This window comes from Eubacterium oxidoreducens, from assembly GCF_900104415.1.
Lineage (GTDB): Bacteria > Bacillota > Clostridia > Lachnospirales > Lachnospiraceae > Eubacterium_C > Eubacterium_C oxidoreducens.
Window position 1 is genome coordinate 57,672 of record NZ_FMXR01000009.1, and the last position, 57,671, is coordinate 115,342.

The window sequence follows — 57,671 nt, forward strand, 5'->3', positions numbered from 1 at the left end:
CCACAATTACACTCAACAAAAAAAGCGCATCGCTATACCGACTGCGCACCTTACGGTTACATGCGACCACTTCATCCGGCAAAAATGTGACGTATCGTTCCAACAAATCATCTGTTGCCACCGTATCACCAAGTGGTCTAGTTACTGCTGTAAAACACGGCACAGCTACCATCACAGCTAGTTTAGATGGTGCCAGCGCCAGCTGTCAAATTACAGTGAAAAAGCCAACTATGACTATTTCGCCAACTAATGTAACGCTCAAAGTCGGCGAAACCAAACAACTTACCGTGAAGATCTCATCCAATAACGTTCCGGAATACTCATCAAGCAATCCGGCCGTTGCCGACATCTCCGAGCGTGGAGTCATCAGTGCACTCTACCCCGGAAGAGCCACCATCTACGCAAAAGAAGATGGTGTCAAAAAAAGCTGCGTTGTCATTGTAACGCAGCCTAAATAATCATTTGTATTTATCGATTCATTTAATATAAAGAATCCTTTCCCGTTCCCGTATTTATAATTGAAATTCAGCACTATCTTTTGCCAAAATTGTCATATCTATTTCACAATGTGCCATATGTTCATTATTGATTTCCAAATCATATTCAATTGTCACTTCAATTTTTTCTTCGCTTTGTTTAAGATTCACCGACTTGGTATCAATTCCGATTTCCATTCCACCATACGGTGTTTGATAAAATGTTACATGCTTTGTCGTTTCATCAAAAACAAGTTGCACCGTAACCGGTCCTTTTTTGATAATCTCAACATATCCGGGCTCTATCTTGATTCGATTCTTATTTACTTGCCCAAATCCCTCAACCGGCTCATCATATAAAATATAATGCTTATTATTTTTCAAAAAATACGTTCCGCTGTTAATTACTTCAAGCTGCTCTTCATCATCACCTTGTCGCATCTGAAGTCCGCTGATTCGAATTAATATCTCTTTTGTCAAAATTTATCTCCTAATATTCTTCAATCGGCAACACTTGCACTTTATGTACATCAAACGGCTGAATACTGTTGGCAAACCGCATAAATTTTTCCGCAGCATCAGATACATAATATTCATGATCATAGTTCTTACCGTGGCCATCATTTTTGATTCCATGTCCGATAAGCAATTCATTTAGGCTTCTGGCTGTTTCATAAGCCGGATTAACCAGGTTTACTCGCTCGCCCAATACACTGCGAAGCGTTGACCTAAGAAGTGGATAATGTGTACAGCCCATAATTAATGTGTCCACACCTGCTTTCATAAACGGCTCTAAATATCGCTGCGCAACCTGCACGGTTATCGGATCTTTCAGCCATCCTTCCTCAACAAGTGATACAAACAGTGGACAGGCCTTTCCCATAACTTCTGCTTTAGAATTATGTGTCTTTATATATGCCGAATATATCTCACTTCGAATCGTTGCCTCTGTTCCAATAACACCAATCTTATTATTCTGCGTTGTCTCTGCTGCAACCTTCGCTCCCGGCTTAATCACTCCGATAATCGGAATATCCAACTCTTTTTGAATATCATCAAGGGCATATGCACTAGCTGTATTGCAGGCGATAACAACAGCCTTTACCCCTTTTGTCCTCAAAAAACGAATAATCTGATTCGAATAACGCGTCACGGTCTGTTTCGACTTAGTTCCATATGGCACACGCGCTGTGTCTCCAAAATAAACAATTCGTTCATTCGGTAACTGGCGCATAATTTCCCTAGCAACTGTCAAACCACCGACACCGGAATCAAACACTCCGATTGGCGCATATCTTTCTTGTGTATTTTCATTCATGCTAACCTATACTTCCTCCTGCTCGCGAATGATATTTTTCATCTCAACAGCCTGATTGGTTACATGTCTTCGCATAATTTCAACAACAGCATGCTTATCTCTTCGTTTTAAGCCTTCTACAATCTGTCGATGTTCTTCTACCAATGTCGGATAGTTTTCTCTTTCTTTCAGATATTCTACCCGATATCGATACATCTGCTCGCCAAATCCTTTCATAATCTGCCACAACCTATCATTTCCGGTTGATTGATAGATGATATCATGAAATTCAACGTCAGCATTTGTAATTTCCTTCATATCTCCATGTTCAATCTTTTCCTCAAAGTTCTTTTGCGCTTCTTCAAGAAGTTTCATCTGTGACATAGAAATCTGCTCGCAGGCAATGGTAACCGATAATTCGTCTAAAGCTCGTCGAATCTGAAGTACATCCTCCATATCCTTTTCTGTCATCTTCGCTACAACAGCCCCGCGTCTCGGCATCGTAACTGCCATACCTTCTAATTCAAGCTTACGAATAGCCTCTCGAATTGGTGTACGACTAACGCCCAATTGTTCTGCAAGCTGCACTTCCATCAATCGTTCACCCGGCTTTAAATCACCCTTGAAGATAGCCTCTCTAAGTGTCTTAAAAACCACATCTCGAAGTGGAAGATATGCATTTGTACCATTACTGCTTAGTTCTATTTTTTTCAAATCAGCCTTATTACTCATTTATAAACATCCCTTTCTCATCAAACATCCTCCCTATAATTCAGCCTCAAATCACCATCTCTTATTCATCAGCCAACATGAAAGATGTCTTTTCAACGATTTTTTCATATGGAAGTTTTTTCATACTTTCATACGCCTTTTGACATATCATATCATCTAGAAAAACAGCAAATACCGTCGGTCCGCTGCCGCTCATAAGCACATAATCAGCTCCGCACGCCTTTAGTTCTTCCTTGATTTCTCCTACTTTAGGATAAAGTCCTATCGTAACAGATTCCAAATCATTTCCCATTGCTGCAAAACATTCATTCCAATCCTGATTATGAATTCCATCTACAATTCCTTGTATATTCACTTTGTTTCCATCCGAAGAATCAAACGCTTCATAGACTGCTTTGGTAGATACTCCAAAATAGGGCTTCACCAACAAAATACTGCAATTAAGCTTCATAGGAAGCGGCGTCAGTTTCTCACCGATTCCTTCTGCAATCGCGGTATGTTCTATGATGCAAAATGGAACATCCGCCCCGATTGTAACTCCAACATCACACAATTCACGATCGGTTAATTTTTCACCAAACAAGCGATTCATTCCTCTCAAAACCGCAGCCGCATCTGCACTTCCTCCTGCCAATCCCGCAGCCATCGGAATCTTCTTATCGATGGAAATCTCTACTCCATAGTTCTTTCCTACAAATGTTCGAAAAGCTTGTGCTGCTTTGTACGCAAGATTCGTCTGGTCATCCTTAAGCTCTTCCTTTGAAGTACACACTTTGATAAGACCATCCGCACGTTTACGAATGGTCACTTCATCACATAATGCCAAAGATTGCATCACCATATGCACATCATGGTAGCCATCCGGTCGTTTTGAGAGCACTTCAAGACCTAGATTAATTTTGGCATGCGCCTGTTCTTTTATTTCCATATCATCACCATTTATGTATAAATTTATATACCAAATAATAGTTTTTGTATACTTGATTAGAATTATCACACTTTTATAAGAAAAAGTCAATAAAACGGTTGACAAACTCCCCCTTCTACCCGATATAATTAATGTGAACCATATAATTTGTACACGGAAGTACATTGACCATTCTACCAAGGAGGGGTATAATATGGATATTAATACAATTAATAATTACAGAACTACTTATTCAAGTACAACCGCAACTAAGAAGGTTGCGAAATCAGTTGCCTCAGATAACACCAATTCGAAAGCAACAACATCTGAATCTAGTGTTAAGCAGACAACAACCAGCACGGATCGTTCTGCAATTGTCAATCAATTGAAGTCCGATAGTGAAGCAAGAAACAATCAATTAATAAGCTATGTTCAACAGATGATGCAACAGCAAGGTGCTACAATCGGCAATGCTGATAGTGTATGGCGATTCCTTGCAAGTGGCGATTATACAGTTTCTGAAGCCGCTCAAAAGCAAGCTCAGGAATTAATTTCAGAAGATGGATATTATGGTATTGAACAGACTTCTGATCGAATTGTTGAATTTGCCAAGGCTTTAAGCGGTGGCGATGCATCTTATGCGGAAGAATTATTAGACGCATTTAAAAAAGGCTTTAAAGAAGCTACGAAATCATGGGGACAAGAACTCCCGGAGATTTCACAAAAGACTTATGACGCTGTACTTGAAAAGTTCAGTTCCTGGATGAACGGTGATGATACAACAACCACCACTGTTGCTACAGGAATTGATTACTATGCTTGATTCAATTATTTGATTTACCTAAATTCACTCTAATGGAAAGACAGGACCACATGGTCCTGTTTTTCCATTTCCGGGATTTTTTCATACTTCATGTCAACAATACAAAAAGGATGTCGCATGCGACATCCTTTTTCAAATAGATTTCTCTATGATTATTTGTTAGCTACTGCAGCTTTAATCTGCTCTGTCAGCTGTGGAACGATCTTATTAAGATCTCCAACGATACCATAATCAGCAACATCGAAGATTGGAGCATCTTCATCTTTGTTGATTGCAATAATAATATCAGATTCTTCCATACCTGCAACGTGCTGGATTGCTCCAGAAATACCAATTGCAAAATATACATTAGGACGTACTGTCTTACCAGTCTGACCTACCTGAAGATCTTTTGGCTTCCAACCTGAATCTACTACTGCACGTGAGCAAGAAACTGTTCCGCCGATAGCTTCAGCAAGTTCTTCAAGTAATGTAAAGTCTTCTCCAACTCCACGACCACCTGAAACCAAAATCTTAGCATCCATGATATCTACAACGTCTGAAACATTCTTAACGATTTCCTGAATTTCAACATATTTAGCATTCTTCTCAAATCCCGGATTGAATTTGATAATGTCTGCCTGAGCACCCTTCTTAGGCTCAATCTTCTGCATAACACCAGGACGAACAGTAGCCATCTGTGGACGATTGTCCGGGCAAGCGATTGTAGCGATTGTGTTACCACCGAATGCAGGACGTGTCATAAGAAGCTGTTTGTGCTTCTGTTCTGCTTCCTTACCAGGAATAGCCTTCAGAGGGAAATCACCAATTTCAAGTAATGTACAGTCAGCTGTAAGACCTGTTGCAACTCTTGCAGATACGCAAGGACCAAGATCACGACCGATAGCTGTTGCACCTACCAACATGATTTCCGGCTTAAACTCGTTAATTACAGATGCAAGTGCATGTGTATAAGGCTCTGTCATATAGTCCTTTAACATCGGATCATCTACAACGATAACTCTATCTGCACCGTATTCTGCTAACTGATCTGTCAGATCTGAACCTAAATCAGATCCAAGCAGTACAGCTACTACTTTTGCGTCATCAAGTTCAGCTGCAAGTCTGGTAGCTTCACTTGTTAATTCTAAAGCGATTCCGCTTAATTCATTATCGACCTGCTGTGCAAAAACATAAACGTCTTTGTACTGAGCGATCTGTTCTTTTGTCATTGCTCCCATTGTTTATTCACCACATTCCTTTCTTAGATTACATGTTTTGTTAACAGTTTATCCATGATGTAAGATACGCCTTCTTCCGGTGAATCTGGAACGATTTTTTCACCTGCACCCTTACGAACTTTGTCAGATGCACGAGCGATCTTAGTAGGAGAACCTTTCAGACCAAGGTTAGAATCATCAATATCCTTAAGGTCTGATCTACCCCAGGTTGTGATCTTTCCATTGTCAGGATCGCATGCATCGAAGATGCCGCCCGGAGTCATGTAACGTGGCTCATTTAATTCAGCAAGAGCTGTACAAAGTACAGGCATCTTAGCCTTTAAGATATGATATCTGTCATCGAACTGACGCTTAACAACAACGCTATCGCCTTCCACTTTAAGTTCCTGTGTATAAGAAATAACAGGAAGACCAAGGTGTTCTGCAATCTGAGGACCTACCTGAGCAGTATCTCCATCGATAGCCTGACGACCTGTAATTACGATATCATATTCAAGATTTCTAAGTGCACCAGCAAGTGTTGTAGAAGTAGCCCAAGTATCAGCTCCTCCAAGAACACGGTCAGTTACTAAAACTGCCTTGTCAGCGCCCATTGCCAATGCTTCTTTTAATACAGCTGTTGCCTTTGGAAGACCCATAGTTACTACTGTAACCTCTGCGCCGTATTGATCTTTTAATCTAAGTGCTGCCTCAAGACCTGCTTTGTCATCCGGATTCATGATTGCAAGCATTGCAGCTCTGTTCAGTGTACCATCTGGATTGAATTCTACTCCACCTGCAGTATCAGGTACCTGTTTAATACATACTACTACCTTCACGATAATAATCTCCTTTCGTATTCGAATATAATGTCAGAATTAATTATTTCAAAAGATTAGCAGAAATAACCATTCTCTGTACTTCAGATGTTCCTTCGTAGATTTCAGTAATCTTAGCGTCACGCATCATACGCTCAACATCATATTCTCTGATGTAACCGTATCCACCATGTAACTGAACAGCCTTTGTTGTAACTTCCATAGCTGCTTCAGCTGCATATAATTTAGCCTGTGCTGCTTCGAAACCATAATTTTTCTGAGTATCTTTTGCACGAGCTGCTCTATAAACGAGAAGCTGAGCTGCCTGCATCTTAGTTGCCATATCAGCAAGCTGGAACTGTGTATTCTGGAACTGAGAAATTGTTCTTCCGAACTGCTTTCTTTCCTTTACATAGTTAATTGTTGTCTCAAGAGCACCTTCACCAAGTCCAAGTGCCTGTGCAGCGATACCAATACGTCCTCCATCAAGAGTATGCATAGCAACAGCGAATCCCTTACCCTTTTGTCCAAGTAAGTTTTCCTTAGGGATACGGCAATCCTGGAAGATAAGCTCATAAGTAGCTGATCCACGGATACCCATTTTCTTTTCTTTTGTACCGAATGTAAATCCAGGTGTTCCTTTTTCAACGATAAATGCGGAAATTTCTTTCTGCATTCTTCCACGCTTTTCAACTTTACCCGTAACGGCAATTACAATATAAACGTCTGCATAGCTTCCGTTTGTAATGAAGCACTTAGAGCCATTTAATACCCATTCGTCTCCATCCAATACAGCCTTTGTCTGCTGTCCCTGTGCATCAGTACCTGCACCCGGCTCTGTAAGACCAAAAGCACCAATCTTCTTACCTGCAGCAAGATCCGGAAGATATTTCTTCTTCTGTTCTTCTGTACCATAAGTAAGAATCGGATCACAACAAAGTGATGTATGTGCAGAAACAATAACTCCTGTAGTACCGCAAACCTTAGATAACTCCTCTACACACATTGCATATGTAAGGATATCACATCCTTGTCCACCATACTCCTTAGGAATAGGGATACCCATGAAGCCGGCCTTAGCCATTTTCTCAACCGTCTCCACCGGGAAACGCTCTTCTTCGTCTACATCCTGAGCTAAAGGTTTTACTTCATTCTCAGCGAACTCTTTGAAGAGAGTTCTTGCCATTTCGTGTTTTTCTGTTAAAGCGAAATCCATTACTTTACCTCCATTTTTAAATATGGCATAATCTCATTATTTTTTCATGCCTTTTATATTACTTAAATTCCTACTAATTATTTGCTGTAGTCATAAAAGCCTTTTCCGGATTTGACACCAAGCTGTCCTCCACGTACCATCTTCTTAAGAAGTGGATGAGGACGATACTTTGGATCACCAAATTCATCATAGAGTACATTCATAATTGCAAGGCAAACATCAAGACCGATTAAGTCACCTAATGCTAAAGGTCCCATCGGATGATTTGCACCTAATTTCATAGCTGCATCAATACCTTCCACTGAAGCTACTCCATCTGCATAAATTCCCACAGCTTCATTAATCATCGGAACTAAAATTCGATTTACAACGAAGCCTGCTGCTTCTTCCACCTGTACAGGTGTTTTTCCAATGTCTTCTGAAATCTGCTTGATTTTGTCTACCAATTCTGCCGGTGTATTCAATCCAGCAATTACTTCTACCAGTTTCATTACCGGTGCCGGATTAAAGAAATGCATACCGATCATTGGTCTATCCAGTCCCTGTCCGATTGCAGTAATAGAAAGGGATGATGTATTTGTAGCAAAGATTGCATCTTTTTTACAAATTTCCTGTAATTCTTTAAATGTCTGCTGCTTAATCTCAAGATTTTCGATTGCAGCCTCGATAATAAGATCGCAGTCTGTACAAATGTCTTTCACACCGGTCTTAATTCTTGCCAGTATTGCATCTGCATCTGCCTGTTCCATCTTTCCTTTGGCAATTCTCTTTTCAAAACCCTTTTGAATTTTCTTCTTACCATTTGCAGCGAATTCATCGTTAATGTCGCAAAGGCATACATCATATCCTTTTGCTGCGAATGCCTGCGCAATGCCTGAACCCATTGTTCCTGCTCCAATTACTCCAACTACCATGATTATTTCCTCCTTAGAGTATATTTGTTGAGATATGCCAATTAATAGTTTTCCATCAATCACATATTCTCTGATTTATTTATCCGTGAGTCATATTGGCTCACCCTATTAAATTATATGGAGGGAACAATCATTCCCTCCATATAAAATAATTCTTTAATTAAATCGAAAGAACTGCTTATTTGTACTTTCTAACGATAGTAGCACAACCCATTCCACCACCGATACACAGTGTAGCAAGTCCGAGTTCAGCCTTATCATTATGCTTCAAATCATGAAGAAGTGTTACGAGGATACGGCATCCTGAAGCTCCTACCGGATGTCCAAGAGCGATAGCTCCTCCGTTTGGATTAAGAACTTCATCCTTAAATCCAAGTTCTTTCTGTACAGCTACTGACTGAGCTGCAAATGCTTCATTAGCTTCGATTACATCAAAATCGTTGATATCTGTGATACCTGCAATCTTCATTGCTTTACGTGTTGCAGGTACAGGTCCGATACCCATGATCTTAGGATCGCATCCGCCAAGTGCACCAGCTTCAAAGTAAGCAAGTGGTGTGATTCCAAGTTCTTTAGCCTTGTCTTCAGACATAACTACGATAGCTGCACCACCATCATTAATTCCTGAAGCGTTACCAGCTGTAACAAGTCCGCCTTCTTTTCCTGAACAGCATTTCAGTTTAGAAAGAGTTTCAGCTGTTGTTCCAGCACGAGGACCTTCATCCTTTGTAATCTCTACCATTTCTTTTTTAATCTTTACGGGAACCGGAACGATTTCTTCATCAAATGCGCCAGCTTCCTGAGCTGCAACTGCCTTCTGCTGAGACTTAGCTGCAAATTCATCTAACTCTTCACGAGTCAGTTTCCACTGATCACAAATATTCTCAGCTGTGATCATCATATGATAATTATTGAATGCATCCCAAAGAGCATCATTAATCATGCAGTCAACAAGTGTTCCATTGTTCATTCTGTATCCGAAACGAGCTTTCTTTAAAGCGAAAGGTCCCTGTGACATATTTTCCATACCACCAGCTACTACGATATCAGCCTGACCAGCCATAATCATGTTAGCTGCTTCGTTTACACACTTAAGACCAGAACCGCAAACTACATTTAACGAGAATGCAGGTACTTCTTCCGGAATTCCAGCTGCAATTGATGCCTGACGAGCAGGGTTCTGTCCTAATCCAGCCTGGATTACGCATCCCATCATAACTTCATCAACATCTTCCGGTTTGATTCCGGCTCTTTCAACAGCTGCTTTGATTGCGATTGCTCCTAACTGTACTGCAGGAACATCTTTGAACTGTCCACCCATCTTACCGATTGGTGTACGAGCTGCACTTGCTAAAACTACTTTTCTTGCCATTTTTTTCGTCTCCTTTAATAAGAATAAATATATTTTTTGTCCACGCGGTTTCCTTATTAATGGTTTATCGCATAGGCAAAATTATTTTAGCACTCTGATTTGCATTTTGCAACTACGCGAGGACATTCAAACGAAGGAATCTCCGTTTATTTACATCTCATTCTCCGTCATGATTTTAACGAAGCTTTTCGATTATCAAATATCTACTCTGTTATTTTTTTAACAAAATAGCTTAAAAAATAAACTGCGCTCAAACACTAGGCATTACCGGTGCTATCACGCATCGCTAAACATCTCTTTATCAGGGATAATTCGGTCATTTCACGTTACCCCACAAACAAAAATAGATTATCATATTTAATTTTCATTTGCAATAGTCCTGCCTTACTTTTTTAAAAATATTTCTATTTTTTTTAAATTCCGAGCTTTTCTCGTTAATATATTAACCGTATACTAATCGCGAATTCGCATCACATTATTTTATTTGTCAATTTTTCACAATTATTTTGTTATATTTTCTACACTTACCCGTTCCCGGCTAAAATCTTAGGTATTTTCAAACATTTATAAGTTATGATACAATTTTTCAAAGGGTGTTTTTATTGCAAAAAAAGGGGTAACGCTTATGCAATTTATTAAAAATGAGGATTTAAAGGCCGGCATCCGACTTGCCCGACCTATTTTCGACAAAAATGGTACACTTCTATACGATCGAGGAAGTGCATTAACTTCCGGAAACATTCCAAGTATTCGCAAATTCGGTTTTCCGGGTCTATTCGTTCTTGAACCGGCCGAACCGATTCCTCCGATCACGCAAGAAGAATTAGAATACGAACGTTTCCAGTCTATTGTTCTCCATCGTATAAGTGAAGACTTTCATTCACTTCACAATGCACATGCACCGGAAAACATGGATACGCTCACCACACAAATCATGAACCTTTACGGTAATTTTTCACATCGTATGATTTTTGTACAAGATCTTCGAAGCGAGGAAGATGCTCTTTATAAGCATTCACTTAACGTCGCTATTCTCTGTGCACGTCTAGCTAACGAGATGAAGCTTGATGTAATGTCCAAATACAGTGTCATATATGCCGCACTACTTCATGATATCGGGCTGGATTCTGATATTGCCCGTCACAGAAAGCGTTTGATTGATTTTTCGAATGATATTCCCGAGATTTTTACCCCCGAGATGGAATACTATTTCAAAATTGATTACGAGGATCGAAACTCCGGATATGAGATTCTTCATGCCGAATACAATGACTATGAACTACCGGATAAGGCACTCAACATCATGCATCAATTTAATCATGTCTTTTTCCATCCCCAAATGCCACTCAACGAACGACTGGCAGAGTTTTGGGAACCGGAAACACACATTCTTCATGTTGCCAATATGTTTGACGTGCTTACCTGCATGAATAGTTTTCACGAACCGCTTTCGTTCATGAGAGCCATTCGCTATCTAAAAAAACACAAAGACTTCTACGATTCCAATGTTGTAAATGCTTTGTGCCGTTCTCTTAGCATTCTTCCTGCCGGCGCCTGCGTCGATCTTAACAATGGGGACAAAGGAGTTGTCCTTGCAGAAAATATTGAAGACTTTGAGTTTCCGGTAATTTTTTCTTTTAACTCCAAAAAACTGATTGATTTATCACAATCGGATTCCCAAAACGAACATTGGATTATTGATAACATGCGAATGATGGACAACCGTCCTAAAATGGATGCCGAAACTTTAAAGCACTTTATTGCTGATCCGGGACTCATTAACACCACCAGAATGATTCAAAAAAAGCTGCTTGCTTCCCACGAAAGACTTGCTAAACAAGGCATTGTTATATAAAACAAAAAAAAAGCGAAACCGGCCTGATGTGTAATCAGCCGTTTCGCTTTTCGTTATTTTCTATTGGCATACGCCATAATTGCTGCTACTGTCTTAGCATCTTGAATCTCTCCGGCATAGATTTTTTCTTCTAACTCTTCAAGTTCCCATGCCTTAACATTAATATCTTCCGCATCATCGAGCTTTTGTGCACCCACTTTCCGACAATTCTTTGCCAAAAACACTTCTACAACTTCATTTCCAAACGCCACAATCGTTTTCAAAGAAATAAGTCGTTCTAGTCGTTCACAATCATAACCCGTCTCTTCGCGAAGTTCCCTTTTGGCGCACACTGCATAATCTTCCCGCGCATCATCCCGGCATCCAGCCGGAACTTCCCATGTCATCCGATCAAGCGCCGGACGATATTGCTGTACAAGAAGAATCTTTCCATCCTCTAATACCGCAACTACTGCAGCTGCTCCCATTCGGTGAGATACATAATCCCAATCCTCCTGATTTCCATTTGGAAGAACCATGCGATCTTTGTATATATCCAGGATTGTCCCTTGATAAGCCAAGGTACGCCCTATTCTTTCTACATGCTCCATTGTTACACCGTTTTCACCTTTGCAATATCAATCGGTGTTAATGACTCATGCGAAGTTTCAAGTGATAATGCAAGTGCATTGGCCGTATCAAGTGAAGTCAGACAATGAATACCGGTTTCAATGGAATAACGTCTAATCAAGAAACCATCTCTTGACTTATCACGTCCCTGTGTCGGTGTATCAATCACCAAATCAATTTTATGTCCTAAAATCAGGTCCATTACATTTGGAGATTCTTGCGAGATTTTATTTACACGAAGTGCCTTGATGCCATGCTCCTGGAAATACTTGGCCGTACTTCTTGTTGCATAAATCTTATATCCAAGTGCTTCAAATCTCTTTGCAACTCCAACTGCTTCTTCCTTGTCTGCATCCTTAACCGTCATGATCATCTGCTTATGCTTTGGTAAAATAACCCCGGCGCCAAGAAATGCCTTATATAAAGCTTCATTAAATGTCTTTGCGATACCCAGACACTCACCGGTAGATTTCATTTCCGGTCCAAGACTAATCTCCGCACCGCGAAGTTTTTCAAATGAGAACACCGGCATCTTGATTGCGATATACTCTGACTTTGGCTGAAGTCCCGGCTCATAACCCATGCTTTGAATTGTTTCACCAAGCATTACTTTTGTCGCCAGATCGACAATCGGAATACCTGTTACTTTACTGATATACGGAACAGTTCGTGAAGATCTTGGATTCACCTCAATCACGTATACTTCATCGCCCATTGCAATAAACTGAATATTAATAAGACCGACTACATGCAATGCTTTTGCAAGGCGTTTTGTATATTCCACAATCGTATCTTGAATATGCTGCGAAATGGTGCTTGCCGGATATACGGAAATACTGTCCCCTGAATGAACACCGGTTCTTTCTACATGTTCCATAATGCCCGGAATCAGAATATCATTTCCATCACATACGGCATCGACTTCCACTTCTTTTCCCTGCAAATATTTATCTACCAAGATCGGATGATCTTGTGCATAACGGTTAATTACCGCCATAAATTCTTCAATCTCCTGATCGGACAATGCAATCTGCATTCCCTGTCCTCCAAGAACATATGACGGACGAACCAATACCGGATAGCCAAGTCTATTTGCGACTTCCTTAGCTTCCTCAGCCGTAAATACGGTACCACCGGCAGCCCTTGGAATCTGTGTTTCTTCTAGAATTTTATCAAATAGTTCTCTATCTTCGGCAGCATCCACATCCTCAGCTTTCGTTCCGAGAATCTTAACTCCCATCTTCATCAAATCTTCTGTGAGCTTAATCGCCGTCTGTCCGCCAAACTGAACGACTGCTCCGTCCGGTTTTTCAAGACGCACAATACTTTCAACATCTTCTGCCGTTAATGGTTCAAAATACAATTTATCCGCGATATCAAAGTCCGTCGAAACGGTCTCCGGATTGTTATTGATAATGATGGTTTCATAGCCGGCTTTTGAAAATGCCCAGGTTGCATGAACCGAGCAATAATCAAATTCGACACCCTGACCGATACGAATCGGACCAGATCCTAAAACCAGAATCTTCTTTTTATCAGAATCTACCCTTGCTTCATTTTCCCCATCATAACAAGAATAATAGTATGGCGTAAACGCTTCAAATTCTGCAGCGCAAGTATCCACCATCTTAAATGCTGCGATAATTCCATTTTCATATCGCATATCTCGAATCTCTTCTTCCGTCTTACCTGCAAGCTGTGCAATCACAACATCCGGAAATTCAATTCGCTTCGCTTCTTTTAACAACTGAGGCGTTAACTCTTCCTCACGAAGGCGCGCTTCCATTTCCGTAAGAATTGCAATCTTATCGATAAACCAAACATCAATTTTGGTGATTTCATGAATTTCTTCATAGGTGATTCCTTTACGAAGAGCCTCTGCAATGACCCAAATTCTTCTGTCATCCACAACCTGAAGCTGCTCAAGCAATTCTTCTTTTGACAACGAACTAAAATCATAAGACATCATGCTGTCAACATGCTGCTCAAGAGAACGAATTGCCTTCATCAGTGCACCTTCGAAGTTCGTACAGATACTCATAACTTCTCCGGTCGCCTTCATCTGTGTCGTAAGCGTACGCTTAGCAGTAATAAATTTATCAAATGGAAGACGCGGAATCTTAACCACGCAGTAATCAAGCATTGGTTCAAAAGATGCATAAGTCTTTTGCGTTACGGCATTTTTTATTTCATCAAGAGTATAACCCAGCGCAATCTTAGCTGCCACCTTCGCAATCGGATATCCTGTTGCTTTCGAAGCTAGCGCAGAGGAACGCGAAACTCTTGGATTTACCTCGATTACACAATATTCAAACGAATCCGGATTTAGAGCGTACTGCACATTACATCCGCCGGTAATATTAAGCTCGCTGATGATATTCAATGCGGAAGAACGAAGCATCTGGTATTCCTTATCTCCCAATGTCTGAGAAGGTGCTACTACAATACTGTCTCCGGTATGAACACCAACCGGATCAATATTCTCCATATTACATACGGTAATACAATTTCCGTTAGCATCGCGCATTACTTCGTACTCGATTTCTTTCCATCCGGCGATACAACGTTCTACCAGCACTTCTCCAACTCGACTGAGTCTAAGGCCATTCGACAAAATAGAAATCAATTCCTGCTCATTATGTGCAATTCCGCCGCCGCTTCCACCAAGTGTATATGCCGGACGAAGCACTACCGGATAGCCAATCGTATTGGTAAACGCAATTCCCGACTCTACGTCTGTTACGACCAACGATGCTGCACATGGCTCTCCAATCTTCTCCATGGTGTCCTTAAATTCCTGACGATCTTCTGCCTTACGAATTGTTTGCGCCGTCGTTCCTATCAGTTTAACACCGTGTTCATCCAAGAAACCAGACTCTGCAAGTTCCATACCAAGGTTCAAGCCTGCCTGTCCTCCGAGCGTCGGAAGTAAGCTGTCCGGCTTTTCCTTCAGGATGATTTTCTTCAAAACCGAAGCGGTAAGCGGCTCGATGTACACCTTATCTGCAATATCTTTATCCGTCATGATGGTTGCCGGATTGGAGTTTACCAATACAACCTCAACACCTTCTTCTTTCAAAGAACGGCAAGCCTGCGTTCCGGCATAGTCAAATTCTGCAGCCTGTCCAATGATAATTGGTCCGGAACCAATCATAAGCACTTTTTTAATATTTTGATTCTTTGGCATTATTTTGTTCCTCCCATCATATCTATAAATCGGTCAAATAAATAATCACTGTCTCGTGGACCCGGACAAGCTTCCGGATGGAACTGAACCGTGAAAATATTTTTTCCTGTGTATTTCAGTCCTTCATTCGTGCCATCATTCACATTGACAAATGCAGGTGTCGCCACCTTTTCATCCAATGTTGTTGTATCTACAACATATCCGTGATTTTGCGATGAAATATACACGCGATTCGTCTCAAGATCTTTTACCGGATGATTGCCTCCGCGATGACCATACTTCATCTTATAGGTATCTGCTCCATTTGCAAGTGCCATGAGCTGATGACCTAGACAAATCGCAAAAATAGGAACGTCTGATTCATAAAGTTTCTTAACCTCTGCAATAATATCTGTACACTCTTTTGGATCTCCAGGGCCATTCGATAACATAATCCCATCCGGATTGGCACTAAGAATTTCTTCCGCCTTTGTGTGTGCCGGATAAATGGTTACCTCACAGCCTCTATCATGCAAAGACTTGGCAATATTATTCTTTGCCCCCAGATCCAATAGCGCTACTTTTTTCCCTGTTGCACGAAGAACTTTTGTCTCCTCACAGGTTACCTTGCTTACCACATCACCTGTCGAATATTCATGAAGGCGAGGGATGATTTCATCAAGATTGTAATGCTCATTCGTGGTAATCATTCCATTCATGGTTCCCTTTTCTCTAAGACGCTTTGTCAAAGCTCTGGTATCTATTCCACAAATTCCAGGGATATCATGTTTTTTCAGAAAATCCTGAATTGTTCCTTCACAGCGGAAGTTACTTGGAATCCTTGATAATTCTCGCACAATATAGCCATCCGGCCATGGTTTTTCAGATTCCATATCCGGAGTGATTCCATAATTTCCAATCAATGGATAGGTCATAACTACAGCCTGCCCTGCATAGGACGGATCTGTAAGCACCTCCAAATACCCCGTCATGGACGTATTAAACACAATCTCACTGATGACTTCTTTTGTTGAACCTATACTCTTTCCTTCGAATACGGTACCATCTTCTAGAATTAGAAAAGCTTTCATGTTTCTTTCCTTCACCTTTCTTTTAATATTTCGATAAATGATATGTAGACATAGAAATCGGCGCCGAAAAATAGATTTTTCAAGGCGCCTTTGCTTCTATTCGATTCTTTCCTTACCACCCATATACGGTCTAAGTGCTTCCGGAATACTAATACTTCCATCCGCATTCAGATTATTTTCCAAAAATGCAATCAGCATACGAGGTGGTGCAACCACTGTATTATTCAGCGTATGCGCAAAATATTTCTTGCCATTCGCCTCTTTTACACGAATCTTTAACCGACGTGCCTGTGCATCGCCAAGATTCGAACAACTACCAACTTCAAAATATTTCTTCTGACGAGGAGACCATGCCTCTACGTCACACGATTTCACTTTCAAATCCGCAAGATCACCGGAACAACATTCCAACGTACGAACAGGAATATCAAGACTTCTAAAGAGGTCTACGGTATTTTGCCAAAGCTTATCATACCAAATCTTGGATTCTTCCGGCTTACATACAACAATCATTTCCTGTTTTTCAAACTGATGAATTCGATAAACGCCTCTTTCTTCGATACCATGCGCTCCTTTTTCTTTTCTAAAGCAAGGAGAATAACTGGTCAAAGTATAAGGAAGCTTCTCTTCTTCATTAATCGTATCAATGAATTTACCAATCATGGAATGTTCACTGGTTCCAATCAAATAAAGATCCTCTCCTTCAATCTTGTACATCATGGCGTCCATTTCTTCAAAGCTCATAACACCGGTAACAACGTTAGAGCGAATCATAAATGGCGGTACACAATAGGTAAATCCACGATCAATCATGAAATCTCTCGCATATGAAATCACTGCAGAGTGAAGTCTTGCAATATCTCCCATAAGATAGTAGAAACCATTTCCCGCAACTTTACCGGCACTTTCCAAATCAATACCGTTAAAACGTTCCATAATTTCCGTATGATACGGAACTTCAAAATCAGGAACCACCGGTTCCCCAAACTTTTCAATCTCAACGTTACAGCTGTCGTCTTTTCCAATCGGAACAGATGGATCAATAATATTTGGAATGCTCATCATTCGTTCCATTATCTTAGCATCTAAGTCCTTTTCTGCGGCTTCTAACTGTGCAAGTCTTTGCGCATTGGCTGCAACTTGTTTTTTTACTTCTTCAGCTTCTTCTTTCTTGCCCTGTCCCATCAAAGCACCAATCTGCTTTGAAAGTTTATTCTTGCCGGCACGAAGGTCATCTGCTTCCTGCTGCGTTTTACGCTTTTCCTTATCAAGTTCAATAACTTCATCAACATATGCAAGCTTATGTTCTTGAAATTTATTCTTAATATTCTGCTTTACGACTTCAGGATTTTCACGTAAGAATTTAATATCTATCATGGTGTTGTCTCTTCCTCCTGTAATTCTTTTGCTTTTAATATTGCTTCATTTAATGAAAGCATCTTCTCATCAAGAATCGAAACGATTCCGGAACATTCTCTTAATTCTCTACTGATATAGCCCGGAGCATTTCCTTCGAACTTATAATATATCTTGTGCTCCAAACTCGCCCAAAAGTCCATGGCAATTGTTCGAATCTGGATTTCAACCTTAACATCTACCTGTCGATCCGTCATAAAAATCGGAACTGTTACCAGCATATGATAACTTTTATATCCACTTTCTTTCGGATTCTTTATGTAGTCTTTAATGGATAACACTGTCAAATCACTTTGGTTACCAATCATCTCCGCAAGTCGATAAATATCCGACGTAAAAGAGCACACAAGACGAATCCCCGCAATATCATTTACGTATTGTACCATGTTGTCCACCGAAGTGTCATGTCCGTTACGCTTTAATTTTTTCACAATACTCTCAGGTGATTTCACTCGCGACTTGATGTATTCAATCGGATTATACTGATGAATATGCTGGAATTCATCGTTTAGAATATCCAGCTTCGTTCCAACTTCCTTCAAAGCGGAATTATATAAAAACATCACTGTTTCCCAGGAATCCAAATCTTCCTTAAAGGTAATGGGCTCACTCATAACATAATCTCCTTCTCAGCTTCCTACCTAATCACAGCATAACCTTACAAAGTTTATCGCATTTTGCCAGGTTTGGCAATAGGAAACACTTATTTTTTTCATAAGTATATCATATATGCCTATTATTTTGTAGGAAATTATTCCCATCGCTTTATTTTTCATACAGCTTCACCAAACGTTGTACATAATTTTCCCAATAGGTATTTTTACTCAAACCGTCTTTGATACTAAGTGCACCCTTGACATCATCCGTAATGATTCCGTCCGCATAATAAGCAAACATCTCCGTCTGCATAGACTCGGCATTTACCGTCCAGACATATACCAGCTTGTTATTTTTATGAATCTTCTTGATCAGCCTTCTTGTCACCATACTTGCTTCTAGACTAAATCCATCTGCCGCATCAAGTTCCGAAATATTTCCATAAGAAATTGTAGAAATATAAAGTGTTGTAAACGATTCATCATAAGCTTTTGCATCTTCCAGCTCCGAATAGCTAAGCGAGGAAAGAAGACATTGATCTTGCATATCATATTCTGTGATTAAATCAATCACCTTCTCTGCAAGGCCATCCGTTGCCTCATCCGGTTTAAGTTCCACATTTAACTTAATATCCTTATCTTTTAGAGTCTCAAGCACCTCCTCAAATGCCGGAATTGTAACACCTTCAAATTCTTCAGAAAACCACTTTCCTGCATCTAAAGCCTCAATCTCACTCGCTTTTAATTCCCAGACATTCGCATCAAGCCCGGTCGTTCTTTTCAGATTTGCATCATGAATCACCACCGGTTCTCCATCAGAACTAAGATGCACATCCATCTCCACTTCATCCGCGCCCTCTTCTAACGCTCCTTCAAATGCAACAATCGTATTCTCCGGATAGTCGGCACTCGCCCCACGATGTGCTGTCACATAAGTCTCTACATTGGAATTATATACAGCTTCCTGTCGAATTGCATAAGCTACATTACCGGCCAACGTAACGGCTATTCCAAATGCAACCAGTCGTCCTTTGCGACGCATTAAATATTTTGCAATTTTCGTATCTTCCAAATAAACTTTAATCTGTACCTTAAATTTGCCCGGAACTTCATTCATCCTGCCCTGCTCTTCCTTCAGATAGTAGAACATTCCACTAATCAGCAAAAACACATATGGCATGGAAAAGCAGTAAAATATTCCCGCCACAATATCAATCATTACTGCAACAGCGGATTCTGCCACAATCGGCAAGAAAAAAGGCAATGCATCTGCTAAAGTAGTCAAAAGCGCAATGATCGCACCGCAACCATATAGCAACCCGTAATACGCCAAGATCATGATTGCATCCCCAATGATCATGATCACCACCATCTTAATCAAATTCTTCCTATCAAGCATATCCCGGCTACCATGTGACGCTTCCACAAAGGTTGCTCTGTTTAAGGTAAAATGATGAAACGAAAAAATCCATTGCATACAAACCAATTCCACATATAAACAAGCGATAAAATAACAAACCAGTAACGCTTTTGAATCGGAAATATATTGCATTACAAAATAAGGCATAGAAAACCCTTTATATACTCCCGATACCGTAAACAGCTGGCTCATTGGGATAATCAAAAGCAAATATAAAATCATCCGGTAATTCTTAGGCCGAAGAATTTGAACTGCTGCCAAATATCCTCTTCGCATCATTTCCAAAAGCGGCAATTTCTGATTTCTGTATGATGCATGAAAGCAGCTCACAATACAGCATATATCAAATAACATATATAGGCTGATCAAAAACAAAGCCACAACAACACCCACCCAGATCAGCGGACTCGTCAAAAAAGACTTAAAATTATTATCCGCCACAAAAGTAAACCCTTGTGTTCTTATCAAAAGTGCTAACAAACCTTGTAATAAAGGCTTAAACACAAATACTGCCACGCATTTATAAATCACTTCAAATATAAGCAACGTAAAAAAGTTCACCTTGGCCAAATAGCATATTCTATTAATCCATTTAAAAATACCAGCCATGGTATCTAGTACATTTCTCATACGAACAAATCGTCTTCCTCAATCACTTGAATTTCAAGATAATCAAAATCTATCTCTTCCACAAAACAATCTTTTGTAAATCTTGCTTTTGAATGTTTCTTAAACTCCGCAATGGTAGCATTCAGCCAAATTGGCCTTGCCAAATCAAATTTCAAGCAAGCCTCGTCAAGAGCGTCAAAGATTTTATGTGTTCTGGTTTCTTTTCTTACATCCTCAATGATAGTATCTTTTACAAGGTGACTGTTGTCCCATATCTTAAACCAAATTCTCATGCATCATTTCCTGTCTATACATTTTTCTTTAACAATTATATACATTCACCCATCATTTCTCAACCACAAAGCGACTTTCCTATTTATGCAAATACCGTCTTCTTATGAAAAAAGGACAGAGGAATAATTTCCTCCGCCCTTCATATGCGTCATTGATTAGCACATTGGCTTAAGATCATCAGAAATGATAAGCTCAGCTTCTGTAGCTTCCTGAATCTGCTCAACTGTAAATTCAGGGTTATATTCTGTAAGAACGATTCCCTTATCAGTTACTTCCATAACACCCATCTCTGTGATAATCAGGTTCACCTGCTTTTGTGCAGTAAGTGGAAGTGTACACTCTTTAAGAATCTTTGGTGCTCCCTTTTGTGTATGTTCCATCGCTACGATAACTTTCTTAGCACCTACTACAAGGTCCATAGCTCCGCCCATACCAGGAACCATCTTGCCCGGGATAATCCAGTTTGCAATGTCACCGTTTTCAGCAACCTGAAGAGAACCAAGTACAGTTGCATCTACATGGCCACCACGGATGATTCCAAATGAAACAGAAGAATCAAAGAACATTCCGTCTTTTTCAACTCCTGCCGGCTGTCCGCCTGCATTTACAATATAATCCTTATCAGGATTGCTTTCATCTACTGCTGCCAGTCCGATAAATCCATTTTCAGACTGAAGTGTAATTTTAATAGAAGGATCAATATAATCCGGCACCAATGTTGGAAGTCCGATACCAAGATTTACTACATCGCCATCATGAATTTCTTTTGCTACACGCTTTGCGATAAATGGTTTAATTTCACTTCTCTCCATCTTATGCTTCCTCCTTTACAACTAAATAATCTACATATACATGTGGAGTTTCTACATAATCAGGGCCAATCTCTCCTGCAGGAACGATCTTCTCTACTTCTGCAATTGTAATAGTTGCAGCAGAAGCCATCAGAGGATTGAAGTTTCTTGTAGAACCTTTATAACGAAGGTTTCCTGACTCGTCAGCCACATAAGCCTGAACGATAGCCACATCACCCTTAATTGCTTTTTCTAAAACATATTCTTTTCCATCAAGTTCAACAACTTCCTTGCCTTCAAGTGTTGTAGGAGATGATGAATCAGCTACGATTGTTCCAACACCGGTTGGTGTTAAGAATCCACCGAGTCCAGCTCCGCCTGCACGGATCTGCTCTGCTAATGTTCCCTGTGGCTGAAGTTTTAAATCTAATGATCCGTCATTAAACTTAGTTGCCACTTCTTTATTAAGACCTACATGAGTTGCAATCAGTCTCTTAATGCAGCCATTGTGAAGTAAACGTCCTGTTCCTTCATTTTCAAATCCACCGTCGTTACATACAACTGTAAGATTCTTTGCTGTAACTTCGTTACAGATTGTCTTAGCCGTTCCGTTTGTCATGAATCCACCGATCATAACGGTGTCGCCATCTTTAATCAAGGCAGCGGCTTCTTTTGCAGAAATCACTTTTGTTTTTGCCATGATGTTCCTCCTAAATTACTTAATTTTATCTATACGGCAATTCTAATTGTCGTCCATTTATTAATTTAGCACTTTTATTCCAATAATTCAATGCCTTTTACTTAACGGCATTTATCTTATAAATTGCCTACGCCTCATTATTCTGCCTGTTGCAATTCATCTGCTGTCAGCATTTCAATAGATGGCCAATAACGTACAATTGCTTTTCCCAAAATCTTATCTTTTGATACATACTGATAAGCTGCCGCTTCATCTTCCGTCTGCGCAATTTCGCTCATCAAAGCCTCATCCGCCCAATATCTGGCGTCTGCAGAAATATTTCTGTTATCTCCAAGCATCAGATAACAATCTTCCGGCACTTCGAAGGTGTATCCCGTACACTCTACCGTCCACTCTTCTTTCAAATATGGCTCGTCAAGCGGCTCCTTAGAATCATTGATATAAATCTTACCATCCTCAATGGTTACCTTTTCTCCAGGTAACCCTATAATACGTTTTATGTAGACCTGGCTTTCGTCCACCGGATATTTAAAGATTGCAATATCATATCGCTGTGGTTCCGATATTTTGTAGGCAAGTCTAAAACCGATTAAGCGGTCATCCGGCATAATCGTATTCTCCATAGAGCCGGTCGGAACAATCGCATTTACAATAACAAATTGTTTCACAACCACTACAACCACGATGACAATCGCAATCAAGCGTATCCAGCTGATTACTTCTTTTTTGATATCTACATTATCTTTCTCTGCTTCCTTTGAAACGCCATCTGACAAAGTAGCCCTCACCTGTTGAGCTTCATTATATTCTGACTCTGAAATTGTATCACTTTGTGCAATTGTCTGTTCCTGTGTCGTTTCCTCAGTATTCTCCTGAGGCATTATATTTTTATTTTCTTCCATTTTCAAACTCTCTTAATAACCGCGAATTGCATCTTCTGAATCATCCACCGTATTTTCAATCTTTCGTATCACAATCGGATAGGAATAATTCTCATTTACCTTTACCATAACGCGCTCGCCCTCTTTATGACCAGCTACTGCTTTCCCGAGCGGAGATTCAATACTAATCTTGCCCTGCATCGAATTTCCTCGAATCGAGGTGACAAGACGAAAGGTTTCTTCCTCATCATCTTCTTCGTAATAAACCGTAATCGTATTATTGATTCCGACTTCATCATTACCGGACTTATCCGATACAACAATCGCATTCTTAAGCATTCTTTCTAAATATCGAATCCGGCTTTCATTACGGTTTTTATCCTTCTTAGCCGCATGATATTCAAAATTTTCGCTTAAATCCCCCTGCGCTCTGGCAACCTTTACAGCTTCAATCAATTTTGGTCGAAGTTCTAATTTACGCTCTTCAATTTCGCGTTCAATTTTCTCGATATCTGACTGTGTGAGTCTTTCTCCCATTCAATCTCCCCTGCCTTTTCTTACTTTTCCTACTATAACAGAAAGAGTATTTGTTTTCAATGAAAAAGGTCACTGACCGCCCGAAATTTCTTCTTTTCGAGCAGGCAATGACCTTTTTACTGTCTATTTGATCTATGGTATCTTGTCAAGACTCGCTCGCGAGTCTTGCGCGCCGGATTCGGGTCTGCTTCAGCAGACAAATTCCTGTCCGAATCCGTGTGCATCCTCGCGGAGCGTTTAACTCAGTCGGAGCTTGTACCCCGACTGAGTATAGTTTGTCATACCCCCCACCTACGCTAACGCTTAGAGGTGGGGGATTTCTCCGACTGAGTTTAATTTGTCTTTGAGCCAAGTGTTACTTCAACATCCTGAGTAGAATACTCTTGTCCATTAGCAACGGCAACCGTAAGTGTAACGGTATCGCCTGCTGATGCTGAGGAAATGTAAGAAGATAAATCTTCAAAGCTTGTGATTTCTTCTCCGTTAATTGCAGTTACAATCATTCCTTCTGAAAGACCGGCTTCTTCTGCTGCACTACCACTAACTACCTGAGAAATATACGCACCCTGTGGCATGTTATAATTCTGTGCAATATCCTGTGTTACGTCTACACCGGCAATTCCAAGATAAGCATCTCCACTTTCTGAGGAATCAGAGGTAGAACCATTTTCAATAAGTTCTTGAAGAATCGGTGAAGCATCTGAAATCGGAATAGCAAATCCCATACCTTCTACATCAGTATCTGCATATTTTGATGAATTTATCCCAATTACTTCTCCGTTTGCATTGATAAGCGCACCACCACTGTTACCAGGGTTAATTGCTGCATCTGTCTGAATCAGAGTATTCGTAATACTTTCTCCGGTTGTCTCATCGGAAGTTGTTACTTCTCTGTCAACAGCTGAAATTACACCGGTTGTTACAGACTGTCCATAACCAAGCGCATTACCAATTGCAATGGCAGTATCGCCTACCGCAATAGAATCTGAATCGCCAAGTGTTGCGACCTTAATTTCTGACAATGTAGCACTGTCGATATCACTGATTGCAACTTTTACAACTGCAAGGTCTGAATCCGAATCCGTTCCCTGAATCTCACCGGATACTGTAGAATCATCTACAAACTGTACCGTTAAAGAAGTTGCACCTTCTACAACATGATTATTAGTAGCAATGTACAAATAGTCATCATCCTGACTTATAATAATTCCTGAACCCGCACCTTCTGATTCATAACTTTCAGACTGGCCAAACATATTCGCATATTCTTCAACCGACACGGTTGTGATTGCTACAATGGATGGCATTACATTTTCAACAACGGTAGATACATCCGTAACGGTTGTACTATCTGAAGTATCTGTGCTATCCACTGTGGTACTGTCTGAATTTGATAATGATGTCGCACTGGTATTTGAAGTTGTCTGTGTATCCTGCGTACTAGAAAGAAGTGATGTACTTCCTGTAAACACAACACCGGCTACCAATCCGAATGCTGCTGCCATAGCTGTGCATTTCATAAGCTTATTTCCAAAAGTTCCTTTCTTAAGCAGCGGCTTCTTTGGCATCTTTATTTTCTTTGCCTTCTTTGTCTTTTGTGATACCGACTCTCCATCGATATCCTCAATCGTTACTTCGTCAGCATCAACTATTTTGTCAGATGGGCTTCCTGCCTGATAGAAATTATTGTTTTCAAATTTATTGTCCATAACATGTATCTCCTTTCACATCTCATCGCCCTGCGATGAATTTTGTTTGCTTGTTTGTTATGAACTTAGTATAGAAATGAAATGTGAAGTATATGTGTTTTAAGATTTAAAGGAACACGACTTTTTTGTGTGCAGTTTGTGAAAAAAACACCTCCCTGCTATACGCAAAGAGGTGAATATCATCTACCATCAGGTTGTTTTTACTTTTTTCAAAGTCTCATAATCCATCTTATTTCGATTATCAAAGTTGGCCAAGATATCCTTAATATGGTATTCTTTCGAAATATTCCGATCCGAAAGATCATACATCCGATTATCTTTAAAACTCAAAATAGTTGGCTTTCTAAAATCCTTAGCACCCTCAATAACGACAAGCCCCTTCTCTCCGGAATGTAATTCCACACAGGTTCCTGCCGGAATAACATCAATACTGTTGACTAATGCTTCCACAATTTTTGACGGATAGACATTCGAATTATCCATCAGATAACAACACGCCCGATATATGGACTCTTCCTTCTTGTAAATACGCATTGAGGTCATAAGATCAAACAGATCCATCGTCTTAAGAATCTGCGTTCCCAATAAATATTTAGAAGAATCAAACATTCCACCAGATCTTTTTTCCATGGAAATCTGATAAAACTGGGTAATATATCTTCGAATCGTTGCTGATATCCCCATATTATTACGAATGAGATTATATCCCCTAATCTCTGCTTCCCTAACTTCTTTAAGTTCTGATTCTGTAAGCTTGTCCGGTTTATATAAAATCTCCGGATCCACATAAAGCTTTCCAACATCATGCACAAGAGCCGCACATATTATTGGATAAATCTCCTTATAATGAATATTCAAGCGATTTGCAACCATACAAGTCAGCGAAGCCACATTCACCGAATGCTTAAAATATTGATCGGATGGTCCTCTAAGCGTCTGAAAAAATGTAATTCGCTTCTTCAGGTTCGAATACATATTCTCAATTGTCATAGCCAGCGGTTCAATTTGGCTAAAATCACCGCCCTCTGCTATCGATTCCAGCGCCTTTTTCAATTCCGCCCACTGAAGCGTCTGCACGCGCTCAAACTCAATCTCTTCATCTGTCATCGGCGGTATTGGCTCTGTTGCATCCAATATATACACCCCGAACAAATCATTATTCTGTAGCATTTGAAGCGCAGCTGGCACCAATGCCGATCCTCTCTCATATAACAATACTCCCTTCTCGTTATAGATCGATTTTGCAATTCGCATGCCTAATTTAAGCTCTTCTTTTTTTACGAATTTCATAGTAATAATCCCTCTCATCCCAACATAATCTTCTAACATACATTGGTATTTCAAGTATATCATTTAACCCCTTATGCGACAACAAATACTACATAAATCATTGTAAAAAGGATGTTTTGCACCGTTTCTCAGACACAAAACATCCTGCATTATTTCTTATTTGTGATATGGCTCATGATGAATAATACGAAAGCTTCTATAGATTTGTTCTAGTAAAATCACTCTCATCAGCTGATGAGGAAATGTCAGATCAGAAAAGCTAAGCTTCGCATCTGCTCTTTTCAACACCTGATTGGAAAGTCCTAACGAACCGCCTATTACAAATTGTATATGACTCTTCCCCTCAATGGTAAGCCGCTCCAAATCCCGCGCCATCTTTTCCGAACTTTTCTTCGTCCCATCAATCGCAAGTGCTATCACATAAGCTTCCTCTTTGATTTTCGACATAAGGCGTTCGCCTTCCTTGTCCTTAATCTGTATCTGCGCCGTCTCGCTTATTCCATCCGGCGTTTTTTCATCTGCGACCTCTAGAATATTAAGAGTGGTATATCTTGACAAACGCTTTACATATTCTTTTATTGCATCCTTATAATATGCTTCTTTTATCTTGCCCACACAACAAATGTCAATTTTCATAACTACAATCACCTAGTCTAGATTTAATTTCTTTTTCATAAGCCAATTGGTAACAATCCAAAATACAACCGCCATCACAGCCGCAAGAACAACTTGTGCAGCAGCAGCATCTATCATGAAATATTCATCAAACAAATAGGCATCATCCCCTAGCCATCCGGCTGTTGTCATCCATACCACAGAACGTACCGAACCGGTTCCTATCAAAAGCACAATAAACATTAATATCGCCATACCTAATTTATGCTTATTAAACAGATTGCCAAGCATCAAAGCCAGATAAATCATAAGAACGCTGCCTATCGCTCCCACAAATAATCCCGCTGCATACAATGCTATAAGTGTATGCGGAAACGTTTGTAACACTTCTTGAATTACCGCCCATATGCTAGCGTATTCCTGTGAAATACAAAGCGCAATCAAAAGTGAGAGTATCGAAACTATGGATGAAACAATTGCCCAGATAAATCCCGTGATTGTCTTACTTGCAAGATGCATCCATGTCTTGACCGGAAGTGCATTCATTAAATACCCTTGACCACATAACATATTCTTATAAAACTGCCTAACAATCATTACAAAAGTAAGAAGTAGCATCACAACCAAAAGTACAATGTAAATAATCGTAACTATCACATTTAAGGTATCAGTACCGCCAACTGCAAAATAATAATCCGAAGAAACCATATTTTTCAAACTAAAGCCAAACACTACAGCCATCGCAAGTACCGCGATATACAAAAAAATCAGCATCCGTCCGGCAGCACGCAAATCATATTTTATTAATTTTCCTAACATCTGAATACCTCCCTAAAATATTCATCTACCGATTTTCCCTCATTTTGCCGAAGTTCATCCACACTTCTGTGACAAATAAACTGACCTCCGCCAATCATTACAACTTCATCCAGCACACGTTCCACGTCAGCTATAAGATGCGTTGAGATTACAACTAATGAATCCTCCGAATAATTCTGGATGATGGTCGTCAGGATATAATCTCTAGCTGCAGGATCCACGCCTCCAATTGGCTCATCAAGAAAATAAATCTTCGCCTTACGACTCATTGCCAAAATCAATTGAACCTTTTCTTTATTTCCCTTTGATAGATGTTTCAGCTTCATCTTGCCTTCAATATTCAAGGTTTGCATCATAGATACTGCCTTTTCTTTATCAAAATCTTCAAAGAAATCACAAAACATCTTAACCAGATTATCAACATTCATCCAATCCGGAAGATAATCCGCATCCGGAAGATACGAAACAAATGCCTTCGTTTTCTCTGAAGGTGCATAACCATCCAATGTAATCTCACCCTTAGTCGGAACCAAAATCCCATTGGCCAATTTCATAAATGTCGTCTTGCCGCTTCCGTTTGGTCCAAGCAATCCAACAATCCGTCCCGGATATAAAGAAAGATTAAAATCTGATAGTGCATTCTTATTGGTTCCATAATTCTTAGTCAAATCCTTGCATTGCAAGATTGGAACATTCCTCATCTCTTCCATAACTAGCCCTCCTCCTCTACAGCATCCAAAATTTGCTTGATTTCCTCAGCCGAAAATCCAAGTTCTCTCATGTGCTTTAAAAATTCTTTCGCCGCACGCTTCGCCATATCGCTTCTCATTCTTTCAATCCTTTCCCCATCATCGGTAACAAATCTGCCACTTGTTCGCTGCGAATAGACAAGACCACTTCGTTCAAGCTCTGCCAACGCCTTCTGCATCGTGTTCGGATTCACACCGGCTTCTGCTGCCAGCTCTCTCACAGAATCCAGTCTTGTACCGGGCAAATATTGACCCTTAATGATGCGGCGTTCGATTTCGTTCATAAGTTGCAAATAAATTGCTCTATTATTATCCAAATTCCACGCCATATCGCTTACTCCTTCACATTATTGTATTACTTACTTAGTACACAAATACAATAACGCAACTGTATTATTGTGTCAATACAATTAGGCGCATTTTCTTTTTATCGTTTTAATCACTTCATTTAACACAGTAACACTTAGACCGGTCAGCAATATCTTGCCCCACATCAAACCATCTACCGGCACAGTTTCAAACACCGCTCCTCCAATCTGCGTTATGACAAATTGCAAAATCAGAACAAACAAAAAAATCCCTAACATTAATTTATTTCGGAAGAAATATTTGAATACCGACGTGTTATCAAGCTCTCTGCAATTAAACGCATTAAAAAGTTGAAATACAACAAACAAGGTAAACAAGACGGTCTTTTCCTGCTGTGGATTTGCTCCCAAAAAGTTCGTAACATGTTGTAACATAAAAACCGCAGAAATAAACAATCCATTTACAAAAATTCTTACCAGCATCTGTTTGGTAAGAATATTTTCACTTCTCTTTGTCGGCGGTCTCTTAAGTAAATCTTCCCGAATAGGCTCAAGTCCAAGTGTCAGCGCCGGCGGTCCGTCCATAATAATATTAATCCATAGGAGATCCAATGCTGAAAACGGCGTCTCAAAGCCACACAAGATGGACGCAATCACAACTACAACCGAAGATACATTTACCGTCAGCTGAAACATAATAAACCGCTTAAAGTTCTCATAGATACCGCGTCCCCACTGCACGGCCTTGACAATGGTCATAAACGAATCATCCAAAAGCACAATATCACTTGCTTCTTTTGTCACTTCTGTTCCTGCAATTCCCATTGCAATTCCTGCATCAGCATGTTTGATTGCCGGAGCATCATTTATTCCATCTCCCGTAACCGCAACAACATTCCCCTGTTGTTTTAACAGTTTTACAATTCGAAGTTTTAAAAGCGGCGTACTTCTGGCTATCACCTTAATCTTTTTCAGCTTTTCTTTTAGCTGCTCATCCGAAAGATTTTCGATTTGCGATGCTTCCACAGCTATATGCTCATCATCTAACATATGCAATTCATTCGCTATGGAACAGGCCGTTAGGATATTATCTCCTGTCAGCATCATAACCTCGATTCCAGCCGCTTGACATTTTAAAATTGCTTCGTTTACCTCTTTGCTGAGCGGATCCGATATGACGGTAAATCCATCAAATTCCAGGTCTTTTTCTATCTGATCTTGCTCATCATCTTCCCACTTATCGAGCATCTTATGTGCAAACGCAAGAATCCTTCCACCTTTTCTTTGATACTGTTCCATCATTTCCATTATTTTGTTGTATTGCACATCTTCTCTTTCCTTACAAAGCTTTAGAATCTTTTCCGGATTTCCCTTTGTATAAAGTGTAAGTCCAAACGATTCCATAACTACGGTACTCATATCTTTATTTTGCGAGGAAAATGGATATGTATGAATGATTCGGCTTTGTTTTCTAAGCTGTTTATAATTGTATCCGGCTTTTTTGGCAGCTACAAGAAGTGCACCTTCTGTTGGATTCCCAATAAAGCGTTCTACTCCTTCTTCTATCAATATATTCGCATTTGAATTAAGGCAAAAATTATGAATCAGCAGCGGTTCTTTTATCTGATTAGCCTCTATCATCCGGCCGTCATGATAAATCTGTTGCACCGTCATCTTGTTATCGGTCAGTGTTCCGGTCTTATCCGAGCAAATAATATTCACACAACCGATTGTTTCACAAGCCACCATCTTCTTTACCAATGCTTTTTCGCCTGTCATCTTGATGATATTCAAAGCCAACGACACTGCAACAATGGTTGGAAGTCCCTCCGGTACTGCTGCCACAATCAAAACAATACTGGTAATAAATGCATCCGAAACCGTATCCAAAGATATTTCGTTATGCTGAATGAATTGCACGATTTGAATCATAAACGCGGCCGCTGCTGCCGAACATCCCAATACGGTAATCAGCTTTCCTAACTTATCTAATTTTTCCTGCAATGGAGTTGTTGTCTTTTCGATAGAAGATAATTCTTTTGCAATCTTACCAAATTGCGTCTCATTTCCAACTGCCGTAACCACAAACGAAGCATTCCCTCCCGAAACGAAACACCCGCTATAAACCATATTACATCGTTCTGCCACAGGTGTTTCGCACGGACAGACTACCGCAGCATCCTTACTTACCGGCACGCTTTCTCCGGTAAGCGCAGATTCATCTACCGATAAATCATTTGCCTCAAGGATTCTTCCATCCGCAACAATCTTATCTCCCGTTTCTATCAAGAGAATATCGCCTACCACAATCTCTCTTTGCGCAACCAGTTGCACCTTTCCTTCTCGCAGCACCTTAACGAGTGTATCTTCATTTATGCGATTTAATGCCTCAAATGCTTTTTCGCTCTTGCCCTCCGTGATGATTGTTATCACGACCGAAAGCGCTATTGCCACAAAAATTCCCAGGCACTCTAGAAAATTATATTCCCCGCCCTTTATAAAGCGTGAAATATTTACAAACAGCGTAATTACAGCTGCTGCAATCAGCATAAGAAGCATTGGCTCTGTAGATGCCTCAAAGATTCTCCTAAGCATCGATTCCTTTTTATGTCTGAAAAAAGTATTCGCCCCATACTTTTGCCAGGATATTTTCACTTGTTCCTTTGTCAATCCTTGTTCCCTTGCAACGCCTAATTGCTTAAGAACTTCCTGTCTTGTTTTTGTATACACTATAAACAATTCCTTTCTATCAAAATAAAAAGACTCACGTATCATCTGCATGTCCTTATGACATACAAAATAATACGCGAGTCTCGTGATTTAAGACAAGCCAGGCTTGCGCCAGGATGTTGACTTGCCACGTAATGCAATACGCTACTACTCCCTCACTCTTGGTTTAGTTGTTTGTACAATATATCACAATCCTCTTGGCAACGTCAAGACATCCGACCGCCTAATTTCCTTCAATTGTATTTTTAATAATCTCTTTTAATTCGCTGATATCAATCGGTTTCGCAATATATGCGTTCATGCCTGCTTCGCGACCTTTGATTCTGTCTTCTTTAAATACATTTGCGCTGACACCTATAATCGGTACATTTGCAAGATCTTGATTCTCCAATGCGCGAATCTGCCTTGTAGACTCATATCCATCCATAACCGGCATCTGCACATCCATTAATACACAATCATAGTAGCCCGGTTTTGTAGCACTCACCTTATCCACTGCCTGTTTTCCATCAATAGCGCTTTCTACCTCTGCTCCCATATGATTCAGAATCTTCGATATAATTTCCAGATTAATCAAATTGTCTTCAACAGCCAGGAATCGACGTCCCTCAAAAATCGGAGTCTGTAAATGTGTGATGCTCTTTTTCACATCTTCTTCCAAATCCGTTTGTTCGACTTTTTCCTCATGCTTTTGAGAGGCAACCTTAAATTCCAAAAATACAATAAATGTGGTTCCCTGACCTTTGATACTCTTAAATGAAATTGTTCCACCCATCATTTCCACAAGCTGTTTCACAATTGCCAGGCCAAGTCCGATTCCGGCCACACCACTTTCCGTCGTTGTGTTCTCCCGTTCAAACGGTTCAAATAAATGTGCCTGGAAAGCTTCTTCCATTCCGATTCCATTATCTGAAACCAAAAATTTATAGCCGATATATCCATTCGGAGCATAACTCCTTTGTGACACTTCCAAGGTAACCGTTCCACCTGTCGGCGAATAGTCACTGGCATTTGTCAGTAGGTTTTGTAGTATCTGAAGCACTCGCAACCGATCACACAAGACAGCGTCTTCTTGAATCTCATTCTTAACAACAAAAACCTGATTCTTTTTATCCGTCTTTGTGCGAATCATCGCTTCCACTTCCGAAATAATCTGCGACATATTTTCCGCAGTATCGTCCATAGCTGTCCAGCCGCTCTCGATTCGAACCAAATCCAACACTTCATTAATCAGATCAAGCATATGTCTTGAAGATAGCATGATTCTATCTAAGTATTCTCTTACCGCATCGCGATCATCAAAATCAGCCATAGCCAAAGCCACATATCCAACAATTGCATTCATCGGTGTTCGAATATCATGTGACATATTTGATAAAAAAATGGTTTTTGCTTCATTGACCTGATTTGCTTCTTTTAGTGCATTTTCCAAAATACTGCGTCTTTTGATTCCCTGACGTATGCTATCATCCATGTCTGTAATGCCGACAACCAATCGCTCAATTGGACCTTCTGATCCAATTCTGACAAGTTTAATCTTGCAATATCGTGTCGTTGCAAGATCGTGTCCGATTCGAAAATCTTCTACTACCGAGCGATCAAGGCGCAGACGTTCCCGAATCTTTTCAACATCCACATTATTAATAAGTGCTGCGCGATCTTCTTCGTACACTTCATGCTTTATCATTTCTATTAAAATATCAGAAAATCCCAGATTTTCCTTATCTCGTCCATAAGTCATATCCGAAATCATCTTGGTCTTTCTAACAACTTCATAAGAATCATCCGCGAGATTCCAGCAAAAAACCATGGCATAGTTTGAACACAGAGCTTCCATCAGCTGCAAATAATTACTGTTTTCCACCGCTGTATTCGCTGACCAATAAGCCTGTTCGCTATCGTCTTTTAATTTTTCAAAGCACATAAGCGCTTTTGCCGGTACGCCTTCTTCCAGCTCTTCGCGGATAAATACACATTTACGCCATTTACCGTAGTTTACGGTGTATGACATCTCTATGCTTTCCTTCACCGATAGCGCTGTCTTTAAATATTCAATCGTACCGAATGCTTCTCGTTCTTTTACAAACTGTTCATTCACACGTTCTTTCGTATACTTCTCATTAAACTCCGAATAGATTCCCTCCCGGTCCATACCAAAAGTTCCATATTCTTTCGTTTCATAAATGACCTCAATGGTATCTTTATTGAGATTCACCTCATATACGAGAAGGTACTTAGAAAACAGAGCCTGTAATAACGTCGTATCGTTTCCTTTCATTTTTATTCCTTCCGTTTGAAACACAACCTACCAAACACAGTTCTTCTAGCGAGAGCCACCTCCGCCGCCTCCGCCGAAGGAACCACCGCCGCCGCCAAAGGACGCGTGTCCACCGCTTCCGGCATTTGCCGCAGCGCGTTCTGCCGCTTCTGCAGCAGCGAGTGCCGAATACGTATGGCAATGATAAAAATATACACAAGAAATAGACGCATCATAATATTCAATTTCCGAGATAAACTGCGGATAATGCTTCTTCAATTCCTTTACTACCTCTTGTGCTATACCAAGAAGATAAGCAAATACAAGATATTCCTGCCAGATACTTACTTCTTGCATTTCTCTTTCTGAAATCAGCGAAAATTCTTCGAGATAATTCTTAAATCCCAGAATCTGTCCTAACTCTTCCCGATCCTTTTGCGTAATCTGCTTTGCCTTAAAGTTCTTCCGAATGCTCAATTGCTTATCTAGAGCATATTGCATTCCTTTACTGCTACAATTTGTAATATATTTTCGAATCCTACTTGAATTCTTCTTTGAATAAGTAGGTAATTCTTTCTCCTGTAAGATTGCATCACTGCCGGCTGCGACCTTAATAATATTATAAAGTTTTAATCCTAATGGATCATCCTTCGGTTCATGAACCAATTTTAACGCCTTTACATTCTTCCCGCGAAGCACACGCCTTGAAGTTGTATCCTCCACCACTTCAAGACATCCATCCATAACGAGCTTAAGCATTCTAGCGCCAATAATATCACCCTCTTTAATAATACCGGCAGATTCTCCCAGGTAATATGTCGCTTCCAAATTTCCCTCGTTTGGCAATTCTCTATAATATCCGGCTTCCTGTTTTATGCTTTTAACCAGCTTTTCTCTCTGTCTTAAGTTGATTTGTCGCTTTACAAAGCCTACAATAGCTACCAAAATAATAATCCCAAAATAAATGAAAAATGCGCCAAAGCTTAGCACGTCATCTACTCCAAAATCATCATCCATCTCACCCGCGCCGTAATCACTACCTTCTTTCGCCGTCTCTTCTACTTCGTCAAAAGTCTTATCGGACGTGTACGTAGGTGTAATCGTTCCTTCTTCTAAAGAAAACAAAATCGTCATATATCCGTCTTCATCAATATCACTTTCGGTATACGCATGAATGCATCCATCCTCAAATTCAATCATGCCATCATAACCAAATCCCCAGATATCTGCAATCTCATCGGTAATCGCGGTTTTGTTTTCCAGCGAGATCTTTAGATCGACGGCTGTAGGTGTTGTGGACATACCACTATTCACGAATCGATAATTCGTTCCAACGCAATCGCCAAATTCCATAACGGCATTTGCCATCGTATACGTCACTTCATAAGAATGCGTTCCGTATTCCGTGATTCCCCAACATAATTCGAAGCCATCATCGGTATCATTTACACCACATTTTCCGGCTTTTTCATCAAAATCTGCATCTATGTCCCAATCACCGATATTGATATATTCCTGTCCATTTTCCGAAACAGAAAACGATTCAAGCTCAAGCACTCCTCCGTCTACCATCGGAATATAATTCTCCGTAGTATCCGTATCAGAAAAATCCCCCGTCCATACCTGAACAACCGTAATCGAACCATCATCATGAATCGTTACATCTATGTCCATATCTGACACATGATTTGCTGCCTTAGCCTGCGTTTGCCCGATTCCCACAAGAATAAAAAATGCAAACACAGCAATCATCATTTTATATATTTTTCGCATCGTATAATCCCTCATCTACTAGTGTAATTTCATGCTAGGCATATCTGTCTTATTTTGGTCTTCTTCAAGATATTCTCTTTTATCAAATCCTAATCTACCCGCAATCATACTTGCCGGCCACATACGAATCATACGATTCAGTTTTGTAACAGAATCATTGTAAATAAGTCGACTGTTTCTAACCATATTTTCATACTGATTTACAGAATCCATGGCTTTTGCATAATTTTGATTTGCTTTTAAATCAGGATACCGCTCCGCCAAAACATTAATCTGCCCCAATGCTTTTGTAAACGCCTGCTCTTGCGCATTAATTTCTGCAGCAGTAGACTGCGCATTAATTCCCGTTCTTCTGGCATTAATCGTCTGTAACAAAGTCTGCGCTTCATGAGCATCATAGCTTTGCGTCAGTTCTGCAAGGGCCGTCAGCGCATCAAATCTGCTTGACATCTGTACGCCAATCTGGCTTTTCGCATTATTAATATTCTCATCCAATCTCACAAGCGTTCTTTGCGTAGAAATAATCCATCCTGCAAGAATAATTACAATTACAACAATTACAATGATTCCAATTATAAATCCCATACTACTCCTCTACTTTCTTTTCTAGCGTTTAATCGTTATCATCACTATCAAACTATAGTCATATACATAATACTTTTTTCCCGAGAAAAAATCAACAAAAACTAGTACATTTTCCCCACTTCTATTGTTCATAAGTATCTAAAAAGTGATGTTTTACCCCATCTTTCTTGTATGCAAGCAAGGTATCAACACTTACATTCTCTGATGATTTAAAAATATTCTTTTCAATTATTGGATTTTTGGCTGCAAGCGAAGCAATCAATTGCTTTACCTCATGGCGTTTTGATCCTGCTTCATCCGCAGCTCCCAGCTTATTTTTTTCGGAAACTTTGCATGCACAATCACAAAAACATAAGTCATTTCCATTCTTCCATCTGATAATATCCGCCTCTCGAATCAAATACATCGGACGAATCAGCTCCATCCCTTCAAAGTTCGTACTATGAAGTTTCGGCCTCATACTTTGCATCTGCCCCCCATAAAGCATCCCCATAACGATAGTTTCAATAACATCATCAAAATGATGCCCCAGCGCAATCTTATCTTGATCTTGAATCATTTCATATTTATTAATTGCTTTCGTAAATCTTCTCCAGATTTCCTTACGATAGGTCTTAATAATACTTCTTTCAATCTCCTTTGTTCTTTCTATATTCAAGAAAAAAACCTCTTACTTTCCTATTTCATAAATTATAAGATAGCATCTTTTCATTTAAATCTCAACCTTGACGTTTACAACATTTCCCGTTATGTGATATGATAAGAAAGTACTAAATCGGAGGTGAGAAGTTTATGTCTGACGAAAAAAAAATAGAATTTGTTGACGCCAGAACTCCAATCAAGCAATGCGAAGAATGTGGGCGGGCCATGCCAATTGATTATCCGCATAACATCTGTCCTACATGCAAAGAAAATTCGCTTTTTCGAGAGGTTCGTGAATTTATACGTGCCAATGATGTAAATGAATACCAGGTTGCTGATAAATTTAATTTACCGGTCGAACAAGTCAAGAATTGGATTCGCAACGGACGCATTGAATACAAACAATTAGGCGAGAAAAACCTAATGGGCGGTAATTATTGTGCACGATGCGGCGCTTCTGTTTCTTTCGGAACACTATGTCCTAAATGCCTGCGTCTTATGAACAATCAAAAGAAGGGCGTTGCAATCCAAAAACCGTCTGACTCAGATAATAGCAAAATGCGTTTCTTAGATAACTAAAAAATAGTTTGACGACTACAGGAAAAATGCCCCATCGCAAAGCGATTGGGGCATTCATTATTCATTTCCTTCTAGTCAAGACTCGCTCGCGAGTCTTGCGCGCCGGATTCGTGTCTGCTTCAGCAGACAAATTCCTGTCCGAATCCGTGCGCATCCTCGCGGAGCGTTTAACTCAGTCGGAGCTTGTACTCCGACTGAGTTAACCGATTACATCAGTTGCAATTCGATTCATTGGAATCTCACGTTCTTCAAACGTTTCCGTTGTTTCTCCAAATGCAGTTGCACCCACCGGAACAAAACCATCTGGAAGATTCAATTTTGCAACAAGAGCAGGATTCTGATTTAATGCAGCTACAGCTCCATAAATATCAACACTTCCAAGTCCAAGATCAATTGCAGCAAGAGCCATATTATGAATAATCATTGCTGCATTTGCATAATGTACATTATTATTTCCCTGTGCATCTAACTGTGTTGAAACCACAATCAGTACCGGTGCTCCATACAACGGATGTTTTGAAGGATCTCCAAAGAACTTCGCTGCCGCCTGATCGATTTCATCTAGTAACGCACGATCCTTAATTACCGTCAAGTGTATCGTATCGTACTTTGCCATTCCAACCGGTGCTGCCTGCGCTGCAAAGAGCACCTCCTGAATCTGCTCATCCGTCACCTTACCGGTATAACTTCTTACGGATTTTCTAATCTGAAATATTTTTTTTGTTTCCATTGCCAAATACCTCCTACTTTATCTTTAAACTCCAATCGGTTTTCTACCGCAACACTGCTTATACTTCTTTCCACTTCCACATGGACACGGATCGTTTGGATAGATTTTAGCCTCTGCACGTTTCTTTGGTCCCTTTGCAACACTTTCTTCTTTATTTGTTCCGGTTACTTTCGCTACCTCTTCACGCTCTACCTTCTGCTCCACACGAACATGGAATAAAAGCCTTACCGTATCTTCCTGAATTGCTCCGGTCATTGCATCAAACATATCAAATCCTTGTATCTTGTATTCTACAACAGGATCTCTTTGTCCGTATGCCTGAAGGCCGATTCCTTGACGTAGCTGATCCATATCATCAATATGATCCATCCACTTACGATCAATCACTTTAAGAAGTACCACTCGTTCAAGTTCACGAACAGCCTCTTCTTCAGGGAATTCAGCTTCTTTTGCCTCATATGCTTTTACAGCCTGTTCTTTTAACATCTGCTTTAATTGACTTACATTCTTAACATCACGAACGGACTCTTGGGTTACCGGCGCAAGCGGAATGATTGGATCAATAAGCATATTCAATTCTTTCAAATCCCAATCCGCCTTCTCAAGCTCTCCCGAAATACAACGATCTACGCTATCTTCTACCGTATCCGTTATCATCTTGAAAATAACGTCTCGCATGCTCTCCCCATCTAACACCTTACGACGCTCAGCATAAATAATCTCTCTTTGATCATTCATTACCTGGTCATATTCAAGAAGATTCTTTCTAATTCCAAAATTATTACCTTCAATCTTCTTTTGTGCTTTTTCTATGGCACTTGTGAGCATCTTATGTTCAATCTGCTCTCCTTCCGGAACCCCGAGGGCATTAAACATCGTAACAAGCTTTTCTGAGCCAAAAAGACGCATCAAATCATCTTCCAGCGAAATATAGAATCTGGATTCTCCCGGGTCACCTTGTCGACCTGCACGACCGCGCAACTGATTATCAATACGACGTGATTCATGACGCTCCGTGCCGATAATCTTAAGTCCGCCCATATCAATCACTTCCTGCGGAAGCTTAATATCCGTACCACGACCTGCCATATTCGTTGCAATCGTAACTGCTCCAACAGCTCCGGCATCTGCTACAATCTGCGCTTCCTGCTCATGGAATTTCGCATTCAATACATTGTGTGGTATTCCCTCTCTTTTAAGCATTGCACTTAAAAGCTCAGAAGTTTCGATTGTAATGGTACCAACCAAAACCGGTTGCCCTTTCTTATGAGCATTTATAATTTCCATAACCACGGCATTGAATTTTTCTTTTTTCGTCTTATATACAGCATCCTCAAGGTCTTTACGAAGAATTGGTTTATTCGTTGGAATCTCGATAACATCCATTCCATAAATATCACGAAATTCCTGTTCTTCTGTGAGCGCTGTACCTGTCATACCAGACTTCTTTTGGTATTTATTAAAGAAATTCTGAAATGTAATATTTGCAAGTGTCTTACTTTCTCGCTTTACTTTTACATGTTCTTTAGCTTCAATAGCCTGATGAAGTCCATCCGAATAACGACGTCCTGGCATGATACGTCCGGTAAATTCATCAACGATTAAAATTTCATCATCCTTCACAACATAGTCCTGATCTTTAAACATCAGGTTATGTGCACGCAGTGCAAGAATAATATTGTGCTGAATTTCCAGATTCTCCGGATCTGCAAGGTTATCAATCTTAAAGAATCGCTCTACCTTCTTCACACCTTCTTGCGTCAGATTCACGACCTTGTCTTTCTCACTTACAATAAAGTCTCCGGTCTCTTCTTGTTCAATTCCCATGATTGCATCCATCTTGGAAAACTCCGGCATATCTTCACCACGAACAAGCTGCTTAGCCAAAATATCACAGGCTTCATACAACTTGGTAGACTTTCCACTCTGTCCGGATATAATAAGCGGCGTTCTTGCCTCATCAATCAACACCGAGTCAACCTCATCGATGATTGCATAGAACAGTTCTCGTTGCACGAGCTGCTCCTTGTAAATAACCATATTATCTCTTAGATAATCAAATCCCAATTCATTATTCGTAACATAGGTAATATCACAATTATATGCTTCGCGTCTTTCTTCCGGTTCCATATCATTAAGAACGACACCAACCTTCAGACCAAGAAACTCATGAATCTGTCCCATCCACTCAGCATCACGCTTTGCCAGGTAATCATTGACCGTCACAATATGAACACCCTTTCCTGCAAGCGCATTCAGATATGCCGGAAGAGTCGACACAAGCGTCTTACCTTCACCGGTCTTCATCTCCGCGATTCTTCCCTGATGAAGAACAATTCCGCCAATTAGCTGCACGCGAAAATGTTCCATATTAAGCACTCTTTTACCGGCTTCTCTTACTGTAGCAAATGCTTCCGGAAGCAAATCATCTAAGCTCTCTCCATCCGCATAACGCTTCTTATACTCTTGCGTCTTTGCTCGAAGCTCCTCATCAGAAAGTTCCTGCATCTTCGGTCGTAATGCTTCAATCTTATCTACAATTGGTTTTACGCGCTTAAGTTCTCTCTGACTGTGAGTTCCGAATATTTTATCTGCCAAACCCATTATTATTTCCTCATTCCCCCGACTTTTACTTTACGGCCGGGAAATCTTTCTTACATTATTTTTATCTTACACATTGAAATATTTTACCATTTTTACGTAATGGAAACAATACATCAAGCAATGAAGGTTTTATGAACAATTTGTTAAGCATCCTTTTTGTTAAAGTTCATCTTATCTTTCAAATTGTTTACATAATTCAGACACTTTGTGATATATCTTATTTTTTTCTATTTTCTTATTGACTTTTCGTCAATAGAGTGATAATATTTAATCAACAAAAAGATAACAGTTTTTCGAAAGGAAGGTACGGACCACCAGAAATAGTAATTTTTAAGTAACTATTTTTTTATCACCATCCATAAAAACATTAGTATTTGAGATTTGATAAGGAACCAAAGACACGAGTAAATATAAGAGTTGATTCGTATAGGGAAATCATAATTGTCAGGGTAAACAAAAACAGGTTTTGGGTACTGATTAGAAAAAGGACGGATGAAGAAAGAATGAGGTACATAGTCCAATGGATTTAGGACAAAGCGACTGAAAGCCATCGCATTTACCAGGTTAGGTGCGGTGGCTTTCATATTGTTTTACCACCACTATTCTTAATCTTCACATACTTTTCATATAGTAAACATGAATCATTCATGCTCCATAGATATGATATTGTTATCAAATATATATATCAAAGGAGATCATTGAAATGAGACGGAAAAAATTATTAGCACTTGGAATCTGTGCAATGCTCGGAGCAGCTGCCTTAACCGGCTGTTCATCTACCACAACACAAACCAGCACCAGCGAAGCGACTGAGAGTACAACAAGCAGCACAGATGAAGCAACCGGAGAACAAATAACCGGTCAAATTACAGAAATTGATGGTAATACCATCACCATAGCCTTAATCGAAACACCTTCCGGAAAAGGTGGCGGCGAAAAGCCTTCCGAAGACTCTTCTTCCGATTCCTCTTCGGATTCTTCTTCATCCGAAGATAGTGCTCCATCCGGTGAAGCACCTTCCGGTGAAAAGCCTTCTGATGATTCTTCGGATTCATCCGATAGTCAGCAGCCAGAAAAAGGTGAAATGGAAGTCACCCTAACCGGAGAAACACAGACTATCGAAGTCACAGATGATGTAACAATCCAGATTAGTTCTGATGGAGAAAATACCGAAGGTTCCGTATCCGATCTGGCCGTTGACGATATTATCACCGTAACCATGGATGGAGATACCGTTGTATCCATTACCGAAGGTATGGGCGGCAACAGCAGAGGCGGACAAAAGCCGGAAAACGCAGCGGATTCTTCCACCGAAACCGACTCAACCACTTCTGACTCAGAAGAATAAAAAGACACAGGGGTCTGATGCATATTGCACCAGACCCCTGTGTCTTTTATACTGCATGACCTTTTTCTTTAATCACAGCAATAACTTCGTCTACATACTTTTCACAGATTTCTTGCGTTCCCGCTTCAACCATCACTCGAATAACAGGCTCTGTTCCACTCTCTCTTACAAGAATACGTCCATCGTCACCAAGTTTTTTTGCAACTGCCTCAACAGAAGCTTTCACATCCGGATCATTTTGCGCTTCTGGCTTAGAATGCACACGTACATTCTTTAGCACTTGCGGATAAATAACAACCGGCGAAGTCAATTTACTAAGTGGCATCTTTTTCTCAATTACAACTTCCATTAACTTAATGGCCGTCAAGATACCATCGCCTGTGGTTGCATATTTGCTGAAAATAATATGTCCCGATTGCTCACCACCAATACGATGACCGTTATTCACCATACTTTCATAGACATACTTATCTCCAACTTTCGTCTTATCATAATCAATCCCGGCCTCATCAAAAGCTTTATACAATCCAAAGTTCGACATAACCGTCGTAACTACCGTATTATTAATGAGCTTGCCACGGTCTTTTAAATACATTCCATATACATACAAAATAAGATCGCCGTTCACGACATCTCCATTTTCATCAACTGCAATACACCGATCGGCATCCCCATCAAAAGCAAATCCTATATCAAGATGCTCCGCCTTCACAAGTGCCTGTAATTTCTCGATATGCGTAGAACCACAATCCATGTTGATATTGGTTCCATCCGGCGAATTATTAATCACATAAGTCTTAGCACCTAGTGCGTCAAATACATTTTTAGCAAGCATCCATGCGCTTCCATTTGCACAGTCTAGTCCCACTCTCATATTCTTATAAGAACGGGTAGCAAGTGAAATTAAATACCCCGTATAACGATTACGACCCGCAGCATAATCTACCGTACGTCCGATATCTCCTCGTGTAGCAAGGGGAAGTTCCGGAACATCTCCATCAAGATACTCTTCAATCTTAAGGATTGTCTCTTCATCCATCTTCTCGCCTTTACCATTAATCAACTTAATTCCGTTGTCATAAAATGGATTATGACTCGCAGAAATCATAATTCCACAATCAAAATCATCGGTTCTAACTACGTATGACACACTTGGTGTTGTCGTTACATGAAGAAGATAGGCATCCGCTCCGGACGCAGTAATTCCGGCAGAAAGTGCATACTCAAACATGTAGCTTGAACGTCTCGTATCCTTACCGATTACGACTGTACACTTCTCTCCTTCCGGCTTATCTTTTCCATAGTACCAACCAATAAAACGACCAACTTTATATGCATGATCTACCGTCAAACTTACATTGGCTTCGCCTCGAAATCCATCAGTGCCAAAGTATTTTCCCATAACATTGATCCTCCAATCGCTTTTAAACTAGACTCAGTATAGCACATCCCCCACTTTTATGTTATATTTTTTATCATGAGTAATAAAAGAATTATGTTTAAAAAAGGAATGAAAGACGGCATGCCGGTGTGTATCGGTTATCTTGCAGTCTCCTTTACACTTGGGATTGTTGCTCGCAAGGCCGGGATCTCACCTGTTCCGGCAACCATCATGAGTCTTACCAATCTTACAAGTGCCGGAGAATTTGCAGCAATTTCGCTGATTGCCGGTGGTGCCGCTTATATCGAGCTTGCCCTGACACAGCTTATCATCAACCTTAGATACATGCTGATGTCCTGTGCATTATCACAAAAAGTAGACCCCAATCTGCCACTTCGCCATCGCCTCTTGATTGGCGTTGGTATTACCGATGAAATCTTCGGTCTTGCAATAACCAGACAAGACCTTTTATCCCCTAGTTATTTCTATGGGATTATGGCAGTTGCGGTTCCCGGCTGGACCCTTGGAACCGCTTTTGGCGCTTACCTTGGAGGACTTTTGCCAACTTCTGTGCTTACGGCACTTTCCGTTGCCTTATATGGAATGTTTATTTCCATCATTATTCCGGCCGCCAAGGAGAACAAAATCATTTTGGGATTGGAAATTATTTCTATGGGCGCAAGTTATGCATTTTCTGTTATTCCAGGACTAAAAAGTCTCTCAGAAGGACTTCGCATAACGATTCTGACAGCTGCTATTGCCGGTATTGCTGCTGTGATGTTCCCACGAAAGGAGGAACCGGAAGATGCATGATATTATTATTTACATTGCTGTCATGGCGGGCGTCACCTACCTGATTCGTGTTCTTCCGCTCACTTTGATTCGGCGAAAGATTACCAATGTAACGCTTCGCTCCTTTTTGTATTATGTACCATATGTTACCTTGTCGGTTATGACATTTCCGGCAATCCTAAAAGCAACCGGAAACACCTATTCCGGGCTGGCCGCTTTGGTTGTCTGTGTCATTCTCGCATGGCGTGGTCTCAGTCTTTCTATTGTGGCTTTAAGTGCTTGTGTTGCAGTATTTGTACTTAATTTGATTTTGCTATAACGATTCATCAAATTATCACAAATAATTGTTAGACTTATATCGCTTAGCACCGTTAGAACACACAATTACATATTTGACTAATTAGGAGGAAAACATTTTGAAAAAAAAATACTTACTGCTGACACTGATTGTTCCATTTGTCGTTACCGGTTGTTCCACTTCTGAATCTTCATCCGTCTCAGATGTCGAGATCTCCGATGATGCGATTGTAACCGAAGATGGCGCTGTCGTTCTTGGTGATTATAGTTCTTTAGAAGGCACAAAAGAAATCACGACCGTAACGGATGACGACATAGAAAGTGAGATTGAAAGCACGCTTGCCGATGAAGCGCAATATACGGATGTCACTCGTGCTATCAAAACCGGAGACTATGTCACCTTATATATGACCGCCACAATCGACGGCGATGAATTATACGAATTCACACAAGAGGATGGCGGCTATGAAGTTGTTGCCGGAGACGAATCCTTCGGTTCTGAAATTGACGATAAATTAATCGGTTCAAAGGTTGGCGACGAATTCTCTATCACCGTAACTTATGATGATGACTTTGACGATTCTGACCTGGCCGGCAATACTGTCGATTATCAGATTGAAATCGGCGCAGTTCAAGAAGAAGAGATTCCGGAGCTGACAGATGAGTATGTAAAAGAGAATTTTGGTTATGACACCGTTGACGAATACAAAGAGTCGGTTCGCGAATCCCTCGAAGAATCCAACGAAGCCAACAGTGTATATTCACTTGGTATCGATCTTATTTCTCAGGTTACGGAAGCTTCTACCATCGAATATTATTCGGATGAGCTTTACGAAGAACAAGAAGAACTTGTCAACTCTAATTATGAAAGCTACATGGAACTGTTTGGCGCATCCTCTGTAGAGGAAATCTATGAAATGTTTGATATGACACAAGATGACGTCGATCAGGAAATTATGGATTCCGTTTATACAATTATTGTTGTAAATGCAATTGCTCAAGTTGAAGGTATTGAGATCTCTGAGGACGACTTTGATACGGAGGCGCAGGCACTCGCTGAATCGTGGGATTATGAATCGCTTGAAGATTTAGAGGCAGATTATACGGAAGATGAAATTATGTATTACCTTCTTAAAAATCGTGTTATTGATTTATTAATCAGCAACGCAACGGTCACTGAAGTTGAAGCTTCCGATGACGAAGAAGAATAAGATTCACTTCTTAAGCTAAAATAAAAATTGCTATCCTCTCTTAGATAGGATAGCAATTTTTTTATCGTTCATAGCCGGCTAAAGCAACTTTTCTTCTTTTAAAAGCGTATACAAAGTCGGCTCTAAAGAAAACATTCTCATCAGTTCTTCTACTTCTGATAGCACTTCTCTTTTGTGCTGCTTTGTCAGATTACTTTTCGCTGCACGGATTAAAATATTCTTTGGAGTATGCGTAAAATCAACAAACTCAAGAACCTGCGTTTTATAGCCACATGCCTGAAGCAAATTGGCACGTATTGCATCCGTATATAAAGCAGCCGTTCTTTCCTTTATCAAACCATATCTCTCCACAATTCCAAGACTTTCACTGTGAAGCTGACCATTCAACTCATGCTGACAACAAGGAACGCTAATCACATTTTCAGCACCCCAACGAATAGCATGAAACATCGCATAATCTGTAGCCGTGTCACAGGCATGAAGCGTAATCACAAGATCTACCGGTTCTTCTTTTTCATAAGTACTTATATCTCCTACTTGAAAATGTAGATGCTCATAGCCATACTTTTTCGCTGTCGCATTGCATTTTGCAATCACATCTTTCTTAAGATCGAGCCCCACCATGGAAACCTCCATCTCAAGAATCGTTGTCAGATAATAATACACTACAAAAGTCAAATAGGATTTGCCGCACCCAAAATCAACAATATTCCATCTCTTATTCGGAGATTTTCGAACCAGCTCATCAATAAATTGCAAAAACTTATTAATCTGACGGTATTTGTCATACATACTCTGTACAACCTTACCTTCTTTTGTAAAGATTCCCATATCAACCAGCGCCTCAACGCGTGTTCCCTCCGGTATGAGATAATTCTTCTTTCGATTCGGCTCATTCACTTTAACTGCACCTACTGCTGCACTTTTTCCATATAATATGGTTCCCTTTTTCGTAATTTTTACACGATACTCTGTCTGTTTTGACCATGCATGAAGCTGCTGCAGCCCCTCTTCCATCAATTGCAGACACACCTGAGCACCGCTCATACATCCGACGGTCTCATGAAAGGCTTGTTTTTGTGTGAATTTTTCAATAAAATATCCATCCTCTTGTCTTGTCAAAGTTACCTTGCGATATTCACTCCCTTTAGGATTACTTAGGGTCACTTTTTGAATATCTTGTTCAAATATATTTTTCAACCGTTCATATAATTCACTCATTTTCTTCCATCCATTTCTCAAGCTTATATGCTCTTTGTTCCCAGGTATGCACCTTTTTTATCTTATCGTTTCCTACCTCCACAGCTTCATCGAGCCTGGCTGGATTTTGAAGAAGTTCCCCGGCTTTTTTCACCATCTCCTCTAGATAATCTAACCGGTAATAGAAAATTCCTTCGCCCTCTTTTAATTCTTCTTTCAAATACTTACTTTCATCGCTAAGAATTGCCGTATGATTTAAAATAGAATTAAATATCCTATCATGCGCTCCATCCTTAAACCACGGCAGTACGTTGAGACATAAACGATAATCATACATCGCCTTCATGCAGGTCACAGAATCCGTCTGTGGCATTATTGTAAAGCAAGACTTCTTCACACCTTCAAGTTCTTCCCAGCCTTTTCCAATCACACACACCGGGACATCTTCTCGCGTAAGTGCCTTTATAGCTTCTCCCCGATAATAGTTTCTTACATACATATCCACAAAGATTGTTTTGTGCATTGCTGCCTTAAATTCATCATCCAAAAAATCGCCCATTTCTCTCTTACACGCATCCCACACCACATCTTCAACCGTTCTTTTTGGATGCTTCAAAAGTTCTTCTATCATCTTCCTGTAAAAGACAGCATACTCCTCATTAATGCCCTGAATATACGGTTCAAAAAAAGAAAGCCGTGTATAATTTCCGGCAAACAATACCGCTTCTTTTCGTTCTTTTGCCGGACGAGCCCCAAGTTTTAAGTCATTTCCGGCAAGGGGCAGGAAATACTTTCCATCATATTGCGAATAATATTTCTGAAAATACAGGCGATGATTTCGATCGATACTGATATGATGATACCGTTTGGGCAGATCGCATAAGCGATCATGATAATAATACGGATGATCCACTGCAATATTGTAGCAATCTACTTTATACTCATCCCATAGATAGCCGGATTGCCTATCATACAACCCGTCTTCTTTTTCAAGACCTTCAAAATTAAAAGTAATAAGCACACTTTCCTGCGTCTTTAAATATTTCTTTAATTTTTTTACCTGTCCGGCAGCATCTGACAATGAAAACAAAAACACCGGATAACCTTGTCGCTGAAACGCTGTAGCCAGCTGTCTCGAAAAGTAATCCAGTGTTTCTACGCCGCCTTGCATAAATACAAGTTTCTTCATACTCACACCTAATAACGTGCTTTTTTTCTTTTATACAATTCCTTATCCGCCATCATAATGCCGCTTTGAATTTCCATCACGTCTACTTCCGGCGAAATTCCATACGTAATACTGATTTTTTCTTTTTTCAAATCCATACCAAGCAACTGTTCAAACGAAGCAACAATCTCATCACAAATCGATGTAAGCTCTGATATTGTATGATTTTGAACAATACATAAGAACTCATCTCCGCCATAGCGAAAGAATGCCCGGTCCATACGTTCATATCTTTCTAGGATTTCACCAAGATTTTCAAGAATCTGATCACCAAGGTCATGTCCCCATCTGTCATTTACTTTCTTAAAATAATCTACATCGAGCATAACACAACGGCAAGTACCGTTAAGCTGCTCAATATATTTTTGCATTCCAAAGCGATTGCGCACACCGGTCAAATAATCTCTGGCAGCTACTTTCTTAAGATTATCCAGCTTATAATTTCCCATTATGGCATTTCTGCGAAACTGCTGTTCCCACACAACAACTGCACCGCCAAGAATATAGACACCAATACTTGCAACAAACATAATAAACGCACTTATATCATATACAATTCCATGCGTGACATCATGATCCCATGGCAAAAATGTAAAGGATGCAAAACCACCGCACAATACGACCAACATGGTAGTAAGTCCGATTTTATGGTTTCCATAAATAAAAGTCATGATGATTGCTAATATTCCCAGACCATAAACACTAGGAAATACCGCATGATACAGGCTAATAAGCACACACATAACTGCTAACAGAACCGATAACAGGTAGTTTAGCTTCCATCCTTGCCGGTTCAGCTTCTTCATTCCAAAATAGGCAATCAAATCAATGATTAGATACGAGCTTCCCGGAACCAAAAGATATCTAATAATATACCTTTCCAAATGAGAAATCATATCAGATTTAACTAAAAGCAGCAGACTTACCAATACTTCACAGATTATAATGCAGACCGAAACAAGCAAAAGCATGTTAAAATGAATTTTTCGCCACTTAGCTTCTATCTCTCGTTCTGACTTTCTGATATATTCATTTAATTCTTCACTTTGTTCTACTTCAACTTCATCATTTGCTAAAAAAAACATAGCTCTCATCCTTCAGACTACCGCTGTAGCCAATTGCGTTCATATTCTTCAATACTCACCGGTGGCGAATAATAATACCCCTGAATATAATCACAATCCATTTTTTCCAACGCCACAACCTGTTCCTCACGCTCGATTCCTTCTGCCACAACTTCCAATCCCATGTGCTTAAATACAGTCATGATATCTTCTAAAAATTTCGTCCGTTGTGTCTGTTCCGGAAATCCATCATCAAACAGGCATTTATCCATCTTAACCAAATCAAATGGCAACTGAATCAGTGCATTAAAGTTCGAATAATCTTTTCCAAAATCATCCATCGAACACCCGCATCCATATTCATGGATGCGCGAAAGCACTTCTTCAACCTGCGCAAAATTCGTATATGCAACGCTCTCCGTAAGTTCTAGTTCAAGGTATGGGCACGCCTTAGTATTCCTTTCTAAGATATCAAAATACCGGTCCCATATATCGTTATGTACAAACACTTCCTTCGAAACATTACAAGATACGATTGGCGGTGTAATCCCCCGTTCTAGCCATTCATTAATCTTCTCTACAGTCTGTTCAAACAAATTAAGATCGACTCTTCCAATCTTATGTGCCCTTTCAAAAATTGGAACAAATGCTCCCGGAGTCAGAAAGCCTCTTGTCGGATGCTGCCAGCGAACCAACGCTTCTGCCCTTGTAGCCCTCTTATTCTCCATGCAGACCTTAGGTTGTAAATAAACCTTAAACTGTCCTTGTTCGATTGCATCATCAAGATCTTTTTCCAGGTCTTTTTCTTCTAGTAGATTCTCACGGCACTCTTCTGTGAAAATATAAGTATCTACATCCTCCCAATACTGCGCTCTTGGATTTTTATATGCCATCATCACAGCATCCATCAAATCCTCATAAGATATATCCGTTTTCTCTCCTATCGGATAAATTGCATGAACCGGCTTCACTTCCACTATCGGAAATCTTGAAGCAAGTTCTTCTCCCACATGAGCATATTCCTCACTTATAAACGAATGCACTGCATCAAGATTATCTGCGTTAAGAAATACTATAAAACGTCCAGCTCCTGTATAAGCAACCATTTCCACAATATGTTTATGTTCAATTGTATGCTCATAAAAAACCCGCATCATTTTATCTGACAACTCATGTCCAATACTTTGGCTCAACACAGAAATTCCCGGAATCTCAAGCATCATAAAGAACCGATTTTTCTTCTTCATATCCTTCATATGATCCTTAAAATACTGCTCCGTATGAGCTCCTGTCGACTTATCCACCCAAACCATCTGCTGCAATCGTTTCATTTCAGCATTTTCCTGGAATTCTTTTGCACTATCCCCGATTACAACAACCATTAAATAAACAATATATACAATCACATAGATTCTTGTTACATTCGTCGCAACAAGTTCATTAATATATCGCGTTGATAGTGTCACAATCATTCCAACCAAAAGAATCGTTGCGCCGATTAAGATACGTAGCATTTTACCGGTACGTTTTTGCCGGTATTTACGCCAGCAAAATACAAAACCGATAATCATCGAAATAAATATATATATTCTGTCTATCGTCCTTGATTGTGATACTTCCACAACTCCCGTCACAAGCAACGCAAGAATTACAAACTTCTCTGCCAAATAAACAGCTGTCAGCCTGGAAAACAGCGGTGCAAACTGTTGGCCCTTTTCTTTGACTTCATACCCATAATAGGCCATCCCCAAAGGATATAACATCACATACGCAAAATATGAAAAATAATATTTTGCCATTGGTGAATCTTGCGTAAATTGGAAAAATGCAGATTCTCCATAAATCCATAATCCAAATGCCAATGCAAAGAATGCGAGATTCAAAAACACTCCCACATAAAAATCTATCTTTTTATATTTTAAAACGAACAAATATACCAGCATTAAGCCAAAAAGCGCAATACAAACATTCACTGCCACACTTGCAAATATCGATTCTCTCCACAACGCTATATAAACGCTTGAGCAATCTCCCACCTTGAAAAGGCTCATTGTCAGTTTCTGTGTCTTTTCAGTCTGGTTATAAAACTCCCAACGAAGATAGTGCCCTTGCTCAATCCCTTCACAGCTGATTTGCTGCCAGATTGAACCAAACTCGTCTCCAAATACGGCTGTATCTTCTTCCGTCTGATACAATATCCGATCGTCCTTAGAGCCCTTCTCTGTATCGCTTTCATATACCGTAACTTCTAATGAAGGATTATAAAAGACAATCGTATCATCATTATCATAGTCATCTTCCACTTTTCTTGTGAATGACCACGTTTCTCCTTGTGCAATACTGTATGTTGCAGCCGTATCTTGTACAATTTCTTCTTTGTAAACAGTCCATCCTTCTTGTCCCAATTCCTGACATGACTGATATTCAATTTTAAAATTACTATCATGAGATATTACCGATGCTACCAACATTATTACAATCATAGCACCAAGCAGTATCAATATCGGTAATCTTAGTTTATGTTCTTTTAAATTCATAGCCTTTCACTCGTATGTTTATGAATAACAATTATTTATCGCTGAACTCTGTTTAGATATTTCCCCCAGGTAACAACAACCTCTTTTTGTTTCATCACAATCTCATATGTCGTAGAGGCTAGTGGATCTTGATCTGATGAATCAGAAAACTCAATCCGCATATGCAAACCTTGACTGTCTTTTCGCACTTCAAATAAATATGCTCCGGCACTTTCCTTTAACATCTGCCCCATCTGTTCACTAGTCAGCAAAGTATCCGGCACTTCTTCAATCAAACGATCGTCAGCATCATAATAGCGATATCCTTCCTTAACTGCAGACACTTCCTCCACTCCTAGCACCTTCAACGTAGCAATATCCGCATAGCTTTCCGTAAACTGTGTGTTTTGTGAATTCTGTGGTCGTACAATCAAAGCTTCAACTTGAAATTGAAAACCTTCCGCTGTCTGCTGCATCTTTAAAATACGGCAGTCTTCAAATGAAAATTGCTCAATTTCGTCTACACTGCAGTATGACATAACAAATCGTTCCTTTCTTTAGTCGTATTGGTTGATTATATCATAACAAACTTAAACAATTCAATATCGAACACAAAACTTGGTAACAAAAAAGGAGCTGGCGTACTCATTCCTTAGTACGCCAGACCCCTGCATTTTCTATTCTTTATTCGAGTCTAATCATCACTCTACATCACTCTAACTCGAAACTTCCTGTATAGAGCTGATAATATGTCCCCTTTTGTGCAATCAGTTCATCATGGTCACCACGTTCAATAATGTTACCATGATCAAGAACCATAATCGCCTCAGAGTTACGAACCGTAGAAAGTCTATGCGCGATTACAAAGACCGTCCTGCCCTTCATGAGATTGTCCATTCCTTCCTGAACAAGAGCTTCCGTTCGGGTATCAATTGATGAAGTCGCTTCATCAAGAATCATAGCCGGCGGATCTGCCACTGCCGCTCTGGCAATAGAAATCAGCTGCCGTTGACCTTGAGATAAGCTAGCTCCATTACCGGTTAGCATGGTGTTGTAGCCATCCGGAAGTCTGGTGATAAAGCTATCTGCATTTGCAAGTTTTGCTGCTGCAATACATTCTTCATCTGTAGCATCCAATTTACCATAACGAATGTTGTCCATAACCGTTCCGGTAAAGAGATTCACTTCCTGAAGTACAATTCCTAGTGAACGACGAAGATCCGGCTTGCGGATAGTCTTGATGTCAATTCCATCATAGGTAATTATGCCGCTTTGAATATCATAAAAACGGTTAATCAGGTTTGTAATAGTAGTCTTACCTGCACCGGTTGCTCCAACAAAGGCAATCTTTTGTCCAGGCTTGGCAAACAGTGAGATGTTGTGAAGAATCTGCTTCTCCTCAGTATACCCAAAGTCCACATCCTTCATGCGAATGTCGCCTTGCATCTTGCGATAGACCTCTTCACCTTCTTTGGCATTAGGGTTCTTCCATGCCCAGGTTCCTGTCTTCGCATCCGTCTCTTCCAGTGTTCCGTCTTCATACTCCTTAACACGAACTAAGGTGACATAACCTTCGTCAAACTCCGGTTCTTCATCCATAAGCTCAAAGATACGACCTACACCTGCGATACCCATGGCAACCATGGATACCTGAACAGAAATCTGCATCAAAGTCTGAGACATCTGTCTTGCCATACCGAGGAAGGAAACTACCACACCGATTGTCAGCACGCCAACACCTGCTAACGAAACATTCGTAGCACCGGCAAAAACCATAATTGCACCAACAAGCGCAACCAACACATACATAATATTTCCGACATTATTTAAGACCGGCATTAATACATTACCAAACTTAAATGCTTTATCCCCGTCCTCGAAAAGCTGCTGGTTGATTTTGGCAAACTCCTTCTTACTTTCCTCTTCATGACAAAACACCTTAATCACGCGAGCACCAGACATCATTTCCTCGACAAATCCTTCTTCTTTTGCCAAAGATCTTTGTTGTGCCATCATATATTTAGAACTAGCGCCTCCAATGCGCTTGGTAATAAACATCATCAAAGCCAGAAATACAACCACAATAATCGTCAGCCAAAAACTATAGCGAAGCATAATGACAAAAAGCAAGATAATTGTAAGACCAGACTGAATCATCATCGGGATACTTTGAGAAATCATCTGTCTTACCGCATCAACGTCATTGGTATAAGTACTCATGACATCGCCATGTGCATGAGTATCAAAATAGCGAATCGGGAGTGTCTGCATCTTGTCAAACATTGCCGTACGAAATTCTTTCAATGTGCCTTGCGTAACACGCGCCATGATACGACTGTATGTAGCAGCCGCAATGATACCAATCACGTAAATAACGCCCATGGTAAACATGATTTTAGTAAACACCGGCAGTACACTCGACCATCCATTAGAAAGTCCAGGTGTAATACACTGATCAATCAGCCTTTGAATAAATATAGATGCAATAGAAGACGAAAGCGATGTCAAAACGATACAGACAATCACCACAATCATCCTGCCCATATTATGTGCAAATAAAAACTTTGCGAAGCGAGCGACGGTTCCCTTTTTTATTCCAGTATCAATCTTCTTAGCCATCTTAGCCCACCTCCTGACTCTTAGTCTGCGAATCATAGACACTTCGATAAATACCACCAAATTCCAATAATTCCTGATGATTTCCTATCTCGGCAATCTTACCATCTTCCATAACAAGAATACGATCCGCATCTTCCACAGAAGAAATTCTTTGCGCAATGATAATCTTTGTCGTATCCGGAATCTCATCACGCATCGCACGTCGTATCAAGGCATCCGTCTTCGTATCGACTGCAGATGTCGAATCATCCATAATCAGAATCTTTGGCTTTTTCAAAAGCGCGCGAGCAATACAAAGACGCTGCTTTTGTCCACCGGATACATTCGTTCCGCCTTGTTCAATATACGTATCATATTTTCTAGGGAATTGCTGCACGAACTCATCCGCCTGCGCCAATTGACAAGCATGAATGATTTCTTCTTCTGTTGCATCTTTATTTCCCCATCTTAGGTTCTCGGTAATGGTTCCGGAAAACAATACATTCTTTTGAAGCACAACCGATACTGCATCACGAAGCGTATTAAGATCATATTCCCTAACATCAACGCCTCCGACCTTTACGCTGCCTTCTGTTGTATCATATAATCTTGAAATCAACTGAATCAACGTTGTTTTTGCAGAACCGGTACCCCCAATAATACCAATGGTCTCGCCCGATTTAATATGAAGATTAATTTCACTAAGTGCTGCTTTCTTGCTTTTCTTCGAATATCTAAATGAGACATTCTCAAAGTCTACACTTCCGTCCGCAACATCCGTAACACCATTCTTTGGAGACTTTAGTTCACTGACGTTGGTAAGAACCTGTGCAATACGTTCCATGGATTCAGACGCAATAGAAACCAAAACAAATACAAAAGAAAGCATCATGCATGACGCTAAAATCTGCACACCATAGGTCATCAAAGACGACAAATCTCCGGTCGTCAATAATGTCTGATTCGAACTAACAATCAGCTGTGCACCTCTAAAGCATACAAACCAGATTGCCGCGAAAATACATAAAATCATAATAGGATTATTGAACGCCAAGATTCTCTCTGCATGCGTAAATTCCTTACGCACGTCTTCTGCGGCTGTTCCAAATTTCTTGATTTCATAGCCTTCACGAACAAATGATTTTACCACTCGGATTGCAGAAACATTTTCTTCTACCGAATTGTTAAGTGCATCGTATTTCTTAAATATGCGCTTAAAAATCGGCATTACAACCATTGCAATACCAAACAATGAAAAAAGCAATATCGGCAACAAAATCAGGAAAATGAGTGCCATACGCGGATTGATTCCAAAACTCATAGCTACAGAGAAAACTATCATAAGCGGCGTTCTAACCGCAACACGAATCGTCATCTGATAAGCGTTCTGAACATTTGTAACATCGGTTGTCATACGAGTAATCAACGAGGATGACGAGAACCGATCAATATCTGCAAAATCAAACGATAAAATCTTCTCATACATGTCATGACGCAGATTCTTAGCAAATCCACAAGATGCCGTCGCCGCCTCTCGTCCCGAAAATGCACCAAACACCAATGAAATCACAGCAAAGATAAGTAGCGCTATACCACTTTGTACGATCGGCTTTAATGCATCTGCGGTCATTAAATTAATTAAATGAGCCATCACAAGCGGAATAACACATTCCATTGCCACCTCAACAACCATATATACCATAGTTAATATGGTAGGCTTTTTGTACTCTCTAAGGCTCTTAAGCAAAATTTTAATAACTTTCATGTAAACTACCTCTTTTTGAAAATAATTCCCCTATTTGAAACTGTACCTCATTGTAGCACAGCATTCTTAAAATGTCTTTATGTATTTAAGATAGGCCGAGAATGCAGAAGGAATCGCATATTCTCTTTGTATCGTAGCGAATTCTACCATTAAAAGTTCTTTTGGCAAATGGGTTGATTCTGCAACTGACACCACATACCCCTTCATATGCCATTCAATATGAGAAAATATATGTTTGGCATCTTCTACCTTTTTGATATGAAGCGGTTCAAATCCCAGCCTTTCCACATATTCTATAATTTCTCTTCTACCAGGCTGACCTTCCATTGCCGGAAGTTCATATAACCCTGCAAGCAGTCCTGTCTTTGGTCTTTTTTGAATAAGCACGTGATCTCCATCACGAATAATTAGAACCGTCTTTTTTTCAATCTTCCTTTTCGCTTTCTTTGGCTTATTTGGATATTCTAACTGTGTACCGGCTTTTCGAGACTCACACATAAGCTCCCAGGGACACTCTTCGCAATGAGGACGACCATTTGGTACGCACACCATTGCCCCAAGATCCATAAGAGCCTGATTATAATCACCCGGTGCATCCTCAGGAATCACTTCCCTCAGTGCCTTCTCTACTCGTTTTCGAAATGCCGGCTTGCTGATATCGCTATCATCCGCGCACACACGCGTAATGACACGAAACACATTGCCGTCCACCGCCGGCTGCGGGTATTGATATGCAATAGATGAAATGGCTCCTGCCGTATAACTGCCAATTCCCTTAAGCTGTAACAGCTCCTTAGGACTTGATGGAATAATCCCGTTATAATCTTCCATCACCTGTCTTGCTGCCGCCTGCAGATTTCTGACACGATTGTAATAGCCTAATCCTTCCCATAGTTTTAGCAGCTCATCCTCCGGGCACTCACTAAGTGCCTTAACATCAGGAAGGCATTTTAAAAAGCGATCATAATATCCTTTGACCGCTTCTACCCGGGTCTGCTGAAGCATGATTTCCGACACCCATACATGATATGGTGTCGGCTCATCTCTCCAAGGCAAAGACCTGGCATGTGCATGAAACCACTTTAAAAGCGGCGTTGTTAGTTTTGTTAAATTATAATCTTCAATATATTGTTCCATATGATTCTAAATTGTAACCGCCTAA

The 57,671-nt window shown here is 40.1% G+C and carries 50 protein-coding genes (1 of these 50 only partly in view); 8 read left to right on the forward strand and 42 right to left on the reverse strand.

The window, feature by feature from the left end; all coding sequences use genetic code 11:
• A protein-coding gene (locus BLS20_RS06530; RefSeq protein WP_176762320.1) for an Ig-like domain-containing protein crosses the window boundary here: on the forward strand, window positions 1-458 show its 3' portion. The gene continues 562 nt to the left of window position 1, outside the view; 458 of the gene's 1,020 nt are visible here — the last part of the coding sequence; the start codon falls outside the window, past its left edge; the stop codon is at window positions 456-458.
• 54 nt (window positions 459-512) lie between these two features.
• Here BLS20_RS06530 and BLS20_RS06535 read toward each other — a convergent pair whose 3' ends face one another.
• The 4 genes from BLS20_RS06535 to ispE all read right to left on the reverse strand — a co-directional run bounded on the left by BLS20_RS06535 (window position 513) and on the right by ispE (window position 3,433).
• Window positions 513-956, reverse strand: coding sequence for a YwiB family protein (locus BLS20_RS06535; RefSeq protein ID WP_090173476.1), 444 nt, complete (start codon window positions 954-956; stop codon window positions 513-515).
• Window positions 957-966: 10 nt separating this feature from the next.
• Window positions 967-1,794, reverse strand: coding sequence for a glutamate racemase (murI, locus tag BLS20_RS06540; protein WP_090173478.1), 828 nt, complete (start codon window positions 1,792-1,794; stop codon window positions 967-969).
• A 6-nt stretch (window positions 1,795-1,800) separates the two neighbouring features.
• A complete protein-coding gene (locus BLS20_RS06545; protein ID WP_090173480.1) occupies window positions 1,801-2,505 on the reverse strand; it encodes a GntR family transcriptional regulator in 705 nt (234 codons plus the stop codon).
• A 61-nt stretch (window positions 2,506-2,566) separates the two neighbouring features.
• Entirely contained in the window at window positions 2,567-3,433 is an 867-nt protein-coding gene (gene ispE, locus BLS20_RS06550; protein ID WP_090173661.1) for a 4-(cytidine 5'-diphospho)-2-C-methyl-D-erythritol kinase, read from the reverse strand.
• 193 nt (window positions 3,434-3,626) lie between these two features.
• Here ispE and BLS20_RS06555 point away from each other — a divergent pair, with 193 nt between their 5' ends.
• On the forward strand, window positions 3,627-4,235 hold the full coding sequence (locus tag BLS20_RS06555) for a hypothetical protein (RefSeq protein ID WP_090173483.1): 609 nt from the start codon (window positions 3,627-3,629) through the stop codon (window positions 4,233-4,235).
• Window positions 4,236-4,387: 152 nt separating this feature from the next.
• Here BLS20_RS06555 and BLS20_RS06560 read toward each other — a convergent pair whose 3' ends face one another.
• From BLS20_RS06560 to BLS20_RS06580, 5 genes are all read right to left on the reverse strand, one after another.
• On the reverse strand, window positions 4,388-5,455 hold the full coding sequence (locus BLS20_RS06560) for an electron transfer flavoprotein subunit alpha/FixB family protein (protein WP_090173485.1): 1,068 nt from the start codon (window positions 5,453-5,455) through the stop codon (window positions 4,388-4,390).
• Window positions 5,456-5,478: 23 nt separating this feature from the next.
• Window positions 5,479-6,273, reverse strand: a complete 795-nt coding sequence (locus BLS20_RS06565; protein WP_090173487.1) for an electron transfer flavoprotein subunit beta/FixA family protein — start codon at window positions 6,271-6,273, stop codon at window positions 5,479-5,481.
• 43 nt (window positions 6,274-6,316) lie between these two features.
• Entirely contained in the window at window positions 6,317-7,468 is a 1,152-nt protein-coding gene (locus BLS20_RS06570; RefSeq protein ID WP_090173489.1) for an acyl-CoA dehydrogenase, read from the reverse strand.
• Window positions 7,469-7,545: 77 nt separating this feature from the next.
• Window positions 7,546-8,382: a 3-hydroxybutyryl-CoA dehydrogenase gene (locus BLS20_RS06575; protein ID WP_090173492.1), complete on the reverse strand. Its 837-nt coding sequence runs from the start codon at window positions 8,380-8,382 to the stop codon at window positions 7,546-7,548.
• 178 nt (window positions 8,383-8,560) lie between these two features.
• Window positions 8,561-9,754, reverse strand: a complete 1,194-nt coding sequence (locus BLS20_RS06580) for an acetyl-CoA C-acetyltransferase (protein ID WP_090173494.1) — start codon at window positions 9,752-9,754, stop codon at window positions 8,561-8,563.
• A 625-nt stretch (window positions 9,755-10,379) separates the two neighbouring features.
• On the opposite strand from BLS20_RS06580, the gene BLS20_RS06585 reads away from it, so the two are divergent.
• Complete coding sequence (locus tag BLS20_RS06585) at window positions 10,380-11,609, forward strand: HD-GYP domain-containing protein (RefSeq protein WP_090173496.1); 1,230 nt, start codon at window positions 10,380-10,382, stop codon at window positions 11,607-11,609.
• Window positions 11,610-11,662: 53 nt separating this feature from the next.
• On the opposite strand, the gene BLS20_RS06590 is transcribed toward BLS20_RS06585, so the two are convergent.
• The 22 genes from BLS20_RS06590 to BLS20_RS06695 form a co-directional block, all read right to left on the reverse strand.
• Window positions 11,663-12,199, reverse strand: coding sequence for an NUDIX hydrolase (locus tag BLS20_RS06590; protein ID WP_090173498.1), 537 nt, complete (start codon window positions 12,197-12,199; stop codon window positions 11,663-11,665).
• 2 nt (window positions 12,200-12,201) lie between these two features.
• The gene (gene carB / locus BLS20_RS06595) at window positions 12,202-15,405 is read right to left on the reverse strand and encodes a carbamoyl-phosphate synthase large subunit (RefSeq protein WP_090173500.1); all 3,204 of its coding nucleotides are present in this window, start codon (window positions 15,403-15,405) and stop codon (window positions 12,202-12,204) included.
• Window positions 15,405-16,475 carry a carbamoyl phosphate synthase small subunit gene (locus tag BLS20_RS06600; protein WP_090173502.1) on the reverse strand — a complete coding sequence of 357 codons (1,071 nt, stop codon included), beginning with the start codon at window positions 16,473-16,475 and terminating at the stop codon, window positions 15,405-15,407. Before BLS20_RS06600 ends, carB begins: the two co-directional genes overlap by 1 nt.
• 96 nt (window positions 16,476-16,571) lie before the next feature.
• Window positions 16,572-17,852 (reverse strand): serine--tRNA ligase, encoded by a 1,281-nt coding sequence (serS, locus tag BLS20_RS06605; RefSeq protein WP_090173504.1) that lies wholly within the window; start codon window positions 17,850-17,852, stop codon window positions 16,572-16,574.
• Window positions 17,849-18,505, reverse strand: coding sequence for a GTP pyrophosphokinase (locus tag BLS20_RS06610; RefSeq protein ID WP_090173506.1), 657 nt, complete (start codon window positions 18,503-18,505; stop codon window positions 17,849-17,851). Before BLS20_RS06610 ends, serS begins: the two co-directional genes overlap by 4 nt.
• Before the next feature lie 151 nt (window positions 18,506-18,656).
• Window positions 18,657-20,537 carry a glycerophosphodiester phosphodiesterase family protein gene (locus tag BLS20_RS06615; protein WP_090173508.1) on the reverse strand — a complete coding sequence of 627 codons (1,881 nt, stop codon included), beginning with the start codon at window positions 20,535-20,537 and terminating at the stop codon, window positions 18,657-18,659.
• Window positions 20,534-20,809, reverse strand: coding sequence for a hypothetical protein (locus BLS20_RS06620; RefSeq protein ID WP_090173510.1), 276 nt, complete (start codon window positions 20,807-20,809; stop codon window positions 20,534-20,536). The genes BLS20_RS06615 and BLS20_RS06620 overlap by 4 nt, the downstream gene beginning before the upstream one ends.
• A gap of 156 nt (window positions 20,810-20,965) precedes the next feature.
• Window positions 20,966-21,622, reverse strand: coding sequence for a 3-oxoacid CoA-transferase subunit B (locus BLS20_RS06625; RefSeq protein ID WP_090173511.1), 657 nt, complete (start codon window positions 21,620-21,622; stop codon window positions 20,966-20,968).
• A 1-nt stretch (window position 21,623) separates the two neighbouring features.
• The gene (locus BLS20_RS06630; RefSeq protein ID WP_090173514.1) at window positions 21,624-22,301 is read right to left on the reverse strand and encodes a CoA transferase subunit A; all 678 of its coding nucleotides are present in this window, start codon (window positions 22,299-22,301) and stop codon (window positions 21,624-21,626) included.
• 137 nt (window positions 22,302-22,438) lie between these two features.
• Complete coding sequence (gene lepB / locus BLS20_RS06635; RefSeq protein ID WP_242870541.1) at window positions 22,439-23,203, reverse strand: signal peptidase I; 765 nt, start codon at window positions 23,201-23,203, stop codon at window positions 22,439-22,441.
• A 12-nt stretch (window positions 23,204-23,215) separates the two neighbouring features.
• Window positions 23,216-23,719, reverse strand: coding sequence for a GreA/GreB family elongation factor (locus tag BLS20_RS06640; protein ID WP_090173516.1), 504 nt, complete (start codon window positions 23,717-23,719; stop codon window positions 23,216-23,218).
• A gap of 332 nt (window positions 23,720-24,051) precedes the next feature.
• The gene (locus BLS20_RS06645) at window positions 24,052-25,428 is read right to left on the reverse strand and encodes a S1C family serine protease (RefSeq protein WP_090173518.1); all 1,377 of its coding nucleotides are present in this window, start codon (window positions 25,426-25,428) and stop codon (window positions 24,052-24,054) included.
• A 189-nt stretch (window positions 25,429-25,617) separates the two neighbouring features.
• Window positions 25,618-26,718, reverse strand: a complete 1,101-nt coding sequence (locus BLS20_RS06650) for an HD-GYP domain-containing protein (RefSeq protein ID WP_176762321.1) — start codon at window positions 26,716-26,718, stop codon at window positions 25,618-25,620.
• A gap of 156 nt (window positions 26,719-26,874) precedes the next feature.
• Window positions 26,875-27,354, reverse strand: a complete 480-nt coding sequence (gene rlmH, locus BLS20_RS06655) for a 23S rRNA (pseudouridine(1915)-N(3))-methyltransferase RlmH (RefSeq protein WP_090173522.1) — start codon at window positions 27,352-27,354, stop codon at window positions 26,875-26,877.
• Window positions 27,355-27,366: 12 nt separating this feature from the next.
• Window positions 27,367-28,152: a hypothetical protein gene (locus BLS20_RS06660; RefSeq protein ID WP_090173525.1), complete on the reverse strand. Its 786-nt coding sequence runs from the start codon at window positions 28,150-28,152 to the stop codon at window positions 27,367-27,369.
• Window positions 28,146-28,853 carry an ABC transporter ATP-binding protein gene (locus BLS20_RS06665; protein WP_090173663.1) on the reverse strand — a complete coding sequence of 236 codons (708 nt, stop codon included), beginning with the start codon at window positions 28,851-28,853 and terminating at the stop codon, window positions 28,146-28,148. The genes BLS20_RS06660 and BLS20_RS06665 overlap by 7 nt, the downstream gene beginning before the upstream one ends.
• Before the next feature lie 11 nt (window positions 28,854-28,864).
• Window positions 28,865-29,230 carry a GntR family transcriptional regulator gene (locus BLS20_RS06670; RefSeq protein WP_090173527.1) on the reverse strand — a complete coding sequence of 122 codons (366 nt, stop codon included), beginning with the start codon at window positions 29,228-29,230 and terminating at the stop codon, window positions 28,865-28,867.
• A gap of 81 nt (window positions 29,231-29,311) precedes the next feature.
• On the reverse strand, window positions 29,312-31,939 hold the full coding sequence (locus BLS20_RS06675) for a calcium-translocating P-type ATPase, PMCA-type (protein ID WP_242870542.1): 2,628 nt from the start codon (window positions 31,937-31,939) through the stop codon (window positions 29,312-29,314).
• A gap of 223 nt (window positions 31,940-32,162) precedes the next feature.
• Window positions 32,163-34,217, reverse strand: coding sequence for a hybrid sensor histidine kinase/response regulator (locus BLS20_RS06680; protein WP_090173531.1), 2,055 nt, complete (start codon window positions 34,215-34,217; stop codon window positions 32,163-32,165).
• Between the two features lie 45 nt (window positions 34,218-34,262).
• Window positions 34,263-35,969 carry a DUF2207 family protein gene (locus BLS20_RS06685; RefSeq protein WP_176762322.1) on the reverse strand — a complete coding sequence of 569 codons (1,707 nt, stop codon included), beginning with the start codon at window positions 35,967-35,969 and terminating at the stop codon, window positions 34,263-34,265.
• Window positions 35,970-35,987: 18 nt separating this feature from the next.
• Window positions 35,988-36,554, reverse strand: a complete 567-nt coding sequence (locus BLS20_RS06690; protein WP_090173536.1) for a LemA family protein — start codon at window positions 36,552-36,554, stop codon at window positions 35,988-35,990.
• Window positions 36,555-36,675: 121 nt separating this feature from the next.
• Window positions 36,676-37,212 carry a PP-loop family protein gene (locus BLS20_RS06695; RefSeq protein WP_341443194.1) on the reverse strand — a complete coding sequence of 179 codons (537 nt, stop codon included), beginning with the start codon at window positions 37,210-37,212 and terminating at the stop codon, window positions 36,676-36,678.
• 134 nt (window positions 37,213-37,346) lie between these two features.
• Between BLS20_RS06695 and BLS20_RS06700 the strand changes: the two genes are divergently transcribed.
• Window positions 37,347-37,775, forward strand: coding sequence for a hypothetical protein (locus BLS20_RS06700; protein WP_090173538.1), 429 nt, complete (start codon window positions 37,347-37,349; stop codon window positions 37,773-37,775).
• A gap of 199 nt (window positions 37,776-37,974) precedes the next feature.
• Here the strand turns inward: BLS20_RS06700 and BLS20_RS06705 are convergent, their stop codons facing one another.
• Together BLS20_RS06705 and secA are read right to left on the reverse strand one after the other, a co-directional pair.
• Window positions 37,975-38,505, reverse strand: a complete 531-nt coding sequence (locus BLS20_RS06705) for a nitroreductase family protein (protein WP_090173540.1) — start codon at window positions 38,503-38,505, stop codon at window positions 37,975-37,977.
• Between the two features lie 24 nt (window positions 38,506-38,529).
• Window positions 38,530-41,109, reverse strand: coding sequence for a preprotein translocase subunit SecA (secA, locus tag BLS20_RS06710; protein ID WP_090173542.1), 2,580 nt, complete (start codon window positions 41,107-41,109; stop codon window positions 38,530-38,532).
• A gap of 703 nt (window positions 41,110-41,812) precedes the next feature.
• Between secA and BLS20_RS06715 the strand changes: the two genes are divergently transcribed.
• Window positions 41,813-42,457, forward strand: a complete 645-nt coding sequence (locus BLS20_RS06715; RefSeq protein WP_090173545.1) for a hypothetical protein — start codon at window positions 41,813-41,815, stop codon at window positions 42,455-42,457.
• A gap of 46 nt (window positions 42,458-42,503) precedes the next feature.
• On the opposite strand, the gene glmM is transcribed toward BLS20_RS06715, so the two are convergent.
• The gene (gene glmM, locus BLS20_RS06720) at window positions 42,504-43,859 is read right to left on the reverse strand and encodes a phosphoglucosamine mutase (RefSeq protein ID WP_090173547.1); all 1,356 of its coding nucleotides are present in this window, start codon (window positions 43,857-43,859) and stop codon (window positions 42,504-42,506) included.
• Between the two features lie 75 nt (window positions 43,860-43,934).
• On the opposite strand from glmM, the gene BLS20_RS06725 reads away from it, so the two are divergent.
• The 3 genes from BLS20_RS06725 to BLS20_RS06735 all read left to right on the forward strand — a co-directional run bounded on the left by BLS20_RS06725 (window position 43,935) and on the right by BLS20_RS06735 (window position 46,138).
• Window positions 43,935-44,651 (forward strand): AzlC family ABC transporter permease, encoded by a 717-nt coding sequence (locus BLS20_RS06725; RefSeq protein ID WP_090173549.1) that lies wholly within the window; start codon window positions 43,935-43,937, stop codon window positions 44,649-44,651.
• Entirely contained in the window at window positions 44,644-44,949 is a 306-nt protein-coding gene (locus BLS20_RS06730) for an AzlD domain-containing protein (RefSeq protein WP_090173551.1), read from the forward strand. The genes BLS20_RS06725 and BLS20_RS06730 overlap by 8 nt, the downstream gene beginning before the upstream one ends.
• A 97-nt stretch (window positions 44,950-45,046) precedes the next feature.
• A complete protein-coding gene (locus BLS20_RS06735; RefSeq protein ID WP_090173553.1) occupies window positions 45,047-46,138 on the forward strand; it encodes an FKBP-type peptidyl-prolyl cis-trans isomerase in 1,092 nt (363 codons plus the stop codon).
• A 78-nt stretch (window positions 46,139-46,216) separates the two neighbouring features.
• Here BLS20_RS06735 and BLS20_RS06740 read toward each other — a convergent pair whose 3' ends face one another.
• The 8 genes from BLS20_RS06740 to mutY all read right to left on the reverse strand — a co-directional run bounded on the left by BLS20_RS06740 (window position 46,217) and on the right by mutY (window position 57,646).
• Window positions 46,217-47,359, reverse strand: coding sequence for a class I SAM-dependent methyltransferase (locus BLS20_RS06740; RefSeq protein WP_090173555.1), 1,143 nt, complete (start codon window positions 47,357-47,359; stop codon window positions 46,217-46,219).
• Window positions 47,352-48,527 (reverse strand): glycosyltransferase, encoded by a 1,176-nt coding sequence (locus BLS20_RS06745; protein WP_090173557.1) that lies wholly within the window; start codon window positions 48,525-48,527, stop codon window positions 47,352-47,354. Before BLS20_RS06745 ends, BLS20_RS06740 begins: the two co-directional genes overlap by 8 nt.
• Window positions 48,528-48,535: 8 nt before the next feature.
• A complete protein-coding gene (locus tag BLS20_RS06750; protein ID WP_176762323.1) occupies window positions 48,536-49,651 on the reverse strand; it encodes a GGDEF domain-containing protein in 1,116 nt (371 codons plus the stop codon).
• A 17-nt stretch (window positions 49,652-49,668) separates the two neighbouring features.
• A complete protein-coding gene (locus BLS20_RS06755; RefSeq protein WP_090173560.1) occupies window positions 49,669-52,167 on the reverse strand; it encodes an EAL domain-containing protein in 2,499 nt (832 codons plus the stop codon).
• A 35-nt stretch (window positions 52,168-52,202) separates the two neighbouring features.
• Complete coding sequence (locus BLS20_RS06760; RefSeq protein WP_090173561.1) at window positions 52,203-52,685, reverse strand: hypothetical protein; 483 nt, start codon at window positions 52,683-52,685, stop codon at window positions 52,203-52,205.
• A 172-nt stretch (window positions 52,686-52,857) separates the two neighbouring features.
• A complete protein-coding gene (locus BLS20_RS06765; protein ID WP_207645154.1) occupies window positions 52,858-54,765 on the reverse strand; it encodes an ABC transporter ATP-binding protein in 1,908 nt (635 codons plus the stop codon).
• Between the two features lies 1 nt (window position 54,766).
• A complete protein-coding gene (locus BLS20_RS06770) occupies window positions 54,767-56,509 on the reverse strand; it encodes an ABC transporter ATP-binding protein (protein ID WP_090173565.1) in 1,743 nt (580 codons plus the stop codon).
• Window positions 56,510-56,575: 66 nt separating this feature from the next.
• The gene (gene mutY, locus BLS20_RS06775; RefSeq protein ID WP_090173568.1) at window positions 56,576-57,646 is read right to left on the reverse strand and encodes an A/G-specific adenine glycosylase; all 1,071 of its coding nucleotides are present in this window, start codon (window positions 57,644-57,646) and stop codon (window positions 56,576-56,578) included.
• Between the last annotated feature and the right edge of the window lie 25 nt (window positions 57,647-57,671).

Excerpts from the sequence above, each read along its gene's own strand:
- murI (WP_090173478.1), bottom strand. The coding sequence starts at position 1,794 with ATGAATGAAAATACACAAGAAAGATATGCGCCAATCGGAGTGTTTGAT.
- BLS20_RS06545 (WP_090173480.1), bottom strand. The coding sequence starts at position 2,505 with ATGAGTAATAAGGCTGATTTGAAAAAAATAGAACTAAGCAGTAATGGT.
- ispE (WP_090173661.1), bottom strand. The coding sequence starts at position 3,433 with ATGGAAATAAAAGAACAGGCGCATGCCAAAATTAATCTAGGTCTTGAA.
- BLS20_RS06555 (WP_090173483.1), top strand. The coding sequence starts at position 3,627 with ATGGATATTAATACAATTAATAATTACAGAACTACTTATTCAAGTACA.
- BLS20_RS06560 (WP_090173485.1), bottom strand. The coding sequence starts at position 5,455 with ATGGGAGCAATGACAAAAGAACAGATCGCTCAGTACAAAGACGTTTAT.
- BLS20_RS06570 (WP_090173489.1), bottom strand. The coding sequence starts at position 7,468 with ATGGATTTCGCTTTAACAGAAAAACACGAAATGGCAAGAACTCTCTTC.
- BLS20_RS06575 (WP_090173492.1), bottom strand. The coding sequence starts at position 8,382 with ATGGTAGTTGGAGTAATTGGAGCAGGAACAATGGGTTCAGGCATTGCG.
- BLS20_RS06580 (WP_090173494.1), bottom strand. The coding sequence starts at position 9,754 with ATGGCAAGAAAAGTAGTTTTAGCAAGTGCAGCTCGTACACCAATCGGT.
- BLS20_RS06585 (WP_090173496.1), top strand. The coding sequence starts at position 10,380 with ATGCAATTTATTAAAAATGAGGATTTAAAGGCCGGCATCCGACTTGCC.
- BLS20_RS06590 (WP_090173498.1), bottom strand. The coding sequence starts at position 12,199 with ATGGAGCATGTAGAAAGAATAGGGCGTACCTTGGCTTATCAAGGGACA.
- carB (WP_090173500.1), bottom strand. The coding sequence starts at position 15,405 with ATGCCAAAGAATCAAAATATTAAAAAAGTGCTTATGATTGGTTCCGGA.
- BLS20_RS06600 (WP_090173502.1), bottom strand. The coding sequence starts at position 16,475 with ATGAAAGCTTTTCTAATTCTAGAAGATGGTACCGTATTCGAAGGAAAG.
- serS (WP_090173504.1), bottom strand. The coding sequence starts at position 17,852 with ATGATAGATATTAAATTCTTACGTGAAAATCCTGAAGTCGTAAAGCAG.
- BLS20_RS06610 (WP_090173506.1), bottom strand. The coding sequence starts at position 18,505 with ATGAGTGAGCCCATTACCTTTAAGGAAGATTTGGATTCCTGGGAAACA.
- BLS20_RS06615 (WP_090173508.1), bottom strand. The coding sequence starts at position 20,537 with ATGAGAAATGTACTAGATACCATGGCTGGTATTTTTAAATGGATTAAT.
- BLS20_RS06620 (WP_090173510.1), bottom strand. The coding sequence starts at position 20,809 with ATGAGAATTTGGTTTAAGATATGGGACAACAGTCACCTTGTAAAAGAT.
- BLS20_RS06625 (WP_090173511.1), bottom strand. The coding sequence starts at position 21,622 with ATGGAGAGAAGTGAAATTAAACCATTTATCGCAAAGCGTGTAGCAAAA.
- BLS20_RS06630 (WP_090173514.1), bottom strand. The coding sequence starts at position 22,301 with ATGGCAAAAACAAAAGTGATTTCTGCAAAAGAAGCCGCTGCCTTGATT.
- lepB (WP_242870541.1), bottom strand. The coding sequence starts at position 23,203 with ATGGAAGAAAATAAAAATATAATGCCTCAGGAGAATACTGAGGAAACG.
- BLS20_RS06640 (WP_090173516.1), bottom strand. The coding sequence starts at position 23,719 with ATGGGAGAAAGACTCACACAGTCAGATATCGAGAAAATTGAACGCGAA.
- BLS20_RS06645 (WP_090173518.1), bottom strand. The coding sequence starts at position 25,428 with ATGGACAATAAATTTGAAAACAATAATTTCTATCAGGCAGGAAGCCCA.
- BLS20_RS06650 (WP_176762321.1), bottom strand. The coding sequence starts at position 26,718 with ATGAAATTCGTAAAAAAAGAAGAGCTTAAATTAGGCATGCGAATTGCA.
- rlmH (WP_090173522.1), bottom strand. The coding sequence starts at position 27,354 with ATGAAAATTGACATTTGTTGTGTGGGCAAGATAAAAGAAGCATATTAT.
- BLS20_RS06660 (WP_090173525.1), bottom strand. The coding sequence starts at position 28,152 with ATGTTAGGAAAATTAATAAAATATGATTTGCGTGCTGCCGGACGGATG.
- BLS20_RS06665 (WP_090173663.1), bottom strand. The coding sequence starts at position 28,853 with ATGAGGAATGTTCCAATCTTGCAATGCAAGGATTTGACTAAGAATTAT.
- BLS20_RS06670 (WP_090173527.1), bottom strand. The coding sequence starts at position 29,230 with ATGGCGTGGAATTTGGATAATAATAGAGCAATTTATTTGCAACTTATG.
- BLS20_RS06680 (WP_090173531.1), bottom strand. The coding sequence starts at position 34,217 with ATGAAAGGAAACGATACGACGTTATTACAGGCTCTGTTTTCTAAGTAC.
- BLS20_RS06685 (WP_176762322.1), bottom strand. The coding sequence starts at position 35,969 with ATGCGAAAAATATATAAAATGATGATTGCTGTGTTTGCATTTTTTATT.
- BLS20_RS06690 (WP_090173536.1), bottom strand. The coding sequence starts at position 36,554 with ATGGGATTTATAATTGGAATCATTGTAATTGTTGTAATTGTAATTATT.
- BLS20_RS06700 (WP_090173538.1), top strand. The coding sequence starts at position 37,347 with ATGTCTGACGAAAAAAAAATAGAATTTGTTGACGCCAGAACTCCAATC.
- BLS20_RS06705 (WP_090173540.1), bottom strand. The coding sequence starts at position 38,505 with ATGGAAACAAAAAAAATATTTCAGATTAGAAAATCCGTAAGAAGTTAT.
- secA (WP_090173542.1), bottom strand. The coding sequence starts at position 41,109 with ATGGGTTTGGCAGATAAAATATTCGGAACTCACAGTCAGAGAGAACTT.
- BLS20_RS06715 (WP_090173545.1), top strand. The coding sequence starts at position 41,813 with ATGAGACGGAAAAAATTATTAGCACTTGGAATCTGTGCAATGCTCGGA.
- glmM (WP_090173547.1), bottom strand. The coding sequence starts at position 43,859 with ATGGGAAAATACTTTGGCACTGATGGATTTCGAGGCGAAGCCAATGTA.
- BLS20_RS06725 (WP_090173549.1), top strand. The coding sequence starts at position 43,935 with ATGAGTAATAAAAGAATTATGTTTAAAAAAGGAATGAAAGACGGCATG.
- BLS20_RS06730 (WP_090173551.1), top strand. The coding sequence starts at position 44,644 with ATGCATGATATTATTATTTACATTGCTGTCATGGCGGGCGTCACCTAC.
- BLS20_RS06740 (WP_090173555.1), bottom strand. The coding sequence starts at position 47,359 with ATGAGTGAATTATATGAACGGTTGAAAAATATATTTGAACAAGATATT.
- BLS20_RS06745 (WP_090173557.1), bottom strand. The coding sequence starts at position 48,527 with ATGAAGAAACTTGTATTTATGCAAGGCGGCGTAGAAACACTGGATTAC.
- BLS20_RS06750 (WP_176762323.1), bottom strand. The coding sequence starts at position 49,651 with ATGTTTTTTTTAGCAAATGATGAAGTTGAAGTAGAACAAAGTGAAGAA.
- BLS20_RS06755 (WP_090173560.1), bottom strand. The coding sequence starts at position 52,167 with ATGAATTTAAAAGAACATAAACTAAGATTACCGATATTGATACTGCTT.
- BLS20_RS06760 (WP_090173561.1), bottom strand. The coding sequence starts at position 52,685 with ATGTCATACTGCAGTGTAGACGAAATTGAGCAATTTTCATTTGAAGAC.
- BLS20_RS06765 (WP_207645154.1), bottom strand. The coding sequence starts at position 54,765 with ATGGCTAAGAAGATTGATACTGGAATAAAAAAGGGAACCGTCGCTCGC.
- BLS20_RS06770 (WP_090173565.1), bottom strand. The coding sequence starts at position 56,509 with ATGAAAGTTATTAAAATTTTGCTTAAGAGCCTTAGAGAGTACAAAAAG.
- mutY (WP_090173568.1), bottom strand. The coding sequence starts at position 57,646 with ATGGAACAATATATTGAAGATTATAATTTAACAAAACTAACAACGCCG.